The sequence below is a fragment of the Deinococcus metalli genome (genome assembly GCF_014201805.1).
GTDB classification, from domain to species: Bacteria; Deinococcota; Deinococci; order Deinococcales; family Deinococcaceae; genus Deinococcus; species Deinococcus metalli.
Genome location: NZ_JACHFK010000002.1, coordinates 1 through 56799 on the forward strand (window position 1 = coordinate 1; position 56799 = coordinate 56799).

The following is a 56799-nucleotide window of genomic DNA, read 5'->3' on the forward strand; positions in this document are numbered from 1 at the left end:
GCCGGCCAGGACGCTGGAGATGGCGATGGACAGGGCGAGCCACACGACGGTGCCGATGGCGAGGTTACCGAAGGAGTTGGCACCGGCGCCGAAGATGACGCCGAGGGCGCTGAGCGACAGCTGGGTCACGACGCCCACCGCCAGCCCGGCAATCACCCCCGTCCAGTTGATTCGTGTCACGATGGTGCCGTTCTCGACGAGCGTCATGCGATCCCCCTGCTGGTGCTGTTCTTCATGTCGTCTGCGGCCTGACGGGCCGAGTCCTTGGCGTCCTGCCACGCTTCACCTGCGCCGTCGGCGGCCTTCTCACCGGCGCGTTTCACCTCGCCGGCGGCGCGCCGAACGGCGTCCGTCGGGGAATCGCCCTGCGCGACATCGTGCACGGCGTCCTTGGCCGCGTCCGCAGCGCGCTTCAGGTTGCCCTGGAGGCCGGGGTCGATTGTACCCAGCAGGTCATGCACCCGGTCGCGGACGGCGGGGGTGCTGCGGTACAGCGCATAGGCTGCGCCAGCGACGATCACGAGGCCCCAGGGGAACCCGCCCCCGGAGCGGCGTGACACGTCGCGGCGCAGGTGGCGCAGCTCCTGCTGCACGTCGCCCAGCAGGGCCAGCACCTGCTTCTGGTTGTTCAGAAGCTTGTGCTCGGCGTCGCGGCTGACCGCGAGGTGCGTGACGTCTTCGGTGGCGTTTTGAACTTGGCGCTTCAGGGATTCAAGGGCATTCATCATGCACTCCTTTGTTCAGACGATGAGCCGGCCTATCGAGTGACTTTTACGGGAACGTTCTATGGTGACTACATGGAATGTGCCGTGCAAATCAACTCTGCCGGGTGCTCTGGCATCTCTGCCGCATCCTGACGCGTTGGATTCTGCTGGACGTCTGGTCATTCTTCCTGTGAGGGAAATAAACGAAAGTGCATGATCCTCAGAACATGAACGGTCGGTTGACCACAGTGTGAAATGTTATCGAAGGATTGGGGTGGACTCATACACATTGATTCGGGAAAGAATAAGTGCTGGGGGTTGGCGGCTTTCGTCGGCATTCATTCCGCACACTGCAGAACGAGGCGTCATGGGAGCAGCCCATTCGCCATCGTGTTCAGGTCAATTCCTTTGCAAGTCAAGTTCTGTGCCGGCGCCGATCACGACCATCCTGCGCCGTCGGCACAGCGGCGGGAACTCAACGAGGTCTGTCGATCCGAAGGCCGACGGCGACGTGTTGATTGAGGACCAGCCGCTCAATGGTTGACGCTGGCGCCGCAGCGGTGGGCGGTCGTATCAGACCGACCTCTGCTGGAGTCAGGCCAAGAAGGGTAGAGCGCAACTGGGCGACCCTAATGCTGAGGGATGGCCTAGGTCTGGGCTTTGCGTGGCCCAGCGGGCAAGGCCGCGCCAGTCCGCGCGCCGATCAGGGCAGCGTGTTCCCGGCGGCGAGCAGGATGCCGTACCACTCCTCGCGGGTCAGGTGGACGTCGGCGGCCTTGCAGCAGTCGATCAGGCGGCCCTCGTTCATGGTGCCCGTCACGGGCTGCATGTGCGCCGGGTGCCGCAGCAGCCACGCCATGGCAATGGTCGTGTTGCTCACGCCGTACTTCGCGGCGATGTCATCAATCTTCGCGTTCAGTTCCGGGAATTTCGGGTTGTCGAGGAACACGCCCTCGAAGAAGCCGAACTGGAACGGCGACCACGGCTGGATGGTGATGTCGTGCAGGCGGCAGTAGTCGAGGATGCCGCCGTCGCGGTCGACCGCCTCGGCGTTTTCCATGTTCACGTTGAAGCCGCGCGTGATCATGGTGGCGTTCGTGATACTGAGCTGCAGCTGGTTGGCGATCAGGGGCTGCTTGACGCTCTTTTTCAGCAGCTCGATCTGCATGGGCGTCTGGTTGGACACGCCGAAGTGCCGCACCCTGCCGGACTGTTCCAGCTCGTCAAAGGCGGCGGCGACCTCGTCCGGCTCGACCAGAGCGTCGGGGCGGTGCAGCAGCAGCACGTCCAGATACTCGGTCCTCAGGCGCTTCAGGATGCCGTCCACGGACGCCAGGATGTGTTCCCGGCTGAAGTCGAACTGGCCGGGCCGGATGCCGCACTTGGACTGGAGGATCAGACCCTCGCGGACGCTGGGGCTCATGTGCACGGCGTCTGCGAAGATCTCCTCGCAGCGGCCCTTGCCGTAGATATCGGCATGGTCGAAGAAGGTCGCGCCCTGCTCCAGCGCGGTGGCCACGAAGCGCTCCGCGGCGGCCGGGTCCAGAGAGTCGATCCGCATGCAGCCGACGGCGATGACGGGCACCTGCAGGTCGCTCGTTCCGAGTGGGATGGTTCGCATAGGCCCTCCAGTGGCAAAACCGGCCGCTCCGGGTTCGGGCGGCGGGCAGACCCCGATCGTAGCGCGCGTGCCGGGCGTGTGAGGGCTGTGGAGCAAGCGTGAAGAAACTCCGACCATGACGGGCCGCGCTGCCGGGCGTAGGGTCACGGACATGGACTACCGCCATCTTGGCCGCACTGGCCTCAAGGTCAGCCCCCTGTGCCTGGGCACCATGAACTTCGGCCCGGAAACCACCGAGGCCGACGCCCACCGCATCCTGGACGAGGCGCTGGACGCCGGCGTGAACTTCATCGACACCGCGAACGTGTACGGGCGCGTGGCGGGCGAGGGCGTGACCGAGCAGATCGTGGGCCGCTGGCTGGACGCGGACAAGTCCCGGCGCGGCCGGGTCGTGCTGGCCACCAAGGTCTACGGCAAGATGGGCGAGGGCCCGAACGACCAGAAGCTCAGCGCGTACCACATCCGCCGCGCGTGCGAGGACAGCCTGCGCCGCCTGAAGACCGACCACATCGACCTGTACCAGATGCACCACATCGACCGCGCCACGCCGTGGGACGAGATCTGGCAGGCGATGGAGCGCCTCGTGCAGGACGGCTCGGTGGTGTACGTGGGCAGCAGCAACTTCGCGGGGTGGAACATCGCCCAGGCGAACACCATTGCCGCCCAGCGGCAGTTCCTGGGGCTGGTGTCCGAGCAGAGCCTGTACAACCTGAACGCCCGCATGATCGAGCTGGAGGTGCTGCCGGCGTGCCGGGCGTTCGGCGTGGGCATGATTCCGTGGAGTCCGCTGGGCGGGGGCCTCCTCGGCGGTGTCCTCCAGAAGGCCGAGGGCGGGCGCCGGGCCAGCGAGACCATGCAGAAGAACATCGAGAAGTATCGTCCACAGCTGGAACGCTACGAGGCGCTGTGCCGCGACCTGGGCCACGAGCCGGCCGACGTGGCGCTGGCGTGGCTGCTGCATCAGGACGGCGTGACCGCCCCGATCGTCGGGCCGCGCACGTCCGAGCAGCTCGCCGGGGCGCTGCGCGCGCTGGACCTCACCCTCGACGAGGCCACGCTCAGGACACTGGACGAGATCTGGCCCGGTCCGGGCGGGCAGGCGCCGGAGGCCTACGCCTGGTAATGCCCCCAGTACCCCCATGGGGTGGTCGGTCCGTGAATGTCGGCATTCATCGGAGCGTGGACATTCTCACGAGTGTGCCTCACCATGAGGGCCATGAACGTTGGTTGGACGGCCGGACAACACAGCACGAACCTCGCCGCACTGCTCGGCGAGGACGACGTGCTGTACCGCGCCGCCCAGGGGCTGCTGTGCCTGCGCGCCACGCCCGGCCGCTCACAGCGCCTGATTCCGATGGTCGTGCGCCGCGCCGGCCGCTTCGAGGTGCTGGGCCGCCTGGGGCAGACGCTGCGGGTGCCCCCGCTGGCGCTGGGGCTGGACGCCGAACTCGATCAGGTGGCGCACCTGCGCTCATCCCGCACGACGCCGCTGGGTGTGGAGTCGCTGTTCGACGGCCGGGTGCTGGACGCCGACCTGCTGTATGAAGTTGAGAGCGACGCGGTCGCGGCCCTGACGATTCCCGTCGGTGCCGTGGCGCGCGCCCTGAACGCCCGGGACCGCGCGCGCAGCCGGCCCGCATGGCGCTGGCCGTGGGACCGCGCGGCCTTCCTGAGCGATCCGCAGGCCGAGCGCGAGGTGAAGTCTGCCCTCGGCGCCCTGCGCCGCGCCGCCGGAGACGTCCAGCTCACCCGCCGGGACAACGGCGCCCGCGAGAGCGGCGATCTGCGGCACGTCCACTGAGGTCAATCGCCCACCGCGCGCCCCGTCACGCCGACGGGGCGCTTCACGTAGGCTCGGGGCATGAAGCGAGTGGGTGTGATCGAGGGCTTCTACGGCCCGCCGTGGACGGATGCGCAGCGTGAACGGCTCTTCGGGCGCATGGCCGGGTGGGGCATGGACACGTACCTGTACGCGCCCAAGGACGATCCGTGGCATCGGCAGCGCTGGCGGGACCCCTACCCGCCGCAGCACGCGCAGACGCTCTCGGCGCTGGCCGGCGTGGCCCGGTCCCGCGGCGTGCAGCTCGTCTACGCGCTCTCGCCGGGCCTGGACCTCGACTGGACCGCGCCGGAAGACCGGCAAGCGCTGATCGCCAAGTACGCGCAGGTGGCGGCGCTGGGCATCCAGGAGTTCGCGCTGCTGTTCGACGACATTCCATACAGCGACGACCGCGCCGCGCAGGCACGGGTGCAGGTGGAGGCCGCCCACGCGGTCATGGACGCCCTGTGGCCCGGCGGGCAGGCGGGCGCCTTCCTGTTCTGCCCGACGGAATACTGCGGGGAGCGTGCCGTGCCGTCGGTGGCGACGTCGCCGTACCTGCGGGAACTCGGCGCGGGACTGCGGGACGGCATCGAGGTCTTCTGGACCGGTCCGCAGGTCGTGTCGCCCACCATCAGCGTGGACAGTGTGCAGGAGGTCAATGCCGTCCTGCGCCGTCCGGTGCTGCTGTGGGACAACCTGCACGCCAGCGACTACACCCTGCACCGCCTGCATCTCGGGCCGTATGCCGGGCGACCCCTGGCGCTGCGCGATCACCTGAGCGGCATCCTGAGCAACCCGAACACACCGCTGGAACCGAACACGCCCGGCCTGCACAGCCTCGCGGAGTACGCGCGGGCGCAGGACGGCTGGACGCCGGACGCCTCGCTGGAGCGGGCGCTGCGGGCGTGGTTGCCGGAATTCGGCGCGCAGCCGGACGACGGGGTGATGCTGGACGGCCTGCGCGTGCTGGCCGACGCCCTGTACCTGCCGGGGAGCCTCGGGCCGCGCGCACAGGCGCTGCTGGACACCGCACAGGCCCTGTCTGGCCCGCTGCCGGACGCGCAGCGCGCTGAGCACGCCCGGACCCTGCGCGAGGCGGCGCGGTCCCTGGGGCGCGTGCTGCGTGCGCTGGAAGCGGGCCGCAACCGCGACCTGCTGTTCGACCTGCATCCCTTCCTGGCCGATCTGATCCAGGAACTGCACCGCCTGAGCGCGCCCGTGAGTGGGCCGGACGTGGACGACCCGGAGGTCTTCCTCTACCGCGGCTCGCTGGCCGACCGCCTGCTCGCCCTGGGCTGGGACGGCGCCGGGGACACGTGAGCAGGCCGGTATCCGCCGTTCACGTCCGGTGACGTTCGCGGTCATCCTCGGCACGGCCCTGGACGTCCGGTGGCACGGCCCGCCGCCTGGCGCCGCGCCCACCCTGGTGTTCCTGCACGAGGGCCTGGGCAGCGCCGACCTGTGGCGGGATTACCCGGCCCGGCTCGCAGGAGCCGTGGGTTGCGGCGCACTGGTGTACACCCGCGCCGGGTACGGCCGCAGCGGACCGGCGACCCTGCCGCGCCCCACCGACTACCTGCACCGCGAGGCGCTGGAGGTGCTCCCGGCGCTGCTGGAGCAGCAGGGCGTGCGCGAGCACGTGCTGATCGGCCACTCGGACGGCGGGAGTATCGCGCTGATCCACGCGGGCGGCGCGCCCCGACCGGGTCTGCGCGGCGTGATCACCGAGGCCGCGCACGTCTTCAACGAGGCCGTGACCCGCGCGTCCATCCGGGCGGTGACGGACGCCTACGCCACCACGGATCTGCGCGACCGGCTCGCCCGGCACCACGACGACGTGGACATGGCGTTCCGCGGGTGGAGCGACGTGTGGCTCAGCGACGGGTTCCGGGACTGGACCATCGGGTCCGTCCTGCCCGGCGTGACGGTGCCGCTGCTCGTCATCCAGGGCGAGGACGACGGGTACGGCACCGCCGCCCAGGTCGAGGCCATCGTCTCGCAGACGTGCGGCCCGGCCGAGGCGCTGGTGCTGCCCCACTGCGCCCACGTACCCCACCGCGAGGCGGTGGACGCCACCTTCGCCGCCATGGAGGCCTTCTGCCGGCGGGTGCTACGTGCCACAGGCACGCCGGAGGACGACGTCCGGTAACAACCGGTGTCCGGCCGCCCCGAGCGGGGCCGGACCGGCCGAGACGCGCCGGAGACGTGTCGCCCACGTGTGTGGGACGTGCGTTTGCTGCCCGCAGAACTCTGCGCGGATCAGACCGGGTCGGGGGGGGGCATCCCCCCGGAGTCCAAAGGCTGACCGCGCTCCGGCCCATTGACCGCCCGCTGACGTGCGTGCCTCACGGTGTCGGCGGGGCCTTCATTCTTCACATCTGAGCGCGGCCCGTCGTCCACCGACTGGCGGCCCTGCTGATATTGGCTGAACCGAGTCCAGGACGCTATTTTCACCCGTTCTTCCTGCCGCTTCCGAATCGTTACTGCCCCCCTCACCCGCCGGGGGCTGGAAACCGGGACAGACGTTTTTCACAATATTCATGCGGCGTGTTAAGTTTTCCGCATTTGCGTTCTCCGTCCGCCCCGACCCCCGCGCTCCAGAGACCTCTGCACCGAGGAGACCGATGCTGTCCGCCCTGACCACAGCCCAGCCCACCACCGACCTGCGGGTCGCCCTGTACACCGAGGGCACCTACCCGCAGTCGCACGGCGGCGTGAGCGTGTGGGTGGACCAGCTCGTGCGCGGCCTGCCGGAACACACCTTCGAGGTGCGGGCCATCACGGGCGTGCCGTACGCCCGCCCGGCCGTCGAGCTGCCGGCCAACGTGCAGGCGATGGCCGTGCCGCTGTGGGGCGACGCCCCCCGGCCCGCCGGACGCACGCCCGAGCGGACGCGCCAGATCACCGATGCCTTCGCCACCGTGGCCGGCGCGCTGTGCCGCATGGATCAGGAGGCCTTCGGCGCCGGCCTGCACGCCCTCGCGGTGCTGGGCCGGAGCGGTGGCTTCACGGCCGTCCTCGACTCGCCGCGTATCACGCAGCTGCTGCTGGACACGTGGCGCACCGAGGCGGCGCGGCAGCGTCAGGAGCGGGACCGCAGCGCTCCCCGTCTGCCCGCGCCCAGTGTCGCGGACGCCCTGGACGTGCAGATGTGGCTGGAGCACGCGCTGCGCCCGCTGTGCTCGCCCGCGCCGCAGGCCGACATCGGCCACGCGGTCAGCAACGGGTTTGCGGGCATGCTCGCGCTCAGCGGCCTGTGGACCCACGGCACGCCGTTCGTGCTCACCGAGCACGGCGTGTACATGCGGGAACGCTACCTGGAATTCCGGCGCTCGGCCTTCACGCCGGGGTTCAAGACCATGCTGCTGCGCTTCTACCGCCTGCTGACCACGGCCGTGTACCGGGAAGCGTCGCTGGTGCTGCCCGGCTCGCAGTACAACCGCCGCTGGGAGGAGCGCCTGGGCGCCCACCCGGACAAGATCCACTGCGTGTACAACGGCATCGACCCGGATATCTTTCCGCCGGCCGAGGACGAGCCGCAGGAGTCCGTGGTGAGCTGGGTGGGCCGGATTGATCCCCTCAAGGACATCGAGACGCTGATCCGCGCCTTCGACCTGGTGCGCCGCCAGCGTCCCAACGCCCGGCTGCGCCTGTTCGGCGGCGTGCCCAGCGGCAACGAGGGCTACGCGCAGCACTGCGAACTCCTGACCGACCAGCTGAACCTGCGCCCCAACGTGACCTTTGAGGGCCGCGTGGCGGACATCACCGACGCGTACCGCGCCGGGCAGGTCGTGGCGCTCACCAGCGTCAGCGAGGGCTTTCCGTACACCGTGATCGAGGCGATGGCGATGGGCCGCCCGCCGGTCGCCACCCGCGTGGGCGGCGTGCCCGAGGCGGTCGGGGACGCCGGGCTGATCGTGCGGCCGCGCGACGTGATGGGCGTGGCGAGCGCCCTGGGCCGGCTGCTGGACGACGCCCCGCTGCGCGCCCGGCTGGGCCGCGCCGCCCGCGAGCGCGTGATGGACCTGTTCACCCTCGACGGCTGCCTGGTCGCGTACCGCCGCGCGTACCCCGCCGCGATGGCCGGGAGGCCCGCGTGAGCGCCCGCACGGAGTTCGGTATGACCCGCACGGGCAGCGCCCGCATCGCCGCGCTGCCGGACCGACTGCGCGAGGTCGACCTGACGCTTGCCACGGACCGCGCCCGCGTGGGAGACGTCGAGGAACTCGCGGCGTACCTGGAAGCCGACGGCCTGGGCGACGAGGTGCTGCGCGCCCGCTACGGCACGGCTGGCCTGTTCGACGCCGCCGAGCGGCTGTACGTGCAGCGCGGCACGGGGCAGGCGCTGGGACGCCGCCGCCACGCGCAGATGCCGGCGTTCCCGTGGGCGCGGGCGGCGCGCGGCCCGCTGTACCTGCTGCCCGGCCTGAGCGGTCTGCTCGCCGCGCGGGTCCTGGGGCCGGCCGCCACCGACGCCTTCGTGGGCGCCGCCATGTTCGGCTGGGGCTGGACCACCACCATCGGCAGCCTGCGCTACGCCGAGCCGTTCGGGGTGCCCGGCCACGCCATGCGCGCGTTGCTGGTCCTGGGCGCCGGGGCCGGCACGCTGGGCGGCGCCCTGTGCGCGGGCCTGAGCGGGGGCACGCCGGACCTGCGCAGCGCCGCGCTGGGCGCCCTGGTGGGCGGCACGGTCGCGCTGTCGTCGGGCGCGGCGGGCGTGCTGCTGTCGCTGCACCGCACCGGTCCCTACGCCCTGGCCTTCGCCATTCCGCTGCTCGCGGCGGTCGCGGTGACCGCGGCGCCGACCGCCGAGGCGGCGCTGGCCACGCTGGGCCTGCTGGCGCTGATGCCGCTGCTCTCGGCGCTGCACGCCACCCGTCCCGCCGGGCAGCTCCGGCCGAGCTGGGCGACGCTGCGGCCCCACCTGGCGCACGCGCCGCAGGGCTGGATGCTCGCGCTGACCTTCGCGCTGCTCACGCAGCGGCTGGGCGCGTGGACGCTGCTGCCCCTGGTGCTCGCCACCGGCCTGCTGGAGGGCACGGTGTGGCACGTGCAGGAGCGCTTGCAGCGCGCCGCGCGGCTCAGCGCCGACCTGCGCGAGCTGCGCCGGACCGGGCTGCCCACCGTGCTGCTCGGCGCCGCCGCCTTCGCGCTGGTGCCGGCCGCGTGGGCGTACATCGTGCCGCGGCTGCCGATCGCGGTGCCGGCCCTGCCGGACGCGTGGGCCTTCGTGGGCCTGTACGGCGCGGCCCTGATGCTCAGCGCGTGGCTGGCCAACCACGGGCGGCTCGTCGTCCTCACGCTCACGTGGGCGTGCGGCGCGGCCCTGATGCTCACTCCTGTGTTCTCTTCTTCCCTCCCGGCGCTCTGCACCGCGATGACCCTGCTGTGCGCCGCGCTGTCCGCCTTCGCCCTGCACGCTTCCCTCGATCCAAGGAGCTACCGATGACCCAGACCCTGCTGCCCACCGCGTCCCGCGCTTCGTCCTCCCGCCCGCTGGTGGCCGTCACCGGCGCCGACGGCTTCATCGGCTCGCATCTGACCGAAGAACTCGTGCACGCCGGCTACCGCGTGCGGGCCATGGCCATCTACAACTCGCAGGGCTCGTACGGCTGGCTCGACCGGGTCGGCCCCGAGGTGATGCAGCACGTGGACGTGCAGCTCGGCGACGTCCGCGACGCCGGCAGCGTCCGGGCGCTGATGCAGGGCGCCCAGACGGTGTACCACCTCGCCGCCCTGATCGCCATTCCGTACTCGTACGTGGCGCCGCGCTCCTACGTCGAGACGAACATCACCGGCACCCTGAACGTCCTGGAGGCCGCACGCGACCTCGGCACCGGCCGCGTCGTGCACACCAGCACCTCCGAGGTGTACGGGACCGCCCGCAGCGTGCCCATCCACGAATCGCACCCCCTGCAGGGCCAGTCGCCGTACTCCGCCACCAAGATCGGCGCGGACAAGCTCGCGGAGAGCTACCACCTGAGCTTCGGTCTGCCGGTCGTGACCCTGCGTCCCTTCAACACCTACGGCCCCCGGCAGTCGGCGCGCGCCGTCATCCCCACCATCATCAGCCAGGTGGCGGCCGGGCAGCGCGAGATCCGCCTGGGCGACCTGCGTCCCACCCGCGACTTCAACTACGTGGGCGACACCGCCCGCGCCTTCCGCGCGGTGGGCGAGGCGGGGTCCGAGGTGCTGGGCCGCACCCTCAACGCCGGCTCCGGCCGCGAGATCACGGTGGGCGACACCGTGAAGCTCATCGGGCAGGTCATGGGCGCCGATCTCGAGGTCTCGCAGGAGGACATCCGCCTGCGCCCCGAGGGCAGCGAGGTCATGCGGCTGCTGGCCGACCACACCGAACTGCGCACCCTGACCGGCTGGGCGCCGCAGGTCTCCCTGGAAGAGGGCCTGCGCCGCACCGCCGAGTGGTTCACCGATCCCGCCAACCTGGCCCGCTACCGGGTCGGGGAGTACACCGTCTAAGTCCTGCGCGTCTTCCCTGAGTCCACCCGTTCAATCTCGGCGCGCCCACCGCTCGTGGGTTCAGGAGTTCCCATGCACGCCGTCATTCTCGCCGGAGGAAAAGGCACCCGCCTGCGTCCCTACACCACCTGCGTTCCCAAGCCCCTCGTGCCCATCGGCGACACCTACTCGATCCTGGAGATCGTGCTGTACCAGCTGCGCTCGCGCGGCTTCACCAGCATCACGCTGGCGATCGGGCACATGGGTCACCTGATCCGCGCCTTCGTCGGTGACGGCAGCCGCTACGACCTGCGCGTGGACTACACCGACGAGCTGATGCCCCTGGGCACCATCGGCCCGGTGCTGAACCTGCTCGACCGGCTGCCCGAGCACTTCCTGATCATGAACGGCGATGTCCTGACCAACCTGGATTACGGCGCGTTCCTGACCCGCCACGTGCGCGGGAGCGCGCCCGTCACGGTCGCTACGTACCGCCGCGAGATCCGCAGCGAGTTCGGCGTGCTGGACGTGGATGACGCCGGGCAGAGCATCGTCGCCTTCCGCGAGAAGCCCTCGGTGCCCTTCCACGTCAGCATGGGCGTGTACGCCATGACCCGCGAGACCCTGCGCCGCTACACGCCCGGCCAGGTGCTGGGCTTCGACACCCTGATGCTCGACCTGCTGGCGAGCGGCGAGCGCCCCGGCAGTGACCTGTTCGGCGGGTACTGGCTGGACATCGGCCGCCCCGAGGACTACGACACCGCGAACGAGCAGTGGAACGACATGGCGCCGGTCCTGCTCCCGCACATGTACCAGAGCGCGGCGGACTGATTCCCGATGACGGCCGGCGCCCCCCACGACTCCCCGGTGCTGCTGCTCGGCGCGGCCGGCTTCCTCGGCCAGCACGTGGCCGCCACGCTGCGCGCCGCCGGCCGGTCCGTGCGTGAGGTGCGTGGCGTGGACCTCGCCGGTCTGGACGACCGCGCGTGGGATGACCTGATGGCGGGTACCGCAGGCGTGGTGAACGCCGCCGGCCGCACCGCCGGCACGCTGAGTGACCTCACCCGCGCCAACGTGCTGCTGCTGGCCGGCGCGCTCGACGCGGCCGCCCACGCTGGCGTGCCGCTGGTCCACCTCGCCTCTGCGGCCGAGTACGGCCGGACGCCCGACGGCCACGCTGCCCGCGAGGACGGCCTGGCCACCCCGCTCTCGGCGTACGGCGCGAGCAAGCTGGCCGGCACGCTGCTGCTCCAGCAGGCGGTGCACGGCGGCCACGTGCGGGCGTGTGCGCTGCGCGTCACCAACCCGCTCGGGCACGGTATGGGCGCCGGCACCCTGCCCGGCCGCGCCGCGCAGCAGGTCCTGGCGGCCGGGACCGCGCCCCTGCGCTTCGGGCCGCTCGGCGCGCAGCGGGACTTCGTGGATGCCCGCGACGTCGCCCGCGCCGCCGTGCACGTCCTCGATCTGCTCGGCGCCGGTCACACCGTCCCGGACGTGATCAACGTCGGCAGCGGCGAGGCCCGCCCCGTCCGCGATGTGGTGCACGGCCTCGCCGCGCTGGCCGGCCACCGTGGACCGCTGCTGGAGGACGCGCCGGGCAGTCCGCGCAGCGGTGACGTGCCCTACCAGCGCGCGGACCTCACCCGGCTCCACGCCACGGGCTTCACGGCCCAGCACACCTTTGACAGCAGCGTCATGGCCCTGCTCGGCCCTGTGCCCGCCCACTAATCCTCATTCCATGCCCTCAAGGAGCTTGTCGATGTCCCAGTCCCCTGCCCGCCTGCTCGGCGTCCTGACCCTCAGCCTGATCCTCGCGTCGTGCGGCACCAGCACGCCGACCCCGGCGGCCACCGCTGGTGGGCCCAGCGCCCAGACCCCCGTTTCCCAGGGACCCGACGCGCCCGACACCGTGAACCTCGACGTCGGTCACGGGCACGGCGAGCGCTCGCTGCCCGGCATGGAGATCGACCCCTCGACCTTCCCGACAAACGCCCGCCTGGGCACGCCCGTCATCCGTCCCAGCACGCGCCTGGGCGCGCAGGCCCTGCCCGCCAACATCCAGCCGAGCATGACCGCCCTGAAGGTCCTGGTGCTCAGCTCCGGCCCCACCGACTTCGGCCTGGCAACCGCCAAGGCCATGCTCCAGGAGTCCGGCGTGCCCTTCGACGTTCTGGACGCCACGGTGGACACGCTCGACATGAACCGGCTGATCGACAGCGCCGGCGTGGGCCGCTACCAGGGCGTCATCCTGACCAGCAGCGCCCTGATCTACGCCGACGGCACCGGCCTGTACCCCAGCGCCCTGGACGCCGGTGAGTGGGCCACCCTGTTCGAGTACGAGCGCACCTTCGGCGCGCGCCAGCTTGCGCTGTACGGCTCGCCCGGCACCACGCCCGAGGACTATGGCCTGCGCGCGGCGGGCGGGGAGACCAGCACGACCAGCATGACCCTGAGCACCGCCGGCCGCGCCGTGTTCGGCGACCTGACGGCCACCGCCGTGCCCGTGAACTACGCCTACACGTACCCGGCCACCGTGACGCCCGTGGACGGCGTGACCACCCAGGTGCTCGCCACGGACCCGGCCGGCCGGGTACTGGCCGCGACCAGCACCAGCGCAGACGGCCGTGAGCGCCTGATCCTGACCAGCGCCCAGAACCCCTACCTGCTGCACTCGCAGCTGCTGTCCTACGGCCTGACCCAGTGGCTCACGCGCGGCGTGCACCTGGGCGAGCACCGCCGCTTCCTGCAGGTGGACGTGGACGACCTGTTCCTCAGTGGCGACCGGATCGACCCGAACACCCTGGCCCTGCGCGCGCAACCCTACCGCCTGTCCGGCAACGACCTGCTGAACATCTACTCGCAGATGAAGAACGTGCAGGCCGCCTACCCGGTCGCCAAGTCCTTCCGCTACGCCATGATGTTCAACGGCGGCGGCGCCAACACCTCGGTCCTGCCGCTGTGCGTGAACTGGACCTTCCTGACGTCCGACATGCTCAGCAGCGCCGCGAAGTGCCTGGCCGGCCAGTTCGACTGGGTGAACCATACCCGCGACCACCTGCGCATGGACGTCATGGACCTGCCCACCGCCACCACCCAGATCGCGGACAACTTCACCATCGGCGCCCGCATGGGCCTGTCCATGAGCCGCAACGCCATGGTCACCGGCGAGCACAGCGGCCTGGGCAACATGGACCCCAAGGACGACGGCACCTACAACGACTCGGACGTGAACCTGCCCAAGCAGGACTTGGGCCTGGGCCGCAGCAACCCGAACATGCTCAGCGCCGCCGTGAGCGCGGGCGTGCGTTACATCGCCAGCGACCACAGCGTGGCCAGCCACTGGGACGCGAGCTGCATCACCTGCGGCGTGCCGCACCCCCTGAACAGCGGCGTGTTCCTGGTGCCGCGCTACCCCAACGCCATGGCGTACTACGTCACGGACCCCACCGAGGAAACCGCGTACTACAACAGCATGTATGCGCCGGGCGGCAAGTTCCCCTACTACGACCACAGGCTGACCTACGCGGAGATCCTCGACAAGGACAGCGATTTCACCCTCAACCACATCCTCGACGGCGGCGCGTTCCCGCACTACATGCACCAGACCAACCTGCGCCAGTACGCCGCCGGCAAGAGCCTCGCCACCGACTGGGTGCGCGCCTCGCTGGACAAGTACGGCCGCTACTCCACCCTGCCGCTGACCACCCTGGCGTGGTCGAACCTCGGCCCGTACCTGGAGCGCCACACCCGGGAGGAGAAGGCCAAGGCGGCCGGCACCCTGAGCGGCGTGTGGAACCGCGCCACCAACCAGGTGACCGTGACCAGCACCGCCGGCAGCGTGCCCGTGACGGTGACCGGCGACACCGCCGGCGCCCTGTACGGCACCTACCGCAGCCGCTCCATCGACGTGAACGGCAGCGTGACCGTCACCGTCGCTCCCCGCTGACCACGCCCGTGACCGGGACGGCCCTGCACCGCGCGGGCCTCTCGGTGTACTACGGCCCGCCGTGCCCGGACGCCCTCAGCGTCCTGGCGCGGCAGGCCACCGTCGTGGTGCAGAGCGGCCTGTACACCCCGGCCCAGCTCGCGCGGCTGCGGCGCACCACCCACGTGCTCGGGTACCTCAGCCTGGGGGAGGACCACCCGCTGGGCACGTGGGCGTGCGTGCCGGGCAGCGCGCCGTACCACACCGGCGTCAACCCGGCGTGGGGCAGCGTGCGGGTGGACGCGCGGCACCCGGCGTGGCGGGCCACCGTGCTCGGCCGGGCCGCGCTGGCGCTCGCGCACACCGACGGCGTGCTGCTCGACACGCTCGACAGCGCGGACCCGGACGCGACCCTCGGGCTGGCGCGCGCGCTGCGGGAGCGCTGGCCGCACGTCACGCTGTACGCCAACCGGGGCTTTCCGCTGCTGCCGGACCTCGCGCCGCTGATCGACGGGGTGCTGATCGAGGCCTTCAGCACCACGCACGCGCCCGCGCCGGCCCTGCACGACCCGGACGGCCTCGCGTACACCGCCCACTGGCTGCGCGAGGTCCGGGCGCTGGGCCTGGACGTGCACGCCCTCGACTACGCCGACACGCCCGCGCTGGCCGCGCAGGCCCGCGCGCGCGCCGATACTGAGGGCGTGGCCACCTTCGTCACCACCCGCGCCCTCGACCTCCCCGGAGGCCATCCATGAAGACCATCCGTCCCTGTCTGCTGGCCCTGCTGCTCGTCGCGTGCTCGTCGGCGGGCAGCGCCGGCACCGGTACCGGCACGACCACGCCCTTCACGCCTCGGCCCGACGCTGCCACTCGCCCCCAGCGGCTCGCGGCGGCGCGCACGTGGGGCTATCAGCTCACCGGGTACGGCGCCGCTGGCCTGAAGGGAGTGCAGGCCTCGCCCTTCGATCTGGTGGTGGTGGACGCCGGCGACGACGACGGCACGCCGTGGACGCCTGAGGCGGTCGGGGCCGCGGCCACCCGGCCTGGCGGCGCGGGGCGCGTGATGATCGGGTACCTCAGCATCGGCGCGGCCGAGGACTACCGCCCGTACTGGCAGGCCGCGTGGTCGGCCAGCCCGCCCCCGTGGCTGCTCCAGGAGGACCCGGCGTGGCCCGGCAGTTTCAACGTCGCGTATTGGAACGCCGAGTGGCAGGCCATGATGCTGCGGCAGCTCGACAAGGTGATCGAGTCCGGCTTCGACGGCGTGTACCTCGACCTGGTGGACGCCTACGAACTCGATCCGCAGCGGCCCAGCGCCCGCGCGGAGATGGTGCAGTGGGTGTGCCGGATCGCCGCGCACGCCCGCGCCCGCGACCCGCACTTCCTGATCATCCCGCAGAACGCCTCGGCGCTGATCCGCGACCCGGGCTACGCGCCCTGCGTGGACGCCCTGGGCAACGAGGAAACCTACGTCTACGCCATGAACACGCCCACCGAACCGTCCCGGCAGAGCACGCTGCTCTCCGACTACGCGGTGTGGAAGTCCCTGGGCAAGCCCGTCTTCGCCATCGACTACGCCAATACCGAGCCGCTCGTGACCCAGACCTACGCCCGCGCCCGCGCCGCCGGCCTGGTGCCCTACGTGACGGTGCGGGCCGTGGACGTCCTCACGCCCGGCCGCTGAGGCCACCCCCGCTATACCCTGGGGCCATGCGCGCCCTGCTCTACGACGCCTTCGGTGCTCCGCCCCGCCTGGAACACGTTCCCGACCCCGACCCCCGCCCGGACGGCGTGGTCGTCGAGGTCGGGGCCAGCGGCGTGTGCCGCAGCGACTGGCACGGCTGGATGGGCCACGACCCGGACATCGTGCTGCCGCACGTGCCCGGCCATGAACTGGCGGGCACGGTGGTCGCGGTCGGGGCACAGGTCCGCGCGTTCCGGCCCGGCGACCGGGTCACGGTGCCCTTCGTGGCCGGCTGCGGTCACTGCGAGACCTGCCGCTCCGGCGATCCGCAGGTCTGCCCCACCCAATTCCAGCCGGGCTTCACGCACTGGGGCTCGTTCGCGCCGTACGTGGCGCTCGGGTACGCCGACCACAACCTCGTGCGGCTGGACGACGCCGTGGACTTCGCCACGGCCGCCAGCCTGGGGTGCCGCTTTGCCACCGCCTTCCGCGCCGTGGCGCAGCAGGGCCGCGTGCGCGGCGGCGAGTGGGTCGCTGTGCATGGCTGCGGCGGCGTGGGCCTGTCGGCGGTGATGATCGCCTACGCCCTGGGCGCCCGGGTCGTCGCGGTGGACATCGACCCGGACAAGCTCGCGCTGGCCCGGACCCTGGGCGCGGAGGTCACCATCGACGGCCGTGCCGGCGTGGACGTGCCCGCCGCCATCCACGCGGCCACGGGCGGGGGTGCCCACGTGTCGGTGGACGCGCTGGGGCATCCGCAGACGCTCACGAACTCCGTGCTGGGCCTGCGCCGGCGCGGCCGGCACGTGCAGGTGGGCCTGCTGCTGGCCGACCACGCGCGGCCCCCGGTGCCCATGGACCGCGTGATCGGTTGGGAGCTGGAGCTGCTGGGCAGCCACGGCATGGCCGCGCACGCCTACGGCGGGCTGCTCGGCCTGATCCGCAGCGGCCGCCTCGACCCCGCCGCGCTGATCGGCCAGCGCATCGGCCTGGACGGCGCGGCCGACGCTCTGATGACCATGAACGCGTTCGCCGGCACCGGCGTGACCGTCATCGACCGCTTCTGAGGCCGGCGCCGGTCGTCAGTCCTCGTGGATGGCGACGTGCAGGGTGTCGGCCGTGATGAAGCCGCGGTACATGCCCTCGGTGTTGTAGGGCAAAACCACGTTGCCGTGCCGGTCGACCGCGCACAGGCCCGCGCCGACGCCCTGGAGGGTGCGGTGGATCAGGTCCTGGGCCGCGTGCTCCAGCGTCTGGCCGGCGTACAGCAGGCGCGCGTGCAGGTCGTGCCCGGCCGCCACGCGGATGAACAGTTCGCCCTTGCCGGTGCCGGACATCGCGCACGTCCGGTCGTCCGCCCACGTGCCCGCCCCGATGATGGGCGAGTCGCCCACCCGGCCGGGTGGCTTGGCGGTATACCCACCGGTGGACGTGGCGGCGGCCAGGTGCCCGTGCGCGTCGAGGGCCACCGCGCCGACGGTGCCGTGCTTCTCGAACTCGGTCGCGCGGGCGGTGGTGCCCAGGGTCTCGCGCTCCAGCATCGCGCGCAGCGCGTCCTGGCGGGCGCGGGTGGTGAAGTGCGTGTTCGGCACCGGCGCGAAGCCGTGCGCCTCGGCCCACGCGTCTGCCGCGTCCCCGATCAGCAGCAGCGGGTCGGACACCCCAGCCAGCGCGCGCGCCACCTGCACGGGATTGCGGATGCGCCGCGCGCCCGCCACCGCTCCTGCCCGGCCGGTCGCGCCGTCCATCAGCGAGGCGTCGAGTTCGTGCACGCCGTCGCGGTTCAGGGCGGCGCCCGTGCCGGCATTGAACACCGGGTCGTCCTCCATGACCTGCACGGCGGCCGTGACGGCATCGACGGCGCTGGCTCCGTCCTGCAGCAGGGCGTACCCGGCCTGGAGGGCGCGCCGCAGGGCGTCCCTGGCGGCGGCGTTTGTCTCGGGTGTCAGGGACGCGCGCGGAATCGCGCCGCAGCCCCCGTGGATGGCGAGAACCGGAGTGGGCATCGTACACCTCTGGAGTGAGCGAAGGGCGTGTGGGCGGCGTCGCCGGCACCCTGTAGGGTGGGGACACCATGACTGAACTCACCGGACCTGTTCCTTCCGCCGCTTCCGACCTGACGGGGCGCGTGGCGATCGTCACCGGCGCGTCCTCCGGCATCGGGCGGGCCACCGCGCTCGTGCTCGCGCGAGCGGGCGCGCGGGTGGTCGCGGCCGACGTGACCGTGGACGGCGGCGAGGCCACCGCCCAGGCGATCCGTGACGCCGGCGGCGACGCCACCTTCTTGCCGTGCGACGTCTCCGACGCCCCCCAGGTCGAGGACATGGTCGCCAGCGCAGCCGAGCACTTCGGCGGCGTGGACATCCTGGTGAACAACGCGGGCATCTCCGGCGGCGCGAGCCTGCTGCATGACCTCGATCCCAAAGTCTGGGACCGGGTGATGGCCGTGAACCTGCGCGGGCCGTTCCTGTGCGCCAAGTACGCGCTGCCGCACCTGCTCGCCCGGCGCGGCGTGATCGTGAACGTGGCCTCCACCTACGGCGTGATCGGCGCGCCGCTGGCCCCCGCGTACTGCGCGTCCAAGGGCGGCGTGGTCACGCTGACCAAACAGCTCGCGGTGGACTACGGCCCGATGGGCGTGCGCGTGAACGCCGTGTGCCCCGGCTATGTGGACACCGACATGGGTGGTGGCCGCGCCCGCCTGGGGCCGGAGGGCCAGGCCGCCGCGAACGCCCGCCGCGAGGCCGCCGCCGCCCGCCAGCCCATCGGCCGGCAGGCGCACGTGGACGAGATCGCCCGCGTGATTGCCTTCCTGTCCTCGGACGCCAGCTCGTTCATGACGGGCTCGGTCGTCACGGTGGACGGCGGCTGCACGGCGACCTTCAACCACGGCTGAGGAGCGGGGGAGGAGCCGGGAGCGCGGCGCTTTCCGCCCGCTTCCCGCCCGTCCCCCGCCGCCCACCGTCATCCCTGGTCGAGCGGGCGCATCAGGATCTCGTTCACGTTCACGCGCTGCGGCTGCGTGACCGCGTAGACCACCGCCGCCGCGACGTCCTCGGCCTCCAGCGGCGTCATCTGGGCGATGCGGCCCTCGTAGGCGTCCTTGGTGGCCGTGTGCGTGATGTGATCTGTCAGCTCGGTGGCGACCACGCCAGGCTCGACGACAGTCACGCGGATGCCGTGCAGGCGCACCTCCTGACGCAGGCCCTCGCTGAAGCCGCCGACCGCCCACTTGGTCGCGCTGTAGCCGGCGCTGGTGGGGCCGGAGCCGCGCCCAGACACCGAGGAGATGTTCACGATGTGCCCGCTGCCCTGCGGTTTCATCACGCCGATGGCCGCCTGCGTGGCGTGCATCAGCGCCAGGACGTTCAGGTCGAGCATGCGGTGCCAGTCGGTCGCGTCGGCGTCCGCGACCGGCCCCAGCAGCATCAGGCCCGCGTTGTTCACCAGGATGTCCAGCTGGCCGAAGGCGCTGACCGCCTGCGTCACCGCGTCCCGCGCCTGCGCGGGCTCGGCGAGGTCGGCGGCGACCACAGCGGCTCGCCCGCCCTGGGCAGTGATCTCGGCGGCCAGGGTGTCCAGGCGCTCGCGGCGCCGGGCGGCGAGCACCACGGCCGCGCCCACTTCGGCCAGGGCGCGGGCGGTCGCGGCGCCGATGCCGCTGGACGCGCCGGTGATCAGGGCGACCTTGCCGGACAGCTTCAGGTTCGGTTGGTTCATGCGTGACTCTCCTGCGGGGCGAGGTCGTACAGCCCCGTGAACTTGTCGGTGAGGTAACGGAGGTACGGCTGCGGGTCCAGGCCCCGGCCGGTCGCGCGCACCAGCAACTCGTGCGGCGTGAAGGTGCGCCCATGGCGGTAGATGTGCTCGGTCAGCCACTCGCGCAGCGGCGCGTACTCGCCGGCGGCGAGCTGGGCCTCCAGGTCCGGCAGGGCCGCGTGGGCCGCGTCGTAGAACTGCGAGGCCATCACGTTCCCGACCGTGTACGTGGGGAACGACCCGAACAGCCCGGACGACCAGTGGATGTCCTGCAACACGCCGCGCGCGTCGTCCGGCACGTCCAGGCCCAGGTCGGCCTTCACGCGGGCGTTCCACGCGGCGGGCAGGTCGGCCACGTCCAGCTCCCCGCCGATCAGGGCGCGCTCCAGCTCGACTCGCAGCATGATGTGCAGGTCGTACGTCAGCTCGTCGGCCTCCACCCGGATCAGGCTGGGCCGCACCGCGTTCACGGCGCGGTGGAAGGTGTCCAGATCGACGTCCGCGAGCTGCTCCGGGAAGGCACCTTGCAGCGCGGCGTAGTGCCGCTCCCAGTACGCCCGCGAGCGTCCGATGCGGTTTTCCCACAGCCGCGACTGGCTCTCGTGTGTGCCGTAGCTCGCGCCGCCCACCGCGTACAGGCCGGTCAGGTCGCTGGCGAGCACCGTGCGGGTCAGGCCCGGGTCGATGCCCTGCTCGTACAGGGCGTGCCCGGTCTCGTGCAGCGTGCCGAACAGCGCGCCGCTCAGGAAATTCTCCTGGAAGCGGGTGGTGATCCGCACGTCGTTCCGCGTGAAGCTGATCTCGAAGGGGTGCGCGGACTCGTCCAGCCGCCCGCGCAACGTGTCGTACCCGAAGCGCTGCGCGGCGGCCAGCGAGAAGGCTTTCTGGGCAGCGGCCGGGTAGTGCCGCCGCAGGATGTCCGTGCGCGGCTCGGGCCGGGTCTGGATCTGCCGCAGCAGCGGCACGTGATGCGCGCGCAGGCGCTCGAACAGGGGAGACAGCGTGCGCAGCGTCAGGCCCGGCTCGTACAGGTTCAGCAGCGCGTCGTACGGGTGGTCCGCGTAGCCCAGCGCGTCCGCGAGGTGACGGTTCAGGTCCACCATGCGCCCCAGCAGCGGCGCGAAGACCGCGTAGTCGCTGGCCGCCCGAGCCCGCGCCCAGACCTCCTGCGCCTCGGTCTTCAGGGTCGCCAGGTCACGGGTCAGCGCCTCGGGCACGCGCCTCAGGGCGGCGATGGCCTCCAGGGCCTGCGCGGCGGCCGGGTCGCCGTCTGCGGCCCGCGCGGCCTCCTCGAAGGCCGGGTCGAGGGTGCGTTCCCGCGCCAGGGCGGAGATGGTCGCCATCTGCCCCCCGCGCGTGGCGCTGCCGCCGGGCGGCATCTGCGTGCGGGCGTCCCACGTGAGCACGTTCAGCACGCACAGCAGGTCGTTGATCTCGGCGGAACGCCGCGCGAAGTCGGACGGAGCGGAGTCGGTCATAGGAATCCTTTCTGGGAGCGGTAACCACAAGAGTTGGTGGGAATCCTCTTCAACTCCTGTGGGGCGAGCGGGCTGGCACAGCTCGAAGAGAGCGAGTGACCGCGATAGACAGCCGCCTGCGTGGAGTTGATGGGCGGCGTTTGGCCCATCAACGGAACGGAGCACCGCTATGGGAATCGATGGCGGCGGCACCCACCGCGTCCAGCACGGCCGTCACGACGCGCGCGGCCTCGGCGGCGGGGAGCACGACCACGCCGTTGTCGTCTCCGACGATCAGATCGCCGGGGTGCACGGGCACGCCGCCCAGGGCCACGGGCACGTTCACCTCGCCGTGTGGGCCGCGAAGGCCCGCCTGGGGAATGCGGCCGGTGCACACCACGGGGAAGCGCAGGGCACGGACCGCGCTCACGTCGCGGCATGCCCCGTCGATCACGGCGGCCACCACCCCCCGGGCCTGCGCCGCGCGGGTGGTGTTCTCGCCCCAGAACGCCGAGTGGTCGGTGCCGTGCGTGTCGATCACCACGACGCTGCCGGCCGGGGCTGCCGCGATGCCGGCGTACACCGCGCCCAGGTCGGTGCCCACGGTGCGGACGGTCAGCGCCGGGCCGGCGAAGGTGGCGCCCGGCCACACCGACTGGAACGCGCGGCCCAGCGCGCCGGTGTGCCCCAGCGTGTCGCTCAGGTCGCAGGTGAGGTCGCGGCCGGGCAGCAGGGCGGCCAGCCGGGCCACGGGTTCGGCCAGATCACTCATCCGCCCGCTCCGAGCGCCCACCATAGCCGCGCCCACGCCTCCTGGCCCTGGGACACACGCGGAATGCGGAAGAACTCGTCCGGCGCGTGGATATTCTCGTCGCCCACCGCGAAGGAGAACAGCAGCGAGTCCAGGCCCAGCACCGACTGGAAGGTCTCCAGGATGGGAATCGAGCCGCCCATGCCGACCTCCAGCGCCTCGGTGCCGTAGACGTCACGCAGCACCCGGCGCGCCGCCACCCGCGCCGGATGCGTGGCCGGCAGGGCGTACGCGCGCGCGTGGTGGTTGCCCGGTACGAACTCGATACGGACGCCGGGCGGCGTCTCGGCGCTTAGGTGGTCGCGCAGCAGCCGGTGGACGCGCTCCGGGTCCTGGCCCGGCACCAGGCGGCACGAGAGCTTCACGTGCGCCTCAGCGGGCAGCACCGTCTTGCTGCCCTCGCCGGTGTAACCGCCCCACATTCCGTTCACCTCGACGGTGGGGCGGTGCCACTGGCGTTCCAGGGTGGTGTATCCCGCCTCGCCGTAGATGGCCGGCGCGCCGGTCTGCTGCAGGTACGCGGCGTCCGTGAAGGGCAGGGTGGTCAGGGCCTCGCGCTGCTCCGGCGGCAGCTCGGTCACGCCGTCGTAGAAGCCGGGAACGGTCACGCGGCCGTGTTCGTCGTGCAGGCCGGCGACCAGCGCCGCCGCCGCGTGCAGCGGGTTGTGGACGCTGCCGCCGTGCCGCCCGGAGTGGAGGTCGTGCGCCGGGCCGTGCACCGTGAACTCCAGCGCCGTCAGGCCCCGCCCGCTGACGGTCAGCGAGGGGAAGTCGGCACTCCACATGCCGCCGTCGGCGCTGATCACGAAGTCCGCCCTCAGCTCGGCAGCGCGCCCCTTCACCAGCGCGGGCAGGTGCGCGCTGCCGACCTCCTCCTCGCCCTCGAACAGGAACTTCACGTTCAGCGGCAGGCGGCCGGTGGCGCTCAGCAGGGCGTCGGCGGCCTGCACCGTCAGCAGTAGCGGCCCCTTGTCGTCGCTGACCCCGCGCCCGTACACGCGCTCGCCCACCACCGTGGGCGTGAAGGGCGGCGTGTGCCAGCGCTCCAGCGGGTCCGGCGGCTGCACGTCGTAGTGGCCGTACACCAGCACGGTCGGGGCGTCCAGTGCGCCCAGCCACTCGCCGTACACGGCGGGATGCCCGGCAGTCGGCCACAACGAGACGCTCTTCATCCCGGCGCACTCCAGCCGGGCGGCCAGCCACGCCGCTGCCCGCTCCATGTCCGGCCGGTGTGCCGACTGCGCGCTGACGCTGGGAATACCCGCGAACTCGATCAGTTCGGCCAGCGAGGCGTCCGCCCGCTCCCGCAGCAGGGCCAGCGTGGCCTCCAGACCGGCGGGCACCGGGGCCGCGCCGGGAGAGGACGTGGCGGTCACTTGCCGCCGTCCACGCTGAGCACCTGCCCGCTGATCCACCCGGCCTGCTCCGACGCGAAGAACAGCACGGCATGGGCGATGTCGTCCGGCGTGCCCAGGCGCCTCAGGGCGATGTTCTGCACCAGCTTGCGCTGGCCCTCCTCGCCGTAGCTCTCCCACTGGCGCTCGGTGGTGGGGTTGCTGCGCACGAAGCCCGGCGCGACGTTGTTCACGGTGACGCCCCACTCGCCCAGCTCGTGCGCGAGCTGTCTCGTCAGGCCGATCTGCGCGGCCTTCGCGCTCGCGTACGCCTGGATACCGGTCAGGCTGATGCCCAGGCCCGCGCCGGAACTGATGTTCACGATCCGCCCGGAACGCTGGCGCTTCATGTGCGGCGCGGCGGCCTGCGCGACGTTGAAGGCCCCGTCCACGTTCACCGCGAAGATCGAGCGCCAGTCGGACTCGCTGATCTCCTCCAGCGGCCGGCCCACCTGTCCCAGCACCCCGCCCGCGTTGTTCACGACCACGTCCACTCGCCCGGTCTCGGCCGCGGCACGCTCCACGAGGGCGTGGACGGCGGCGCGGTCGCTCACGTCCACCCGCGCGGTCTGCACCGCGTGCGGCCCGGACGCGCCCGCCGCGGTTTCGGTCAGGCCAGCCTCGTTCACGTCGCAGGCGTACACGCGCGCGCCCCGCGCCGCGAAGGCCTGCGCGATGGCCCGGCCGAAGCCGTGGCCGGCACCGGTCACGATGACCGTCTGCCCGCTGAACTCGATGTTCATGCGCTCACCCCGCTCATGGCCGCGCGCATGGCCCGCAGGTTCGGGCCGTCCTCGCCCGCCGGGTCGAGGGTGTGCCGGCCGTCCTCGATGTCGTGGATCAGCTGCACCAGCAGCGAGCACAGCGGCGTGGGCACCCCGTGCTCCCGCCCGAAGTGCACCACCCAGCCCACCTGCGCGTCCACCTCGGTGCGGCGGCGCCTCACTGCGAGGTCGCGCCAGATGCCGCTGTGGGTCTTGGCGCTGCGGCGGTTGAAGGCGACCATCGCGTCCATGCTGGAGCGCGCCTGCACGTCGCCCGCGCCCGGCAGGAACGCGGCCGGGTCGAAGCCGTTGAAGCCCTCGGGCGTCACACCGTGCGCCCGCGCCACGCGCATCACCTCGCGGCCCAGCTCGACGTACATGTCGCGGTTCTCCGGCCGCGCCAGGGCGTCCGCGATGCCGTCGTCCGTCACGGCTGTGGCGAACAGCAGCGCGCCGTACCCGAGCTTGCTCCACAGGTACCCCATGATGTTGCCGCTCAGCACCGCCATCGGCTCGAAGTGCCGCAGCAGCGCGTGGACGGCGTGCGCCCGCGCGCTGAGAGTCCCGTCCTGCTCGCCCACCACGACCGCGCCGCGCCCGGCATAGGTCACCACGCCCGGCTCCAGGTAATCCGCGCCGAAGTTCACGAACGAGCCCAGCACCCGCTCCTGCCCGAAGATCTCGTTCAGGATCAGCGGATTCAGGCCGTTCTGCACCGATACGACTGCGCCGGACGGCGCGACGTGCGGCGCGAGCGCGTCGCCGGCGGTCCGAGTGTCCTGCGCCTTCACGCACAGCAGGGCCAGCGGCCACTGGCCGCTCAGCTCGTCCGGCGTGCACGCGGGCGCCGAGACCGTGAATTCCTCGATGGGGCCGGTGATGTGGAGGCCACGCTCACGGATGGCCCGCACGTGATCTGCCGCCACGTCCACGAAGGTCACGTCCACGCCGGCCCGGATCAGGTACGCGCCGATGGTCCCGCCGATCGCGCCCGCGCCCCAGATCAGCACACGTTGCTGACTGTCCTCGCCTGCCGCGCTCACTCGAGCCACCCGCCAGTCAGCAGGTCGCGCGTCTCCTGCACGGCCACGTCCCAGATCGCCTGCATGTCGGCGTCCGGGCGCTGGAAGCGGCCCCCATAGTTGCCCTCGCCCAGGTAGTTGCGCAGCGCCTGCGGCGACAGCAGCCGCAACCGGTCGAGGTTGACCGCCGGCTTCTCGGCGTCCGGCATGACCACGCCTTCCAGGCGCGTCCACGGGAAGTTCTCCATCCACGACGCGTGGCTGGCGTTCGTGTCAGTGGCCTGCACCTGTGCCCACACGCGCGGCGCGTTCCACCAGTTGTGGAACTTGACCTGCGCGCCGGGGTGATCCGCCATCCACTCGCCGCTGAGCCCCAGCGCGGGCGAGTTTCCGCCGTGCCCGTTCACGATCAGGATGCGGCGGAAACCCTGCTCGTGCAGGCTGTCCAGGACGTCGCGCACCACGCTCAGGTACGTGCCGACCCGCAGGGTCACGCTGCCGGGATAGCCGCGGAAGTACGGCGTGATGCCGTAGGGCAGCACCGGGAACACCGGAATGCCCAGCGGCCCGGCCGCCTCGTGCGCCAGCTTCGACGGCAGGATGTTGTCCACCGCGAGGCTCAGGTACGCGTGTTGCTCGGTGCTGCCCAGCGGCAGGACACAGCGGTCGTCTCCCTGGAGGTACGACTCGACCTGCATCCAGTTCATGTGCTCTATCGGGGTCATCACGTCTCCTTGCGGCGGGCGTCCACGGCGGGAAGCACCAGCCCTTCCACGTCGCGCGGGTCGATCATGTGGCGGTATTCGAAGGCAGGTGTGCCGGGCGAGAGGTCGCGGACCATCTCGGAACCGGTGGCGTACACGATCACGTCCGCGCCCTCCAGCACGCCCTGGAGGCCCGGCGCGTGCAGGTGCGTGGTGGCGAGGTCCGAAACGTGCGGCGCGAAGCGCTTCACGCCGCCCAGGAAGGTCGGCAGGAATTCCTCGAAGGTGGTCACCAGCGCCACACGCGTCAGCGGACTGAGCGCCGCCAGCGCCGCGCGGGTCGCCTGGCTGGGAATGAAGCCCACCGGGATGACGTCCACGCCGGGCAGCAGCGCCTGCGTTTCCGACAGCCGGTGCGCCAGGGCCAGCACCACGTCCGCTGCGTGGGCCGCGCCCAGGCTCTCGCCGTGCTGGAGTTCGCCCAGCGTGACGGCCTGCACGCGGTCTTCGGGGCGCAAGAAGGGCTGGAGGTCCGCGGCGTAGCTGCGGGTGGCGTCCGCAAAGAGCCCGACCAGGAGCACGCTCACGCCGCTGGGCGCGTCGGCGCCGCCGCGAGCGAGCAGCACCTGCGCGACCTCCCCGATCTGCCGCAGCGTGAAACCCTCATGCTGCGCCTGCCGGATGGCCTCCTGCATCAGCGTGCGCAGCCGCGCGTGGTCCGGTCCGGCCGGGGTGCGCGGGGCGTCGGCCACGTAGGTGCCGCGCCCACGCGCCGTGACGATCAGGCCCGCAGACAGCAGTTCCTTGTACGTCTGCGCGACCGTCACGTGCGCCACGCCCAGTTCCTGCGACAGCTCCCGCACGCTGGGCAGCCGGGTACCGCGCGGGATCTCCCCGCAGGCGATGCCGTACTCCAGCTGTCCGCGCAGCTGCGTGCCCACCGGCACGTCCAGCGTGCGGTCGATGCTGAGCGGGCGGGCCAGGGCGGAGGCGCTGACCGGCGTGCCGACGCTGACGCCGGTCATGGCGTTGCCGTCCCCGGCTGCGGATCGTACAGGTGGCACGCGACCTGCGTGCCGCTGCCCTGCGTGAGCAGCGCCGGGCGTTCCTCGGCGCAGCGCGCGAAGGCGTGCGGGCAGCGGGTCCGGAACGCGCAGCCGCTGGGCACGTTCAGGGGGCTGGGCAGTTCGCCACTCAGGGCGGGCGCGGCCGTGCGCGAGCCGGGCTCCAGGGTGGGGGCGGCGGCCAGCAGCGCCTGTGTGTACGGGTGCAGCGGGGCCTGGAACATGGTCTGGGTGTCGGCCACCTCGACCACGCGGCCCAGGTACATCACCGCCACGCGGTGCGACAGGTGACGCACCAGCCGCAGGTCGTGCGCCACGAACAGCACGGTCAGGTGCAGCCGTTCCTGGAGTTCCAGCAGCAGGTTCACGACCTGCGCCTGCACCGAGACGTCCAGCGCGGAGACCAGTTCGTCCGCGATCAGCACCTCGGGTTCCAGCGCCAGCGCCCGCGCGATCCCGATACGCTGGCGCTGCCCGCCGGAAAATTCGTGCGGAAGCCGCCCGGCCGCTTCCGGCGGCAGCCCGACCAGCGACAGCAGCTCCGCGATGCGGCCTTCCACCTGATCCGCCGGGCGCATGTGGTGGACCGTCAGCGCCTCGCGCAGCACCTGCTCCACGGTCATGCGCGGGTTCAGGCTGGAGTACGGGTCTTGGAAGATCATCTGCACCGAGCGGTTGTACGCGCGCAGGGCGGCACCGCGCAGCGCCGTGACCTCCTGTCCGCCGTAGCGCACGCTGCCCGAGTCGGCGTCGTAGAGCCGGACCAGCGTGCGCGCCAGGGTGGACTTGCCGCAGCCGCTCTCGCCGACGATGCCCAGCGTCTCGCCCCGGCGCACGTCCAGATTCACGTCCGTCAGGGCCTGCACCACCCGTCGCGGCTGCCCCCGCCAGCGCGCCAGCACGGACTGCGGCGCGGCGAAGGTCTTGGTCAGGCCGGTGATCACCATCACGTCCTGCGGGGCCGGCGTGGTGGTGGAGTGTTCCGACGACACGGCGGTCATGCGCTCACCTCCACGCGTTCACGGGTGGACGGCAGTTCGGCCGCGTGCACGCACGCGCTCGTCCGCTCCGGGGCGATGTCCACCAGCGGCGGCTCGGCGCCCACGCACGCGTCCGTGGCGTAGGTGCAGCGCGGCGCGAACGCGCAGCCCTGCGGCAGGTGGCGCAGGTTCGGCGGGCCGCCGGGGATCGGCACCAGCGGTGTGCGCTGCGCCTCCGCGCCCGGCAGGCTGCGCAGCAGGCCCAGCGTGTAGGCGTGCCGCGGCTGCGCGAACAGGTCCCGCACCGGGGCCGTTTCCATCAGCCGGCCGCCGTACATCACGGCCACGCGGTCGCAGGTCTGCGCGACCACCCCCAGGTCGTGCGTGACCAGGATGATGCCCATGTGCAGTTCCTCGCGCAGCTGCAGCAGCAGGCGCAGGATCTGGTCCTGGATGGTCACGTCGAGCGCGGTGGTGGGTTCGTCGGCCAGCAGCAGCTTCGGCTCGGAGGCCAGCGCGATGGCGATCATGGCGCGCTGGCGCATGCCGCCCGAGAACTGGTGTGGGTAGTCCGACAGCCGCGCGCGCGGGCTGGGAATGCCGGTCAGGTCGAGGAGCTGCGCCGCGCGGTCCTGGGCCGCCCCGCCGCGCAGGCCCCGGTGCGCCCGCAGGTTCTCCACGATCTGCTCGCCCACCGTGAGCACCGGATTCAGGGCGCTCATGGGTTCCTGGAAGATCATGCCGATCTGGCCGCCGCGCACCCGGCGCAGCCGCGCCTCGCCCGCACTCAGCAGGTTCTCGCCGCCGTACACGACGTCGCCGGTCATGGTGATGGGCGGCCGGTGCAGGCCGGTCAGGGCGCGCAGCGTGACGCTCTTGCCGCTGCCGGACTCCCCGACCAGGCCCAGCACCTCGCCCGGCTGCACGTCGAAGCTCACGCCGCGCACCGCGTGCAGCGTGCCGGTCGGCGTGGGAATGCGGACATTCAGGTCGCGCACGCTCAGCAGGGCGGCGCTCACGAGCGGGGCCTCAGCGCGTCGGCCAGTCCGTCGCCGATCAGTGAGAACGTCACGCCGGCCACGGTCAGGGCCAGGCCCGGGAAGGTCGAGATCCACCACGCGGTCGCCATGAAGTTCTTGCCGTCCGCGACCATCACGCCCCACTCCGGGGTGGGCGGCTGCGCGCCCAGGCCCAGGTAGCCCAAAGACGCGCCCAGCAGGATGCCCAGGCTCATGTCGGTCATGAGATACACGATGGCCGGCGTGACCGCGTTCGGCAGCAGGTGCCGCAGCAGGATGCGCGCGGGCGAGTAGCCCAGCACCCGCCCGGCCTGCGCGTACTCGGCCTTCTTCTCGCTCATGACCTGCCCGCGCGTCAGGCGCCAGTACGACACCCACCCGACCGCGCTGACCGCCACGTACATGTTGGTCAGGCCCGGCCCCAGCACCGCCACGATGGCGATGACCAGCACCAGGAACGGGAAGACCACGACCAGGTCCGCGATCCGGCCGACCAGGGCGTCCGCCCAGCGGCCCAGGAAGCCGGTCAGCGCGCCCAGCAGCGTGCCGAAGATGAAGGGGAAGAGGGTGGTGAACAGCGCGATCTGCAGGTCCACGCGGGTGCCGTAGATCACGCGGCTCAGCACGTCGCGCCCGAAGTTGTCGGTGCCGAAGGGATGCTTGGCGGTGGGGCCCTGCAAGATGGCGTTGTAGTCGAAATCGGTGGGGCTGTGCGGCGCGAGTGCGGCCGGGAACAGCGCTGCGAGAATCAGCAGCAGCAGCAGCACCAGCCCGATCAGCAGCGTGGGTTTGGGCCAGCGCCGGGTGCGGGCGGGCGCGGTGGCCGGAGCGGCGACGGCCGTCACCGGAGGCTCCGGGGGAAAGAGGGGCTCATCAGCTCAGCTCCGTGCGGGGGTCGAGGCGGGCGTGCAGGAGGTCGGTGGCCAGGAACACCAGCGACACCAGCACGGCGAAGGTCAGGGTCAGGCCCTGGATGACGGGGTAGTCGCGGCCGAAGATGGCGTCCACCATCAGGCGGCCGACGCCGGGAATGGCGAACACGGTCTCGGTGATCACCGCTCCGCCGATCAGCGCGCCGATGTTCAGGCCCAGCAGCGTGACGGTGGAGATCAGGGCGTTGCGCAGCACGTGCCGCAGCATGATCACGCGGGTCGCCATGCCCTTGGCCCGCGCGAATTCCACGTACTCGGCAGTCAGCACCTCGATCACCGAGGCGCGCAGCGTGCGCACCAGCACTGCCGCGAGGTTCAGGCCCAGCGTGAGGGCCGGCAGGAACAGGTGGTACAGGTGGTCGCCGAAGGTCACGCCGTAGCCGCCGATGGGAAACCACCCCAGCCGCGCGCCAAGCAGCGTCAGCAGTTGCAGCGCCACATAGAACACCGGCAGCGACAGGCCCACCTGGAACACCGCGCGGATCACGGCGTCCACCCAGGTGTTGCGGCGCACGGCCGCCAGCACCGCCAGCGGCACGGCCAGCAGCGTGCCCAGCACCGCCGCGTACACGGTCAGGAACAGCGTGATCGGCAGCCTCTCCCCGATCAAGCGCAGCACCGGCACCTTCAGGCTGATCGAGTCGCCCAGGTCGCCGCGCAGCAGGTGCTGCACGAAGATCAGGAACTGCACCGGCAGCGGCTTGTCCAGGCCCAGGTCGCGGTTGGTGCGCTCCACGATCTCGGCCGTGGCGCGGTCACCCAGCACCGCGCTGGCCGGATCGCCCGGCAGCAGCCGCACCAGCAGGAACACCAGCAGCATCACCGCCAGGAACGTGGGGATGATCTGCAGCAGGCGCCTCAGAACGTAGGAGTTGGACATGGGGCCTCCAGCACGGACGCCGCACCACAGAGGATGCGGCGCCCGAAAAAGATCAGAGAGCGTGCGGTCAGGTCACGCTTATTTGTCGAGCCACGCTCCGGAGAAGATGTTGTTGCCCAGCGGGATCTGCACGAAGCCCCCGACCTTCTTCGACAGCGCCACCGGGTACGGAGTCTCGTACAGGTAGATGATCGGCGCGGCGTTGGCGTACAGCGTCTGGATGCGGCGGTAGTCCGACGCCCGCTTCACGCGCGACAGTTCCTGCTGGCTCTGCGCGAACAGCTTGTCGATCTCGGCGCTCTTGAAGCCGGTGTGTACCGACTCCACGTTGTCGTACACCGCGTAGTACGTGGTGATCTGCGAGGGGTCGTTGATGTCGTTGGTCCACGCGGCCGTACGCATCTGGAAGTCGTTCGCGCGGTAGCGGGCGGTCTTGGTGGCGGCGTCCACCTGCTCGATCTTGAGCCGCACGCCGATGGCGGCCCACATCTGCTGCAGCGCGGTCAAGAGCGCCAGATCGTCCGCGCTGCCGGAGGTGGCGAGCACGCTGACCTCGAAGCCGCCGGCGTACTTGCTCTTGGCCAGCAGCGACTTGGCCTTGGCGAGGTCGTACGGGAAGCCCTTCTGGGTGGTGTCGAACAGCGGCGTGGTCGAGGACATGTACGACGTCATGGCCTTGCCGGTTCCGTAGGTCACGACCTGGATCAGCGCGTCCTTGTTGGTGGCGTAGTTCAGGGCCTGCCGGACGTTCACGTCGCTCAGGGGGTTGGCCGCGCCGCTCTTGAGGGTCGGGCGGTTGTTCATCAGGATGCTGTTCACCTTGGTCGAGGGGAACAGGGTCATGTTGACGTTCGGGTTGGCCTTGAGTTCCGACACGCGGCTGAGCGGAATGAACTCGGCGCCCTGGATTTCACCGGCCTGCAGCTTGAGGATGCGGGTGTTGTCGTCCGGGATGATCTCGAAGCGCACGCTGTCCAGGTAGGGCAGCGCCTTGCCGTCCGTGCCCTTCTGCCAGTAGTAGGGGTTGCGCTTGAGCACCATGTACGAGCCCTTCTTCCACTCGCTGAGCACGAAGGGGCCGGAGCCGATGGGCTTTTCCGCGAAGGCCTTGGCCTTGTCGGCGTCGGTCGCGCCGGCCGCGGCGGTGAACAGCTTCTGCGGCATGATCGCGGCGTTGAAGGTGGCGAGCGCGGCGGCCAGCGTGGGGTCCGGCTGCTTGAGCTTGAGGGTCACGGTGCTGCCGCTGGCCGTGATCGAGTCGATGCTGGCGAGCGAGCTGCTCCACGCGCCGTTGTCGGGCTTGCGGGCGCGGTCGAGCGACCACTTCACGTCCGCGGACGTCAGGGCACTGCCGTCGGCGAACTTCAGGCCGGGGCGCAGCGTCAGGGTGAAGGTCTTGCCGTCCGCCGAGGCGGAGTAGCGGCTGGCCAGGCCCGGCTGCACGCCCTTGCCGTCGGCGGTGGGCTGCAGCAGCGTGTCGTACAGGTTGGTCAGGATCCAGATGTCGAGGTTGGCGTCGTTCAGGACGGGGTCGAGGAACAGCGAGTCGGCGTAGCGGCCGTAGACCAGGGTGCCGCCCCGGGTGACGGCGAGTGAGTGGGACACACTGAGCGCGGCGGCGATGGCGAGCGTGGCACGTGACAGTCGTTTCATACCCCAACCTCCAGAACGTTCATAACACCTGACGGAATGTTATGCGGAACCATAACACCCGCTGAACGATCTGACAAGGCCGACTTCATCGGGTTCGTGGGCACGGCGGATTGGCGTGCTGGACGTCAGATCTGACCGGCAAGCCTCCGTTCCTGGGCTGACTCCGGAGTCACTTTGCCAAGCTGTCTAGATTCCCGGACGATGTGCTTCCCGGGCGCTGGACGGTCGAGCGCGTTCGGCGGAGATGGACGCCCAGTCCTCACGGGACACTCAGGTTAGCGTTCCTTTTATGCGGCTGGGCGCAGGTTTCTGGGATGTCGTACAGAAACCGGCATCACAATCCCGTGGGGAGTCACCCATGACGCGGACGATCATGCAGGTCGTTCCCGTCACGTTCACATACCCGGTGCACTTCACCAACCGTCTCTTCGATCCGGCCCACCCGCTGCTGCAGCACACGCTGGCCGGCGCTGACCGCGCGAAGGTGCTGTGCGTGGTGGACGACGGTGTGCTCGCCGCCCACCCGCAGCTGGCCACGCAGATCGGCGCGTACTTCGCCGCCCACCCGGAGCTGCACCTCGTCGCGCCGCCGCTGCCGGTGCCCGGCGGCGAGCGCTGCAAACGCGACCCTGGGCACGTCGAGCGTGTGCGGGCGGCCATCAACGCGCACGGTATCGACCGCCACGCCTACGTCCTGGCGGTGGGGGGCGGCGCGGTGCTCGACATGGTGGGCTACGCGGCCGCCACCGCGCACCGGGGCGTGCGCCTCGTGCGCGTGCCGACCACGGTGCTGTCGCAGAATGACTCGGCGGTCGGCGTGAAGAACAGCGTGAACGCCTTCGGCAAGAAGAACTGGCTGGGCACCTTCGCGCCGCCGTACTCGGTGCTGAACGACCGCTCGTTCCTGACCACCCTGGAGGACCGCGACTGGCTGGGCGGCCTGAGCGAGGCGCTGAAGGTCGCGCTGCTGCGCGACGCCGCGTTCTTCGGGTGGCTGGAGGCGAACGCCCCGGTCCTCGCCGCCCGCGACCTGGGCGCGATGGACCACGCCGTGTACCGCTGCGCCGAACTGCACCTCGCGCACATCGCCACCGGCGGCGATCCCTTCGAGCAGGGGTCGTCGCGCCCGCTGGACTTCGGCCACTGGGCTGCGCACAAGCTCGAGAGCCTGAGCGGCTACGAACTCCGGCATGGCGAGGCCGTCGCGGTCGGGATCGCGCTGGACTGCACGTACGCCGCGCTCTCGGGTCTGCTGCCCGAGGAGGACTGGCGGCGCATCGTGAACGTGCTGCTCGCGCTGGGCCTCGCGGTCTACGTGCCGGAGCTGGGGGACGACCGGCAGGACGCCGCCGATCCCACGTCCGTCCTGAGCGGCCTGAACGAGTTCCGTGAGCACCTCGGCGGGCGCCTGACCATCGCGCTGCTGAGCGGCATCGGGCGGCCCCTGGACGTCCACGACATGAACCACGACACCCTGCGCCGCGCTGTCACGGTCCTGCGGGACGTACAGGCCGGCGTACCTACCACGCCCCTGCAAGGAGACCCATGGCTGCCCACGCCGACACCTGCCTGCTGACCCGGAAACAGCTCCTCGACCAGTCGTTCATGGAGCACCGCGCGCACCTGCTCGCCATCGCCGCGTTCCTCGACCGGCTGGAACGCGCGCAGGGGGCCGACAACGCCCCGGAAGACTTCCGGCTCACGGCCTTCCGGGACGCGCTGCACGAACTCACCTCGCCCGAGCCCGGCCGGGTGGTGCGGGCGCAGCTGCGGCTGAGCGACCTCGACCTGACGCTGCTGGACGAGCGCGACTCGCAGAGTGCCTTCGGGGCGTCCCGCCGCGCGGACGGCAGCCACGACGACCGCGCAGGAGCCGAACAGTGAACTACATCGACATGCACGCTCATATGGTCTCGCGCACCACCGACGACTACCACGCCATGGCCCTGAGCGGCTGCCTGGCCGTCACGGAACCCGCGTTCTGGTCGGGCCGCGACCGCCTGGGCCCGGAGGCCTTCGCGGACTACTTCGACCACCTCACGACCTTCGAGCCTGCGCGTGCGCGCGAGTACGGCATCGCGCACTACGCGTGGCTGTGCCTGAACCCCAAGGAGGGCGAGGACCGCGACCTGACGCGGCAGGTGCTGAAGATCATCCCCGAGTTCCTGCACCGGGACACGGTGCTCGGCATCGGTGAGATCGGCCTGAACCGCGTCACGCGCAACGAGCTGGCGACCTTCCTCGATCACGTGGAACTTGCGCTGGAGCACCACCAGCTCATCCACATCCACACGCCGCACCTGGAGGACAAGTACAAGGGCACGCGCGTGATGGTCGAGGCGCTGGCGAAGGACCCGCGGATCGAGCCGGGCCGCGTGATGATCGACCACGCCGAGGAGCACACCGCCGGGCTGATTCTGGAGCACGGCTTCTGGACCGGCGTGACCCTGTACCCCAAGACAAAGGCGTCCCCGGCCCGGGCCATCGACATGATCGAGGTGTACGGCGCCGAGCGCGTGATCGTCGCTTCCGCGTGCGACTGGGGTCCCAGCCAGCCGCTCGCCGTGCCGGAGTTCATCCTGGAGGCCCGCCGCCGCGGCCACGATGAAGAGACCATCAGTAAGATCGTGCTGGACAATCCCGAGCGCTTCCTGGGCCAGTCCCCGAAGTTCGTGCCGCCCCGCCGCGAGCGGGCCGCGGCCCGGGTGTAGGGTGCTCGTTCACGGCGCGCAGCTCACGTACTGCACGAACATCCACCCCGCCGAGGGCCTGGACGGCGTGCGGCGCAGCGTGGAGACGTATACCGTGCCCCTGAAGGCGCGGCTCTCGCCGGACGCGCCCTTCGGCGTGGGCCTGCGCGTCTCCGGCGTGGAGAGCTCGGAACTGCTGGAGGGCACGGCACTTGAGGACTTCCGGGCCTTCCTGGACGGGCACGGCCTGTACGTGTTCACGCTCAACGGCTTTCCCTACGGCCCCTTCCACGGGCAGGCCGTCAAGGCGCAGGTGCACGCGCCGGACTGGCGGCACCCGGAGCGCGTGGCGTACACCCTTCGCCTGATCCGCATCCTGGCGGCGCTGCTGCCGGACGGCATGGAGGGCAGCATCAGCACCAGTCCCCTCAGTTACGCCGCGTGGGTGGACGCCGCCGATCCGGAGACGTGGGCGACCCTGACGGATCACGTGGTGGAGGTCGTGGAGGCGCTCGTGCGGCTGCGGCTGGAGCGCGGTGTCTTCATCCACCTCGACATGGAGCCCGAACCGGACGGCCTGCTGCAGTGCAGCGCCGATCTCGCCGCGTTCTACCGGGAGCACCTGCTCACGCGCGGGGCCCAGGGCCTCGCCACGCGGCTGGGCGGATCGCTGGACGAGGCCCGCGCGCACCTGCGCGACCACTTCCAGGTGTGCTTCGACGTGTGCCACGTGGCCGTGATGTACGAGGAGCCGGCGGCAGCGCTGGCCGTGTACGCGGACGCCGGGATGCGCGTGGGCAAGATCCAGCTCAGCTCCGCGCTGCGCCTCGTGCTGCCGGACGAAGCGGTGGGCCGGGACGCGCTGGGCGCGGCGCTCGCACCCTTCGCGGAGGGCACGTACCTGCACCAGGTGATCGCCCGCACGCGCGCCGGCACCCTGCGCCAGTACCCGGACCTGCCGCCCGCGCTGGCCGAGCTGCACGACCCGGACGTGACCGAGTGGCGCGTGCACTTCCACGTGCCGGTGTTCCTGGAGCAGGCCGGGGCCTTCGGCTCCACCCAGGCCGCCATCCGCGCGACCCTGGACGCGCTGCGCAGCGACCTGGCGGACCGGCACCTGGAGGTCGAGACCTACACCTGGGACGTGCTGCCGGAGAGTCTCAAGCGTCCGCTGGTGGAGTCCATCGCGCGGGAACTGGAGTGGGTGCGGGATGTCCTCTAGCGCTGCGGTGCGGGCTGCCGGCCGCTGGCGGGGGCACCTGTCGCTGGCGCGCATCTCGAACGCCCCGACCGTCGTGACAAACGCCCTGGCCGGCACCGCCCTGGCCGGCGGAAACGCGGGCACCGCACTGACCGCCTCGGTGGCGATGGTGCTGTTCTACACCGCCGGCATGTACCTCAACGATCTGCTCGACGTGGAGATCGACCGCCGCGAGCGGCCCGAGCGGCCCCTGCCGTCCGGCGTGATCCCCCTGCCCGAGGCGTGGGCGGTGACGGCGCTGCTGTTCGCGGTGGGCGGCGGCCTGCTGCTGCTCGCCGGGGGCCGCGCGCCACTGGGCGGGCTGATCCTCACTGCGCTGATCGTGCTGTACGACGCGTGGCACAAGACCAATCCCCTGAGTCCGGTCGTGATGGGCGCCACGCGCGCCCTGGTGTACGTGACCGCCGCGCTGGCCCTGACGCCCACGCCCGGCGCGCCCGTGATCGTGTGGGCGCTGCTGCTCGCCGCGTACACCGCCGGCCTCACGTACGTTGCCAAGACCGAGGGCCGGCCCGTGAAGCCGCAGTCGTGGCCGGCGCGGTACTGGCCGGTCGCGCTGGTCGCGGCGCCCGTGCTGTACGTCGTGGTGGGCGGCATCGCGTGGCCCGTGTGGCTCGCGGCCCTCGTTCTGGCCGCGTGGATCATCCACTGCCTGGGCTTCGTGTACGGCCCGCAGCGCGCCATCGGCGGGGCCGTCGGGCGGATGATCGCGGGCATGTGCCTGCTGGACGCCGCGGCGCTCGCCTCCGCCGGCGCGTACACGTGGCTGCCCGCCGCGTACGCCGCCTTCGTGCTGACCCTCTGGGCCCAGCGGCACATCAAAGGAACGTAACATGCCCACTCCACACCCGCCCACCTCAGGAACGCCCCGCGTGGCCGTCGTGAACGTCGTCGGCCTGACGCCCGACCTGCTGCCGCACCTGCCGCGCCTGCGTGCCTTCGCCGAGCGGGGCGCCGTCACCCCGGTGGCGCCCATGCTCCCGGCCGTCACATGCTCCGTGCAGGCCACCTACCTCACCGGCGAGTGGCCGAGCACCCACGGCATCGTCGGGAACGGCTGGTACTTCAAGGACGAGTGCGAGATCAAGTTCTGGCGGCAGTCCAACCACCTGATCCAGAGCCCCAAGCTGTGGGACGCGCTGCGCGCCCACGACCCCAGCGCGACCATCGCGAACGTGTGCTGGTGGTACAACATGTACTCCAGCGCCGACTACACCGTCACGCCGCGCCCCATGTACCCCGCCGACGGCCGCAAGCTGCCCGACTGTTACACCCAGCCGATGGAGCTGCGCGACGACCTCCAGGCGAAACTCGGCACCTTCCCGCTGTTCAGCTACTGGGGCCCGAACGCGAACATCACGTCCAGCGCGTGGATCGCCGAGGCGGCCAAATACATCGACGCGAAGTACGCGCCCACCCTGAACCTCGTGTACCTGCCGCACCTGGACTATGGCCTCCAGCAGCACGGGCCGGACCCCGCCGCCCTGACGACGCAGCTCGCCGAGATCGACGGCGTGGCCGGCGACCTGATCGAGTACTACGAGCGCCGGGGCGTGCAGGTCATGGTGGTCTCGGAGTACGGCATCGAGCGCGCGTGGCGGCCCGTACACATCAACCGCGCGCTGCGGGAGGCCGGACTGATCTCGGTTCGGCGCGAGGTCGGCCACGAACTGCTGGATGCGGGCACCAGCGCCGCCTTCGCTGTGGCCGACCACCAGGTCGCGCACGTGTACGTGAACGACCCCACCCGCGCCGCCGAGGTGAGGGCCCTGCTCGAAGCCCTGCCCGGCGTGGCCGAGGTGCTGGACGAAGGGGGCAAGCGCCGCCACCACCTCGACCACGACCGCGCGGGCGACTTCGTGGTGATCGCGGAAAGCGGCGCGTGGTTCACGTACTACTACTGGCTGGACGACGCCGTGGCCCCCGATTACGCCCGCACCGTGGACATCCACCGCAAGCCCGGCTACGACCCGGTGGAACTGTTCATGGACCCGCACAGCCCCGCCAAGCTGAACGCGGGCGTGGCCCTGCTGAAGAAGAAGCTGGGCTTCCGCTACCTGCTGAACGTGATCGGCCTGGACGCCTCGCTGGTGCAGGGCGCGCACGGCCGCGTGGGGGGCGACCCCGCCGAGGGGCCGCTGCTGATCACAGACCGCCCGGAACTGCTGCCGCGCCGGCCCCTGGTCGCGACCGACGTGTACACGGCCATCCTCGCGCATCTGGGCGTGCAGGTGCCGCAGCCCGTGTGAGGGCGAGCGCAGTCCGCTGACCGCGCGGGGCCGGAGGACGTGTCTCCGGCCCCGCGTTGCTGTGCTGTCCGAAGTCTGCTCAGCCCAGCGCGACGACCCGCCCCTCGTGCCGCGCCCGCTCGGCCGCGAAGACCATCAGGTGGCTCTCCAGCGTCTCCTGCGGCCCGCTCAGGATCAGCGACGGATCGTCGTGTGCCACGGCCGCCAGGAACGCCTTCATCAGGCCGTCGTCGCCGCCGCCGTGTCCGGACAGGATGCTGCCGTCGGAGGCGACGTCACTGTCCAGTTCAGTCGTGTCGCCGGTCAGGAAGTCATAGACGCGGATGATCTGGCTGTCGCCGTACAGCTCGCCGCGCGTGCCGAAGATACGGGTCTCGCGGCCGCGCGCCCGGGTGAAGGCCGTCATGGTGAAGGTGGCCGTGACGCCTCCAGCGAACCCGAAATTCACGACCTGATGGTCCACGACGTCGTTGTCGCAGGCGTATACGCAGCGGCCGTACGGCCCACGCGTCAGGGCGTCCAGCACGCCCTCCGGCGTGAAGTCGGTGGTGACCACGTTCAGCGGCCAGCCGGTGTTCCCAGCCTCCAGCTGCCCCAGGTAGTAGCGGGTCGCGGAGTACGGGCAGCGCTGCTCGATCTCGGGCGGGCACGTCACGCAGCGGTCGGACGCGCCGGGCGGCTGGTCCCCACGCCGGAAGTGCTTCAGGCTCCCGAACGACGACACCCGCTCGCACGGCAGCCCCACGACGTACCGCAGCCAGTCGAGGTCATGGCAGGACTTGGCGAGCAGCATGGGACTGCTGTGCGCCTCATTGCGCCAGTGCCCACGCACGAAGGAATGCGCCTGGTGCCAGTATCCGACGGGTTCCAGGTGCTCCACCGACACGATGTCCCCGATGGTGCCCACGTCCAGCACCCGGCGCAGCGCCTGGGTGTACGCCGTGTAGCGCAGGACGTGGCACACGCCGAGCATCACGCCCGCCGCCCCGGCCGCCGCCACGATGCGCCGGCAGCCGTCCTCGTCGGGGGCCATGGGTTTTTCCAGCAGCAGGTGGTAGCCCAGCGCGGCGGCGGCCTCGACCGGGGCCACGTGGTCGGCGTCCTGGGTGGCGATCACGGCGATGTCCGCAAAACGGGGCGCGGTCAGCGCACTCTGCCAGTCGGCGTACACCCTCTCCGGCGGCAGGCCGTACGCCCGAGCGAACGCCTCGCGCCGCGCCGCGTCGGGCTCGGCCACACCCACCACCACGCCCTCGTCCGGATGCCGCCGAACGTAGTCGGCGTAGGTGCCGCCGCGGCTGCCGGCGCCCAGGATCAGCAGCCGGGGCGGACGGCCGTGCTCGAAGCTGTTCATTGCGTGCGTCATGGAACTCCTGCAGTCGGGGCCGACGGCAACGATCCGCCGGGCCACTTGTCGTTCGTGGTCTTGACTCCGCTCACGAGGGCGGGACGACATGAACCTGCGGCAGCAGCGAGCGCGCCACCGCCGCGTCGAAGCGCAGCGGGCCGCCCAGCAGGGCGTTCGCACTGCCTGCCGCGACCGCCAGACGCAGGGCGTCCGGGATGGTCTCACCGGACTGCCGGGCGTACAGGAACGCGCCCAGCAGCGAGTCGCCGCTGCCCACGGGGTTGCGCACCTCAACGTGCGGCGCCGCCACGACACAGACTTCCGCGCCGATGTACGCGGCACCCTCGGGTCCACGGGTCAGCAGCACGGGCACGCCGGTGCGGGCGTACAGCTCGCGGGCGGAATCCACGGTACCGTGCCCAGTCAGGGCCTCCAGCTCGTGCTCGTTGGGCTTGATCAGACTCGCGCCGCTCTCCAGCGCGGCGTGCAGACCGGGGCCGCTGGAATCCACCGCTGGCCCGTCCAGGGCGCGCAGCATCGCCCGGAAGGCGTCGAGCGGCGTGCCCGGCGCAAGGCTGCCGCACACGGCCACCGGTCCGGCCGGCAGCCGCGCGAGCAGGCGGGCCACCGCGTCCGGCTGGTACATCGGCCCCATCTCGTTGATCTCGGTGGGGTGGTCGCCGCCCTCCTGTGTCAGGATGTGGCACTCGCGGGTCTCGCCCTCCACGTCCTCCAGCACGCCGTGCAGGCCCTCGGCGGCCAGCAGGGCGCGGAAGTGCGCGCCGTTATGGCCGCCCACCACCCCCGCCACGCAGGTCTCGCCGCCCAGCGCCCGCACGATCCGCGCGAGGTTCGGGCCCTTCCCGCCGGCCGCAACCGTGACCTCCGGTACGCGGTGGAGCCGCCCCGGCATGAGCGGCCGGTCCAGCCGCAGCGTCCGGTCGAGGCTGAGGTTGGGGGTCAGCGCGACGATCACGCGCGGCCCGCTCCGCCCAGCAGCGCGATGTACGTCTCGGCGCGGGCCTGCATCGCGCGGCGGCCGGCGTCCAGGTACGCGCGTGGGTCCTTCGCGCCGGCGCCCAGCGCGTCCCGGACCGCGTCCGTGAAGGCCAGGGTCAGGTCGGTGGCGAGGTTCACCTTCGCCACGCCCGAGCGGGCGGCCTGCGCGAGCTGGGCCTCGGGCACGGAACTCGCGCCGTGCAGCACCAGCGGCAGCGGCGTGGCGGCGGCCAGGGCGTCCAGCCGCGCGAAATCCAGCTGGGCGTCCTTGTGCTCGTGCTTGTGGGCGCTGCCCAGATCGACCGCCAGCAGGTCGCAGTGCGCGTCCTGCGCGAAGCGGCCCAGGTCGGCCGGGTCGTGGCGCTCGCCGCGCCGCCCGCCCTTCTCGACCACCTCGTACTCGGCCTCCAGATACCCGCCGCCCGCGTGCGCCATGCGCGCCAGCGGCCACAGCAGCGCCGGGTCGTCGCCCTCCAGCATCACGCCCTCGAAGCCCAGGCGCAGCGCGTCCAGCGCCACCTCGGGCGTCTCGGCGTGGTCGAAGTGCAGGATCACCGGCACGTCGGCTTCCGCTTTCAGGCTCAGGCCCAGCGCCGCCAGGTGGGCCAGCCCGGCATGGCGCGCGGCATTCTGCGAGATCTGCAGGATCACCGGCGCACGCTGCGCACTGGCCGCGCGCACCACGGCCTGGGCCGTTTCCAGGTTCACGGCGTTGAAGGCCGCGACCGCGTAGCCGCCGGCCCGCGCGGCGCGCAGCACCGACATGCCGTCCGTGCGGAACCTCGTCGCGGCGCTCACGCGATGGTCACGACCTTGGTCAGCCAGCGGGGCGCGGTGGTGTCCAGCCCCTTGGCCTGCGCGACGCACTCGCCCAGCATCTGCAGGGCCGGCAGGACGGTCACGGCGCGCTGCATGGCGGTGCCCTGCACGTCCAGCGTCAGGTCGCCCGGCACGCCGAAGCCGATCACGCGCGCTCCCTTGCTGCGCAGCTCGCCCACCAGCGTCGCTTCCGCCTCCACACTGCCGGGGTGCGACAGCAGCACGATCACCGTGCGCTCGTCCACCAGGCTGACCGGGCCGTGGCGGTACTCCATCGGGTGGTACGCCTGCGTGTAGGTCAGGCTCATCTCCTGGAGCTTCAGCGCGCCCTCCTGGGCGATGCCGTACAGCTCGCCCGCGCCCAGGAACACGAAGTGCGTCCGGCCCGCGATCACGTCCGGGAAGGCCGTCTGCGCGTGTTCCAGCAGCGCCTCGGCCGCGCGGATGTTCTCGTCACCGTACGACAGACCCGCCAGCCGCAGCCCGGTTAGCAACATCAGGCTGGCCGAGGACGTCATCACGATGCCCTCCTCCGGGTGCGTCGGCATGTACAGCACGGTGTCCGCGTGTGTGGTGAGCGAGGAGCCGGCCTCGCAGGTCAGGGCGGTGACGCGCTGGCCGCGCTCCTGGCTGGCGCGGGCGGCCTGCACCGTCTCGGTCGACTCGCCGCTGCGCGAGAACGCGATCACGTGTGGGCGCGTGCCGGCCGGCGTATATGCGTCCGGGTGCGTCAGCCACTCGCTGCCGGGCACGGCCAGCGCGGGCACACCCGCCACGTTCAGCGCGGCGGCCACGCTCTGCGCGATGTAATACGAGGTGCCGCAGCCCAGCAGGACGTGCGGTTCGGTGCCATGCAGGGCGGCGGGCACGGCGGCTCCCCGCCAGTACGGAAATTGTTCGGTGATGCTGCGAAGGGTCGGATTCATACGTGCTCCTGGGCGCGTGGAACGGAACGCTGGGTCATGCTCGTGTCGGTCGATAGGGCGGAGGAGAGGACCGCGAGCGCCCACGCGGGCTCGTGCCCGGCGCGGGTGGCGGCGTGATAGAGCGCGCCGCCCAGCGGCGGCAGGGCGGGCGCGGTGGGTTCGCAGGCCAGCTCGCGCACCAGCGCGTCGCGCAGCGGGCGGCTGGCGGTCACGCTGCCCGCGTAGCTCCATGGGAGCGACGGCGCGTCGAGCTGGGCGCGTACCGCGTGGACGTGCCGGGCGAGTTCGTGGGCGGCCGACTGGAGCAGCGCGAGCGCCGTGGCCTGCCCGGTAGCGGCGAGCTGGTCCACCGTGCGTGCCACAGTCGCCACCCCGGAGCGCACATGCGCCAGCCCGTGGTGCCACTCCAGCAGGCGCTCGGGCGTGACCTTGCCACCCAACAGCGGGCACAGCAGGTCCTGCGCGAAGGCCGCGTCGGGGTGGCGGCCGTCCAGGGCCTGGCTGGCGAGTGACAGCGCGGCCCGGCCGATCCAGTACGCGCTCCCCTCGTCGCCGAAGCCGTCGCCCCAGCCGCCGGCTCGGACGTGGCGGGCACCGTCACTGGCCCACGCCATCGAACCCGTGCCGGCCAGCAGCAGGGCGCCCACGCCGTCCGGGAAGGCGCCGACAAACGCGGCCTGCACGTCGTTCATGGTGCTGTGCGGCACGCCCAGGACGCTCCGGCAGACCTCGTCCTGCTGCGCGGTGATCGCCGGGGACTCGCCGTAACCGGGCAGGCCCAGCGTGGCGTGGGCCAGCGGCCCCGGCGCCGGGTGCGCGGCCAGGAAGGCGGTGAGGTCCGCCGCCCAGCCTGGCCGGTCGAAGGGATTGATGCCCGGCGCGGTGTACGGGCCGGACACCTGGCCGCCCGGGCCCAGGTACGCCAGCGCCGTCTTGCTGCCGCCGCCGTCCAGGCCGAGAATCCAGGTGTCCGCCGTCATCACTTGCTCTGCTTGAGCAGGTCCGCCATGCCGGCGGACGCCTGCGAGATCGCGTCCGGCAGCTTGGCGTTGCCGGTCCACGCGAGGTTCAGCTTCTGGTTCAGCACGGTCAGCACCTCCGGCAGGCTCTTCAGGGAGCGCAGGTTGGCGTTGATCACCACCGAGTTCGGAAGCTGCGCGAACACCGTCTGCGCGTTGCGGCCCGGCAGGGCGGCGAGGTACTGGGACTTGTACGTCTCGGCCAGGGTGGGCAGCAGGCCGCGCTGCGCGAGCATGCGCTGCGCCTGGGTGGAAGTGTTCATCCACGTGACGAACTTCTGCGCGGCGGCCGCGTTCCTGCTGCCCTTGGGAATCACCAGGGCGTGCGCGCTCACCACCGGGCGGGGCGCCCGGCCGTCCACGCTGGGGAACGGCGCGAAGGCCCAGTCCAGATCCTTGTTCTGGTCCCACGTCGAGACCATCCAGCTGCCCTGCACCAGAATGCCCATCTGGCCGGCCAGGAACATCTGGTAGCCCTGCTGCGTGGACGCCTGCGGGCCGGGCGAGACCTTGTCCTTGTAGATCAGGTCGAGCAGCATTTGCGACGTCTTCTGGAAGGTCGCGTCGAGGTTCGGGGCATAGGTGTCGCCGGTCTTCTTGATCAGGCCCTGGCCGCCCGCGCCGTAGTAGAAGCTCATGCCGTATTCCAGGTCGGCCTGGAGGTCTGCGCCGTTGATGCCGTAGATCTGCTTGCCGTCCTTGGTGAAGGTCAGCTTCTTGGCGGCGTCGAGCATCTGGGCATACGTCCACGTGGTCGTGGGAATCGGCACGCCGCGTTCCTTGAAGAGAGAGCGGTTGATGTACACCGTGACCGGCTGCGGCCCGAGCGGCACGCCGTACAGCTGGTTGTTGACACGGTACGGCGCGGTGCGCGTGGCCGGCAGCAGCGCGGCCGTCTTGGCGTCCAGCGTGATCGGCGAGAGCGCGCCCTGCGACTGGTAGAAGGGGAAGTTGTCGAGGTTCATCCACATCACGTCGTAGGTGCTGCCGCCGGCGACCATCGCGGCGGCCTTCTGCCAGTACACGCCCCACGGCACCAGGTTGTACTTCACGGTCACGTCCGACTGGGACTTGTTGAAGGCGGCGATCAGGGCCTCGTCGGCCTGCTGGCGGGTGCCGTCCCACGTGGCGTAGTCGATGGTGGTGGCGGCGCGGGCGGTGGCGGCGGACAGGGCGGCGAGCAGGAGCAGCGTTCTGGTCATGGTGGAGCCTCCGGTGCGGGAACGTGGACGGGACGTCGTGGGCATCAGCCTTTCAGGCCGCTGGTGATGGCGGCGTCGGTGAGGTAGCGCTGGACGAAGAGGTACGCGATGACGGTCGGCAGCGTCGAGAGGGTCGCGCCGGCCATCAGCACGGGGATATTGACCGTGAACTGGTTCTGGAGGCTCAGCAGCCCCACCGAGAGCAGCATCTTGTCGCTGCTCTGCAGCACGATCAGCGGCCAGATGAACGACTGCCAGTTGCCCAGGAACGAGAACAGCCACGCGGCGGCGATGGCGCCCTTCGCGGCGGGCAGGGCCACGTGCCGCAGCGCCGTGAACCACGAGCCGCCGTCGATCAGGACGCTTTCCTCCAGCGACCGGGGCAGCGAGCGGAAGAACTGGAACAGCAGGAAGACCGTGAAGCCGCTGGCGATACTGGGCACGATCAGCGCCGTGTACGAGTCGTACCAGCCGAGGGCGCGGATCAGCAGGAACACCGGGATGATCGTCACCTGCCACGGAATCATCAGCGACAGCAGGTGCGAGCCGAACCACAGGCCCTGCCCCGGGAAGCGCAGCCGGGCGAAGGCGTACGCGGCGGGCGCGGCCGAGAGGATGTTCAGCGTGGCGATCAGCACGCTCGTCCAGAACGAGTTGAAGAACATCTTGCCGAACGGGATGGTCGCGAAGAGCTGCGTGAAGTTGGCGACACTCCACTCCGCGGGCAGCCACACCGGCGGCCACGTGTACGCCTCGGCCGGGGTCTTGAAGGCGGTCAGGATCATCCACGCGAAGGGCAGCAGGATCGCCAGCGCCCCCAGCGTCAGGAACGCGACCAGCGCGGCCTGTGCGCCCTGCGTGCGGACCCGGATGGACGCGTCGCGCCTGTCGGCGGTGCCGGCCGCACTCCGCAGCGGTTCAGACCTGGTCATAGTTCACCCACCGGTTCTGGGCGCGCCACTGCACGACCATCAGCACGATCAGCACGGCGGCGAGCAGCCACGCCAGCGCCGAGGCGTAGCCCATCTTGAAGAAGGTGAAGGCCGTCTTGTAGATGTACAGCGCGACCGTGGTGCTGCTGTCGCCGGGGCCGCCATTCGACAGCACCAGCACGGCCTCGAACACCTGCAACGCCCCGATCAGGCTCAGGACCAGCACCAGGAACACCGTGGGGCTGACCATCGGCAGCGTGATGGAGCGGAAGGCCTGCCACGGCGTCGCGCCGTCGAGCTGCGCGGCTTCGTACAGGTCCTTCGGCACGCTGGCGAGGCTCGCCAGGAACAGGATGATCCCCTGCCCGGAGCCCTGCCACACGCTGAACACCGCGACCGCCGGCAGCACCCATGTGGGCGAGCCCAGCCAGTTCGGGCCGTGGACACCCAGCCACCCCAGGATCAGGTTCACGAGGCCCTGCGGCGCGAGCAGCACCTGCCACAGCAGCGCGACCGCTACGCCGATGGTGACCATCGGCAGGTAATACACCGTGCGGAACACCGTCCTCAGCCACCCGGCCCGCAGGTTGTTGATCCACACCGCCAGCGTCATGGAGATCACCACGCCGGTCGGCACGGCCAGCAGCACGTACAGCAGGGTGTGCGACAGGGCTGACGTCGCCCGCGAGTCCTGGAGGGCGGCGGCGTAGTTCTGCACGCCCACGAAGTTCGGCTGACTCAGGCCGCCCCAGTCCGTCAGCGAGATGCCCAGCGACGCCGCGATGGGCAACACGGCGAACACCACGATCCCCAGCGTGCTGGGCAGGATCAGCAGCAGGGCCAGCAGCGTTTCCTGGCGGCGCATGGGCGAGACGCGGGCCCGGCGCCTGGACGAAAGAAGGGGAGAAGTGGCCTGCATATCACCTCCTGGCCGGACAGGGCCGGTCGAGCCTCACGGATTGACCTCAAGGATTTCATCCAGGTTGATGGTCGAGACGAAGGGAATGAAGTTGTAGCTCTTGGCCCGCTGGTAGTCACGGGTGATCACGTCGGTCTGGCTGGCCTGGGCGTAGTCGAGCGCGAGCACCACCAGACCGCGCTTGCTGAGGTTCTCCACGAAACTGGGATCGCCGCTGACGCTGCCGTAGGTCTTCTTGCCGAAGTCGTAGCCGCTGGAGAAGTTCTCGAACATCACGGCGTCGATGCTGCTCGAGGTGTCGTTCAGCAGCGCGAAGCCGCGGTTCTGCACCAGCACGGCGTCCGGATACGTGGCGCGCAGGTCCTCGACGATCTTGACCAGGCCGGGCGCGATCTTGGGGTACAGGTCGGCGGTGTCCAGCGTGTCCAAGAAGAAGCCGTCAAAGCCGCGCTTCTTCAGGGCCGCGGCCTGCTCCTTGATGATCGCCTGCCACCCGGACTGCGTGGCGTCGATGAATTTCGAGCCCCAGTTCTTGTTCTCGCCCAGAATCCACGCGGGCTGGACGCGGCCGGCGTACGCGCTGTTCTTGTCGAGTTCCCCGATGGTCAGGTACGAGATCACGCGCGTGCCGTTGTCGTGCAGGGCCTTCATTTGCGCGTCGGTCACGGTGTAGGGCTGCACGATGGCGAGGTCGTAGTTTTTCAGCTTCTCAACGTCAGCGGCCTTCTTGCCGTAGTACACGGAATACGACCCGATGTCCGACACCCGGCTGGTGATGGGCGCCCCGGCCGGTGACTTGCCGAGGGCCGCGCTGATCGACTGCGCGAGGGCCGCCGGGTCGCCGGGCTGCTCTACAAAGGTCAGGTAGCCGTAGTTGTTGGGCGAGTTGAAGTCCCCGCCGACCGGCCACAGCGGGTACTCGGCGGCCTTCTGGTGCTCGCGGCCGACCTTCAGCGCCCACACGTCCCCGGCTCCCGCCGCGGGGAAGGTGGCGCTGTTCAGCGGTATGGCGAGTTCCAGCACCCAGCGGCTCTGCTCGATGCGTCCGGCACTCTTGTAGTCGGTGGTGGCGGTGTAGGCCTTGAAGCGCGTGCCCGCCGGGTTGATGGCGAAGTGGGCCTCGGCGGGCACCTTGGCGTACGGGGTCGTGCGCACGAACAGCTCCATCACGTCGTCGTTCCACCACTCACCCGCGTCCTGCGCGAGCTTGGCGACCACGGTGTCCTTGGGCTGGTCGAACACCCCCAGCACGTACAGGTTCTGCGCGTCCCACGCCACCGAGTAGTACCCGGCGTTCTTCACGGGCACGCTGGGCACGCCGTTGCTCTGGATCACCGCGTATTTCGGCAGGCCGTCCCACTGCCCCAGGTCGCCGCCGATGGTGATGGTCTTGTGCACGGCCTGGGCCACGCTGGTGGGGGGCACCAGTCCCGTCTGGGCCGAGGCGACGGAGGCGAGCAGGGACGCGGTGAGCAGGGCACGCTTCATGAAGTCCTCCCGAGTGGCACGACGGTGGCGGCCACGTTCAGTTCGGCAAGCCGCGTCTTCCACGCGGCGTCCAGACGGCTGTCGGTAATCAGGGTGTGGGCGGCCGTGACCGGCGCGACCGCGTAGGGGGCGCTGTCTCCGAACTTGCTGGAGTCGGCCAGCACGATGGGCTGCGACGTGCGGCCGATCATCACGCGGTTGAGGCTCGCCTCGGCGGGGTTGAGGGTGTACATGCGGGCGTCGTCGCGCACGGCGCTGGTGCCCAGGTACAGCTGGTCGAACCACAGCTCGCCCAGCATCTGCTCGGCATACGGCCCGACCATCGACAGGTTCTCGTTGCGCAGCTGGCCGCCCAGCAGGTTCACGCTGACGTTCTCCACGTTCACGAGTTCCTGCGCGACCGCCAGCCCGTTCGTGAACACGGTCAGCGGCAGGGGTTCCAGCCGCAGGCGCCGCGCGAGTTGCAGCACGGTCGTGCCGGCATCCAGAAACACCGTCGTGTGAGGACGCAGCAGCCCGAAGGCGACCTCCCCGATGGCCCGCTTGGCCTCGACGTGGTCCTGTGCCCGTGCCTGGAAGGCGATTTCCGGCCCGGCGCCGTCGGCCAGGCGGGCGCCGCCGTGCGTGCGGGTCACGATGCCGTTTTCCTCCAGCCGCTGGAGGTCGCGCCGGATGGTGACGATCGAGGCGCCGGTCGCGTCGGCGAGTTCCTCGACGCGCGCGAAGCCGTTGCTGTAGAGGTGGTGCTGGATTTTGTTGATGCGGTCAGACTGCATCGGTCTCCTTATGGCCGCGGGGAACGCGGGCCATGGCATGAGCGGCCGGTTGGTGCCGGCGCTCCCTGTGATCGATGCGATCACCATAGCAGGCGAAGCGAACAATAGCAACCAAAATCTAGATCGTTTTTGGTCGAACTGAGGTTTAGGTAGATGTAGGTCTGATACCTGCCGGGCCATGAGCGGGGTGGGGAAGCATCGAATAGACGCTGACCGTGCACACTGGCATCATTCTCAGAGGGCAGGGCCACGCTGGGAGCCTCCTTAAAACGATCAGAATCGATCATAGAGAGGGGTCGGTTGAGCCTGGTCGTGCCCTCCCTTGCCGCCGCCTACGCATGCTGCTTCCCTGGGAGTGGGGGCGGATTACGTCACACCCGGTCAGTTCTCGCCCGACCTTGGTCCGTGGTGGAGCCGGCCGGGCAGGCGTGTAATGGGGGCGTCGGAGCATCACCTGTGCGCTGCCCGGTCGGGACGGCGCGCCCACTTCACGCCCGGAGGTTCACCATGAACAAACGTGTGCTCGTCGGTTCCCTCGCCGGTCTGGGGCTGCTCGCCGCCGCCCTGCCGTCCCTCGCGCAGTCCACGCCGGCCCCGGCCGCCGCCCCCACCGCCGTCACGATGAAACTCATGGAATGGACGATGGGCATGGACATGACGCCCATGAAGGCCAAGGGACCGGTCACGTTCAACATCGAGAACGTCGGGAAGTTCCCGCACGCCCTCGCCATCGAGGGCAAGATCGGCGGTCAGGACTTTGAGCTGTCCACCGTCGTCCTGAAGCCCGGCGAGAAGACCAGCCTGACCGTCAACCTGCCGGCCGGCACGTACACCGTGTACTGCCCGGTCGGCAAGCATGAGGAACAGGGCATGAAGGCCGATCTGGTCATCGAGTAGCCCCCACGCCGCGCTGCCGGGCGGCCGGACCACCGTCTCCCCCTGCGTCCCCATCCCCGGAGGTGAGGGTGGTCCGGCCGCCACGCGTCATGCTGGGGGCATGAACCCGGACGACATCCTGGTGATCGGGGCAGGCCCGGCCGGGCTGGCGGTGGCCGCCTGCCTGCACGCAGCCGGTCTGCCCTACACGCTGGTGGAGCGCGAGGCGCATGTGGCGGCCACGTGGCGACGGCACTACGACCGGCTGCACCTGCACACCACCCGCGACCTCTCGACCCTGCCACACGGACCCTGGCCGACGGGCACACCCACCTACCCGTCACGGGAACAGGTCGTGGCCTACCTCGACGCCTACGCCGCGCGGCACGGCATCTCGCCGCGCGTGGGCGTGACCGTCGAGCACGTCCGGCGCGACGGTGACCGCTTCACCGTGCGAACGGACCGTGGCACCCTCACGCCGCGCGTGGTGGTGTTTGCCACCGGCACGAACGCTGTGCCGGTCAAGCCGGACTTCCCCGATCTGGAGAACTTCGCGGGCTCGGTCACGTACGCCGCCACCTACCGCAACCCCGCGCCGTACGGCGGGAAACGCACGCTGGTGGTCGGCAGCGGGAACTCCGGCGCGGAGATCGCTCTCGACCTCGCCGAGCACGGTGTGGAGGTGTCCATGGTCGTGCGCGGCCCCGTGCACGTGGTTCCCCGAGACGTGTTGGGGCGGCCCAGTCAGGCGACCAGCATCCTGCTGTCACGCCTGCCCATCGACGTGCGCGACCGCATCGTGGGCACCGTGATGCGCCTCGCCGTGGGCGATCTGAGCCGCTACGGCATCCGCCGCCCCACCCGGGGCCTGAACCGCACCATCGTGGAGGACGGCCGTATTCCGATGCTGGACATCGGTACGGTCCGCATGATCAGGGCCGGGCGCATCCGCGTGTTGCCCGCCGTGCAGCGTGTGCACGCCGCCGACGTGACCTTCGCGGACGGCCGGACGCTGCCCTTCGACGCTCTCATCCTCGCCACCGGCTACCGACCCGGCCTGGAGGGCGTCATTGACGGGTATGGTGCCCTCAGCGACGACAGGGGCCGGCCCCGCGTGAACGGCGGGCTGAGCGGCGCTGAGGGTCTGTACTTCGTGGGCTACGGCATCGCGCCCACCGGCGTGCTGCGCACCATCGCGCAGGAGGCGCCGAGGGTCGCGGCACTGGTCAAGCGCGACGTGTCGGCGTGACCCGGCCGACTCGCGGCAGTCTTCGGTGCGGGTGAAGGGAGGGCATCACTCCCTCCACCTGTGCACTCAGACCGCCTGAACCTCCGACCGCGCGTGTACGTGCTCGCCGCCGATCCACACGCCCGCCACGTCCGCCGGTGTGCCGGTGGCGAAGGCCGCCGCCAGGGCGCGTTCGGGGCTGCTGGCGTGGCGGAATACGGCGTCCAGCGGTGTGCCGGGCGCGGGCGACAGGTGCACCGCGTCGAAGGCCTTGCCGACCTCGAACGATCCGGTCTGGCCGTCCAGATCGAGCGCCCGCGCGCCCGCGAGCGTGGCGAGGTACAGCAGGTGCGTGGGCGTCAGCGGCACGCCGTCCGGCATCAGGTTCTGCATGAAGTGCGCCTGCAGCCCCTCCTTGAGCAGCGAGAAGCCGGTGCCGCCGCCCACGTCGCTGCCCAGCGATACGGGTACGCCCGCGTCCAGATGACGGCGCAGCGGGAAGAAGCCGCTGCCCAGCGCCGAGTTGCTGCACGGGCAGTGCGCGGCCGTGCAGTGGTGGGTGGCCATCACGCCCAGCTCGCGGTCGCTGGGCCAGACGTTGTGCGCGAGCACGCTGCGCCGGCCGACCAGCCCGGCCTTCTCGTAGGTGTCGAGGTAGTCGCGCGCGCCGGGGAACAGGTCCCGCACCACCTCGATCTCGCGGCCGTTCTCGTTGATGTGGGAGGTGAAGCGCACGTCCGGGAACTCGCGCATCAGGGCGGCGCAGGCCTCCAGAATGCCCTCCGACGCGCTGAGGCTGAAGCGCGGCGTCACCGCGTACAGATTCCGGCCCACGCCGTGCCAGCGCAGGGTCAGGGCGCGGCCCTCGGCGTACGCGCGTTCCGGCGTGGTGTGCAGTTCGTCCCGCAGCAGGCGGTCGCTGACGACCAGACCGCTCACGGCGCGCAGGCCGCGCCGGGTGGCCTCCTCGAAGAAGACGTCCACCGCGCCCGCGATGTGCGAGCCGAACACCAGCGCGGTCGTGGTGCCCGCTTCCAGCAGGCCGCCCACAAAGTCCCGCGCCACGCCGCGCGCGTACGCCACGTCGGCCATGCGGGCCTCCTCGGGCAGCGCGCACTGGTCCAGCCAGTCGAGCAGCGGCAGGCCCAGGCCGCCGATCACGCGCACCTGCGGGTAGTGCACGTGCGTGTCGATGAAGCCCGGCAGCAGCAGGCCGCCGCGCAGGTCCGTCACGGGCACGTCCGGGTGGGCGGCGCGCAGGTCGGCGTACGGGCCGGCCGCGCGGATCACGCCGCCGTCCACGAGCAGGCCGCCGTCATCGTGTGCGTGCAGGGCGTCGGCGTCCGTGAAGGGGTTGGTGGGCGTGTGCAGGATGGTGGCGCGGTAGAGGGTCGGGGAAGTCACGGTGTCCTTTGTGGGGCCGCGCTGGGCGCGGACTGGAGGTGGGGAAGGAGTTGCGCGGCGACCGCCAGCGCGATCACGGCCGGGTGCTTGCGCTGGGGGCCGGTCATGAGGTCTGGCAGCCCCACGGGCGTGGTCACGCGCGCCAGGGCGTCCGGCGGGTGGCCCAGGGACCGGAGCTGGCTCTGGAAGCGCGTCCACTTGGCCCGAGAGCCGATCAGGCCGAGGAAGCCCAGGTCGGTATGGCCCAGCTCCGGGCGGCGCAGCGCCGCGTCGATCACGGCGGCGTCCTCGGCGTGGTCGTGCGTCATCACGATCACGTGCGCCCCGGCGGGCAGGTCGTGCAGGACCAGTTCCGGGATGGGCGCGTGGTGAATATGAACTGTGGCGACGGCGTCTGCCAGCGGAGCCAGGCGCTCCGGCGAGAGCTGGGCTTCGCGCGAGTCCACGAGGTGCAGGTGCAGCGGCAGCCGCGCGAGCACCCGGGCGAGTTCCAGGCCCACGTGCCCCACCCCGAAGACCGCCACGTGCGCCCGCGCGGGCACCAGCGGCTCGAGCAGCAGCGTGACCTCGCCGCCGCAGCACTGCCGGCCGTGCTCGTTCACGGCGTGATCCGTCAGGCGCAGCGTCAGGAGGTCCGGCGTGGTGGCGCCGCAGCTCAGCAGGACGCGGGCGCGCTCCACGGCCGTCGCCTCCAGGTTGCCGCCGCCCACGCTGTCCCAGGTCTCCGTGGCCGTCACCAGCATCTTCGCGCCGGCCTCGCGTGGGGTGTGGCCCCGCGCAGCCGCCACCGTGACCAGCACGCCCGGCTCGCCCCGCTCGTACAGGGCGTTCATCGCTGCGCGCCATGTCATGGCGTGGCCGAGCATCGGTGCTCAGTCATCGGCCGCCACCTCCGCGCCCGTGCGGGCGAGGTCCAGCGCCCAGTACACGGCTTCCGGCGTGGCTGGGCTGCCCAGCAGGGTGGAGCGGCCACCCGGCCCGAAGGCGGCGCAGGCCTCGCGCAGCGCCTCGCGCACCGAGATCGCCAGCATCAGGGGCGGCTCGCCCACCGCCTTGCTGCCGTACACCACACCGGTCTCGGTGGCGCGCTCCAGCAGGGCCACGTTGAAGACGTCGGGCAGTTCGCTGAAGCTCGGGAGCTTGTAGGTGCTCGCGGACCGCGTCTGGAGCCGGCCCCGGCCCTCGCCGCTGGACTCGTCCCAGCGCAGTTCCTCCAGGGTCAGCCAGCCCGCGCCCTGGAGAAAGCCGCCCTCCACCTGTCCCAGGTCGATCAGCGGCGACAAACTGTCGCCCACGTCGTGCAGCAGGTCGGCGCGGCGCACGCGGTACGCGCCGGTGAAGCCGTCCACCTCGACCTCCGACACCGACGCGCCGTAGCTGAAGTATTTGAAGGGCTCGCCCTGCATCGCCACGCGGTCCCAGTGCAGGCCCGGCGTGCGGTAGAAGCCGGCCGCCCACAGCGGCGTGCGGCGGTGGTACGCGTCGTGCACCAGCGCGGCAAAGTCCATGCCCCGTTCCGGGTGCCCGATGGGGAAGACGTGGCCCGCCTCGAAGCGCACGTCGTCGGGGTGGACGCCCAGCGTGCCGGCCGCCACCTCCGAGAGCCGAGCCCGGATCTGGTCGCAGGCGTCCTTGACCGCCCCGCCGTTCAGGTCGGCGCCGCTGCTCGCGGCCGTGGCGCTGGTGTTCGGCACCTTGTCCGTGCGCGTCGGGGCCAGCCGCACGCTGGAGAGCGGCACGCCCAGCGCGGTCGCGGCCACCTGGATCATCTTGGTGTGCAGGCCCTGGCCCATCTCGGTGCCGCCGTGGTTGATCAGCACCGAGCCGTCCTTGTAGACGTGCACCAGCGCGCCCGCCTGGTTGTACGCGGTGAAGTTGAAGGCGATGCCGAACTTCACCGGCGTGACACTCAGGCCCCGCTTGCGGTGCGGGTGCGCGGCGTTGAAGGCGGCGACCTCGGCCCGGCGCGTGTGGAAGTCGCTGCGCTCCAGCAGCTGTGCCCACAGGTCATGCAGCCGCTCAGCGTGGCGCACACTCTGGCCGTAGGGCGTCGCCTCGCCTGGCCGGTAGAAGTTCCGGGCGCGCAGCTCGTGCGCGTCCAGCCCCAGCAGCGGCGCGACCCGGCCCAGAATGTCCTCGACGACCAGCATGCCCTGCGGTCCGCCGAAGCCGCGGAACGCCGTCTGGGACGTCTTGTTCGTGTGGGCGATCCGGCCGTGCGCCTCGACGTGCGGAATGAAGTACGCGTTGTCGAGGTGGCACAGCGCCCGCGCCATCACCGGCTCGGACAGGTCGAGGCTCCAGCCGCCGTCGCTGGTCAAGGTCACCTGAAGGGCCGTGAACCGTCCCTCGGCGTCGAAGCCGGCCTTCCACACGGCGTGGAAGGGGTGGCGCTTGCCAGTCAGGGTGAGGTCGAGCGTGCGGTTCAGCCGCAGCCGCACCGGCCGGCCGGTCAGGGTGGCGCCCAGCGCGGCGATCGCGGCATAGCCGTGCGGCTGCATCTCCTTGCCGCCGAAGCCGCCGCCCATGCGCAGACACTGCACTGTCACGGCGCTGGAGGGCAGACCCAGCACGTGCGCGGTGATCTCCTGCGTCTCGCTGGGGTGCTGCGTGCTCGAGTGGATGAAGACCTGCCCGGCCTCGTCCACATGCGCCAGCGCAGCGTGCGTCTCCAGGTAGAAATGCTCCTGCCCGCCGATGTCGAACTCGCCCTCGAAGGTGTGCGCGGCCTGCGCGAAGCCGACCGCCACGTCCCCACGCCGCAACGTGGACTGCGCGCCCTGGAAGGCCCTGGCGTCAATGGCCTCGCGCACGGTGATGAGCGACTGCAGCGGCTCGAACGTGACCTTCACCGCGGCCGCGCCGAGCCGGGCCGCATCCTCGCTGTCGCCCAGGACCCAGCACACCGGGTGCCCGTGGTACATCACCTCGGACGGAAACAGCGGCTCGTCGCCCTTCACGCCGGCGTCGTTCACGCCCGGCACGTCGGCGGCGCTCAGCACCCGTACCACGCCCTGCACGTCCAGCGCGGGCATGGTGTCCAGGCCCGTTACGCGGGCGTGCGCGTGGGGCGACTGCACCGGCCATGCGTGCAGCAGCCCCGCGAGCCGCACGCCCAGGTCGTCGGTGTACAGCGCGTGCCCCGTCACGTGCAGGGCGGCGCTCTCGTGCGGGATGGCCTCGCCCACGGGCGCGTGGGCCGGACGTTCGTGCAGGCTCATGCCGTCACCTCGCTCGAGTCGAACCAGAACTTTAGCAGGCTCTGCTCCAGCATGGCCGCCCGGTAGGCAGCGCTCGCGCGGTGATCCGACAGCGGCGTGCCCGTCCGACCCAGAATACGGGCCGCCCGGCGCACCGTCGCTTCCGTCCACGGCTGCCCCTCCAGCGCGGCCTCGGCCTCGTGGGCGCGCAGGGGCGTGGCCGCCACGCCGCCCAGGCCGATGCGGGCGTGCGTGACCACGCCGCCCTGCACGTCCAGCGCGTAGCCGACCGCCACGCTGGAGATGTCGTCGAAGCGGCGCTTGGCGATCTTGTGGAACGCGGTCAGCGGTGCCAGCGGCCGGGAAACGCGCACCGCCGCGATGAGTTCGCCTGCCTGCCGCACGGTCTGCCGGTAGCCGGTGAAGTACTCGCTCAGGGCCACCTCGCGCCCGCCGTCCGGGCCGACTAGGAGCACCGACGCGTCCAGCGCGAGCAGCACGGGCGGACTGTCTCCGATAGGCGACGCGGTGCCCAGGTTTCCGCCCAGCGTCGCGGAATTGCGGATCAGGCGCGACGCGAACTGCGGGAACCACGCCGCGAGCAGCGGCACGCGGCCGCCCAGCCGGCGTTCCAGCTCGCTCAGGCTCAGGCCCGCGCCCAGCAGCACGGCGTCGTCCGTCACCTCGAACCGCCGCAGTTCCGGCAGGTGATCCACCGCGACCACCACGTCCGCCCGCGCGTGGCGCAGGTTGACGTCCACGTTCCAGTCCGTGCCGCCCGCCAGCACCTTCGCGTGGGGATGCGCGGC

Annotated in this window: 52 protein-coding genes and 1 pseudogene (1 of these 53 only partly in view); 22 read left to right on the forward strand and 31 right to left on the reverse strand. The window is 71.2% G+C overall.

The annotated features are described in order from the left end of the window. From HNQ07_RS05170 to HNQ07_RS05180, 3 genes and pseudogenes are all read right to left on the reverse strand, one after another. Positions 1-207 (reverse strand): annotated as a pseudogene (locus HNQ07_RS05170) (hypothetical protein); the annotation flags it as partial. Beyond that, positions 204-728: a YtxH domain-containing protein gene (locus HNQ07_RS05175; protein ID WP_184109889.1), complete on the reverse strand. Its 525-nt coding sequence runs from the start codon at positions 726-728 to the stop codon at positions 204-206. The gene HNQ07_RS05175 and the pseudogene HNQ07_RS05170, both read right to left, overlap by 4 nt. 679 nt (positions 729-1407) lie before the next feature. Next, positions 1408-2325 (reverse strand): aldo/keto reductase, encoded by a 918-nt coding sequence (locus tag HNQ07_RS05180; protein WP_184109890.1) that lies wholly within the window; start codon positions 2323-2325, stop codon positions 1408-1410. Positions 2326-2440: 115 nt separating this feature from the next. Here HNQ07_RS05180 and HNQ07_RS05185 point away from each other — a divergent pair, with 115 nt between their 5' ends. The 13 genes from HNQ07_RS05185 (at position 2441) to HNQ07_RS05245 (ending at position 17282) form a co-directional block, all read left to right on the forward strand. Beyond that, the gene (locus HNQ07_RS05185) at positions 2441-3448 is read left to right on the forward strand and encodes an aldo/keto reductase (protein WP_229831870.1); all 1008 of its coding nucleotides are present in this window, start codon (positions 2441-2443) and stop codon (positions 3446-3448) included. Positions 3449-3541: 93 nt separating this feature from the next. Next, a complete protein-coding gene (locus HNQ07_RS05190; RefSeq protein ID WP_184109891.1) occupies positions 3542-4126 on the forward strand; it encodes a hypothetical protein in 585 nt (194 codons plus the stop codon). A gap of 60 nt (positions 4127-4186) precedes the next feature. Further along, the gene (locus tag HNQ07_RS05195; protein ID WP_184109892.1) at positions 4187-5467 is read left to right on the forward strand and encodes a beta-N-acetylglucosaminidase domain-containing protein; all 1281 of its coding nucleotides are present in this window, start codon (positions 4187-4189) and stop codon (positions 5465-5467) included. Positions 5468-5495: 28 nt separating this feature from the next. Then, complete coding sequence (locus HNQ07_RS05200) at positions 5496-6296, forward strand: alpha/beta fold hydrolase (RefSeq protein WP_184109893.1); 801 nt, start codon at positions 5496-5498, stop codon at positions 6294-6296. A 475-nt stretch (positions 6297-6771) separates the two neighbouring features. Next, positions 6772-8247: a GT4 family glycosyltransferase PelF gene (gene pelF / locus HNQ07_RS05205; RefSeq protein ID WP_184109894.1), complete on the forward strand. Its 1476-nt coding sequence runs from the start codon at positions 6772-6774 to the stop codon at positions 8245-8247. Continuing rightward, positions 8244-9596 carry a hypothetical protein gene (locus HNQ07_RS05210; protein WP_184109895.1) on the forward strand — a complete coding sequence of 451 codons (1353 nt, stop codon included), beginning with the start codon at positions 8244-8246 and terminating at the stop codon, positions 9594-9596. Before pelF ends, HNQ07_RS05210 begins: the two co-directional genes overlap by 4 nt. Continuing rightward, positions 9593-10627: an SDR family NAD(P)-dependent oxidoreductase gene (locus tag HNQ07_RS05215; protein WP_184109896.1), complete on the forward strand. Its 1035-nt coding sequence runs from the start codon at positions 9593-9595 to the stop codon at positions 10625-10627. Before HNQ07_RS05210 ends, HNQ07_RS05215 begins: the two co-directional genes overlap by 4 nt. A 72-nt stretch (positions 10628-10699) precedes the next feature. Then, positions 10700-11437: a nucleotidyltransferase family protein gene (locus HNQ07_RS05220; protein WP_184109897.1), complete on the forward strand. Its 738-nt coding sequence runs from the start codon at positions 10700-10702 to the stop codon at positions 11435-11437. Between the two features lie 6 nt (positions 11438-11443). Then, positions 11444-12334, forward strand: a complete 891-nt coding sequence (locus HNQ07_RS05225; protein ID WP_184109898.1) for an NAD-dependent epimerase/dehydratase family protein — start codon at positions 11444-11446, stop codon at positions 12332-12334. A gap of 31 nt (positions 12335-12365) precedes the next feature. Continuing rightward, positions 12366-14552 (forward strand): Agd3-related carbohydrate-binding protein, encoded by a 2187-nt coding sequence (locus HNQ07_RS05230; RefSeq protein WP_184109899.1) that lies wholly within the window; start codon positions 12366-12368, stop codon positions 14550-14552. Positions 14553-14560: 8 nt separating this feature from the next. Beyond that, complete coding sequence (locus HNQ07_RS05235) at positions 14561-15286, forward strand: putative glycoside hydrolase (protein WP_229831869.1); 726 nt, start codon at positions 14561-14563, stop codon at positions 15284-15286. After that, entirely contained in the window at positions 15283-16215 is a 933-nt protein-coding gene (locus tag HNQ07_RS05240) for an MJ1477/TM1410 family putative glycoside hydrolase (RefSeq protein WP_184109900.1), read from the forward strand. The genes HNQ07_RS05235 and HNQ07_RS05240 overlap by 4 nt, the downstream gene beginning before the upstream one ends. 26 nt (positions 16216-16241) lie before the next feature. Next, the gene (locus HNQ07_RS05245) at positions 16242-17282 is read left to right on the forward strand and encodes a zinc-dependent alcohol dehydrogenase family protein (protein WP_184109901.1); all 1041 of its coding nucleotides are present in this window, start codon (positions 16242-16244) and stop codon (positions 17280-17282) included. A 15-nt stretch (positions 17283-17297) separates the two neighbouring features. Here the strand turns inward: HNQ07_RS05245 and HNQ07_RS05250 are convergent, their stop codons facing one another. Continuing rightward, a complete protein-coding gene (locus HNQ07_RS05250) occupies positions 17298-18221 on the reverse strand; it encodes an isoaspartyl peptidase/L-asparaginase family protein (protein ID WP_184109902.1) in 924 nt (307 codons plus the stop codon). 68 nt (positions 18222-18289) lie between these two features. Between HNQ07_RS05250 and HNQ07_RS05255 the strand changes: the two genes are divergently transcribed. Further along, positions 18290-19111, forward strand: coding sequence for an SDR family NAD(P)-dependent oxidoreductase (locus HNQ07_RS05255; RefSeq protein WP_184109903.1), 822 nt, complete (start codon positions 18290-18292; stop codon positions 19109-19111). A 68-nt stretch (positions 19112-19179) separates the two neighbouring features. Here HNQ07_RS05255 and HNQ07_RS05260 read toward each other — a convergent pair whose 3' ends face one another. The 13 genes from HNQ07_RS05260 to HNQ07_RS05320 form a co-directional block, all read right to left on the reverse strand. Continuing rightward, positions 19180-19935 carry an SDR family NAD(P)-dependent oxidoreductase gene (locus HNQ07_RS05260; protein ID WP_184109904.1) on the reverse strand — a complete coding sequence of 252 codons (756 nt, stop codon included), beginning with the start codon at positions 19933-19935 and terminating at the stop codon, positions 19180-19182. Continuing rightward, positions 19932-21452 (reverse strand): carboxypeptidase M32, encoded by a 1521-nt coding sequence (locus HNQ07_RS05265; RefSeq protein ID WP_184109905.1) that lies wholly within the window; start codon positions 21450-21452, stop codon positions 19932-19934. The genes HNQ07_RS05260 and HNQ07_RS05265 overlap by 4 nt, the downstream gene beginning before the upstream one ends. Positions 21453-21600: 148 nt before the next feature. Then, the gene (locus HNQ07_RS05270) at positions 21601-22203 is read right to left on the reverse strand and encodes an RraA family protein (RefSeq protein ID WP_184109906.1); all 603 of its coding nucleotides are present in this window, start codon (positions 22201-22203) and stop codon (positions 21601-21603) included. Continuing rightward, positions 22200-23618 carry a dipeptidase gene (locus HNQ07_RS05275; protein WP_229831868.1) on the reverse strand — a complete coding sequence of 473 codons (1419 nt, stop codon included), beginning with the start codon at positions 23616-23618 and terminating at the stop codon, positions 22200-22202. Before HNQ07_RS05275 ends, HNQ07_RS05270 begins: the two co-directional genes overlap by 4 nt. After that, positions 23615-24379 (reverse strand): SDR family NAD(P)-dependent oxidoreductase, encoded by a 765-nt coding sequence (locus HNQ07_RS05280; protein WP_184109907.1) that lies wholly within the window; start codon positions 24377-24379, stop codon positions 23615-23617. The genes HNQ07_RS05275 and HNQ07_RS05280 overlap by 4 nt, the downstream gene beginning before the upstream one ends. Further along, entirely contained in the window at positions 24376-25443 is a 1068-nt protein-coding gene (locus HNQ07_RS05285; RefSeq protein WP_184109908.1) for a ketopantoate reductase family protein, read from the reverse strand. The genes HNQ07_RS05280 and HNQ07_RS05285 overlap by 4 nt, the downstream gene beginning before the upstream one ends. Then, complete coding sequence (locus tag HNQ07_RS05290; protein ID WP_229831867.1) at positions 25440-26147, reverse strand: creatininase family protein; 708 nt, start codon at positions 26145-26147, stop codon at positions 25440-25442. The genes HNQ07_RS05285 and HNQ07_RS05290 overlap by 4 nt, the downstream gene beginning before the upstream one ends. Beyond that, complete coding sequence (locus HNQ07_RS05295; protein WP_221274804.1) at positions 26147-27151, reverse strand: GntR family transcriptional regulator; 1005 nt, start codon at positions 27149-27151, stop codon at positions 26147-26149. The genes HNQ07_RS05290 and HNQ07_RS05295 overlap by 1 nt, the downstream gene beginning before the upstream one ends. After that, a complete protein-coding gene (locus HNQ07_RS05300) occupies positions 27148-28191 on the reverse strand; it encodes an ABC transporter ATP-binding protein (protein WP_229831866.1) in 1044 nt (347 codons plus the stop codon). The genes HNQ07_RS05295 and HNQ07_RS05300 overlap by 4 nt, the downstream gene beginning before the upstream one ends. Continuing rightward, positions 28188-29189 carry an ABC transporter ATP-binding protein gene (locus tag HNQ07_RS05305; RefSeq protein WP_184109909.1) on the reverse strand — a complete coding sequence of 334 codons (1002 nt, stop codon included), beginning with the start codon at positions 29187-29189 and terminating at the stop codon, positions 28188-28190. Before HNQ07_RS05305 ends, HNQ07_RS05300 begins: the two co-directional genes overlap by 4 nt. Next, on the reverse strand, positions 29186-30034 hold the full coding sequence (locus tag HNQ07_RS05310; RefSeq protein ID WP_184109910.1) for an ABC transporter permease: 849 nt from the start codon (positions 30032-30034) through the stop codon (positions 29186-29188). Before HNQ07_RS05310 ends, HNQ07_RS05305 begins: the two co-directional genes overlap by 4 nt. A 28-nt stretch (positions 30035-30062) precedes the next feature. Beyond that, the gene (locus HNQ07_RS05315; protein ID WP_184109911.1) at positions 30063-31001 is read right to left on the reverse strand and encodes an ABC transporter permease; all 939 of its coding nucleotides are present in this window, start codon (positions 30999-31001) and stop codon (positions 30063-30065) included. 78 nt (positions 31002-31079) lie between these two features. Continuing rightward, positions 31080-32654 (reverse strand): ABC transporter substrate-binding protein, encoded by a 1575-nt coding sequence (locus HNQ07_RS05320; protein ID WP_184109912.1) that lies wholly within the window; start codon positions 32652-32654, stop codon positions 31080-31082. A gap of 358 nt (positions 32655-33012) precedes the next feature. Between HNQ07_RS05320 and HNQ07_RS05325 the strand changes: the two genes are divergently transcribed. The 6 genes from HNQ07_RS05325 to HNQ07_RS05350 are packed head-to-tail and all read left to right on the forward strand — an operon-like array spanning position 33013 to position 38854. Further along, positions 33013-34230, forward strand: a complete 1218-nt coding sequence (locus tag HNQ07_RS05325; RefSeq protein WP_184109913.1) for a 3-dehydroquinate synthase — start codon at positions 33013-33015, stop codon at positions 34228-34230. Continuing rightward, a complete protein-coding gene (locus HNQ07_RS05330) occupies positions 34200-34538 on the forward strand; it encodes a hypothetical protein (protein ID WP_184109914.1) in 339 nt (112 codons plus the stop codon). Before HNQ07_RS05325 ends, HNQ07_RS05330 begins: the two co-directional genes overlap by 31 nt. Further along, the gene (locus HNQ07_RS05335) at positions 34535-35365 is read left to right on the forward strand and encodes a TatD family hydrolase (protein WP_184109915.1); all 831 of its coding nucleotides are present in this window, start codon (positions 34535-34537) and stop codon (positions 35363-35365) included. The genes HNQ07_RS05330 and HNQ07_RS05335 overlap by 4 nt, the downstream gene beginning before the upstream one ends. Before the next feature lies 1 nt (position 35366). Then, positions 35367-36566: a metabolite traffic protein EboE gene (eboE, locus tag HNQ07_RS05340; RefSeq protein ID WP_229831865.1), complete on the forward strand. Its 1200-nt coding sequence runs from the start codon at positions 35367-35369 to the stop codon at positions 36564-36566. Further along, a complete protein-coding gene (locus HNQ07_RS05345; protein WP_184109917.1) occupies positions 36556-37437 on the forward strand; it encodes a UbiA family prenyltransferase in 882 nt (293 codons plus the stop codon). The genes eboE and HNQ07_RS05345 overlap by 11 nt, the downstream gene beginning before the upstream one ends. A 1-nt stretch (position 37438) precedes the next feature. Next, positions 37439-38854 (forward strand): alkaline phosphatase family protein, encoded by a 1416-nt coding sequence (locus HNQ07_RS05350; RefSeq protein WP_184109918.1) that lies wholly within the window; start codon positions 37439-37441, stop codon positions 38852-38854. Positions 38855-38933: 79 nt separating this feature from the next. Here the strand turns inward: HNQ07_RS05350 and HNQ07_RS05355 are convergent, their stop codons facing one another. The 10 genes from HNQ07_RS05355 to HNQ07_RS05400 form a co-directional block, all read right to left on the reverse strand. After that, a complete protein-coding gene (locus tag HNQ07_RS05355) occupies positions 38934-40220 on the reverse strand; it encodes a Gfo/Idh/MocA family protein (protein WP_221274805.1) in 1287 nt (428 codons plus the stop codon). Between the two features lie 70 nt (positions 40221-40290). Continuing rightward, positions 40291-41178 carry a 1-phosphofructokinase family hexose kinase gene (locus tag HNQ07_RS05360; RefSeq protein WP_184109919.1) on the reverse strand — a complete coding sequence of 296 codons (888 nt, stop codon included), beginning with the start codon at positions 41176-41178 and terminating at the stop codon, positions 40291-40293. Beyond that, positions 41175-41999: a class II fructose-bisphosphate aldolase gene (locus tag HNQ07_RS05365; protein ID WP_184109920.1), complete on the reverse strand. Its 825-nt coding sequence runs from the start codon at positions 41997-41999 to the stop codon at positions 41175-41177. The genes HNQ07_RS05360 and HNQ07_RS05365 overlap by 4 nt, the downstream gene beginning before the upstream one ends. Further along, positions 41996-42946 (reverse strand): SIS domain-containing protein, encoded by a 951-nt coding sequence (locus HNQ07_RS05370; protein ID WP_184109921.1) that lies wholly within the window; start codon positions 42944-42946, stop codon positions 41996-41998. The genes HNQ07_RS05365 and HNQ07_RS05370 overlap by 4 nt, the downstream gene beginning before the upstream one ends. Then, positions 42943-43926 (reverse strand): N-acetylglucosamine kinase, encoded by a 984-nt coding sequence (locus tag HNQ07_RS05375; RefSeq protein WP_184109922.1) that lies wholly within the window; start codon positions 43924-43926, stop codon positions 42943-42945. Before HNQ07_RS05375 ends, HNQ07_RS05370 begins: the two co-directional genes overlap by 4 nt. Continuing rightward, complete coding sequence (locus HNQ07_RS05380; protein WP_184109923.1) at positions 43926-45167, reverse strand: ABC transporter substrate-binding protein; 1242 nt, start codon at positions 45165-45167, stop codon at positions 43926-43928. Before HNQ07_RS05380 ends, HNQ07_RS05375 begins: the two co-directional genes overlap by 1 nt. A 44-nt stretch (positions 45168-45211) precedes the next feature. Further along, positions 45212-46099, reverse strand: coding sequence for a carbohydrate ABC transporter permease (locus HNQ07_RS05385; RefSeq protein ID WP_184109924.1), 888 nt, complete (start codon positions 46097-46099; stop codon positions 45212-45214). Then, positions 46086-47018 (reverse strand): carbohydrate ABC transporter permease, encoded by a 933-nt coding sequence (locus HNQ07_RS05390; protein WP_184109925.1) that lies wholly within the window; start codon positions 47016-47018, stop codon positions 46086-46088. The genes HNQ07_RS05385 and HNQ07_RS05390 overlap by 14 nt, the downstream gene beginning before the upstream one ends. 33 nt (positions 47019-47051) lie before the next feature. Continuing rightward, positions 47052-48506: an endo alpha-1,4 polygalactosaminidase gene (locus HNQ07_RS05395; RefSeq protein WP_184109926.1), complete on the reverse strand. Its 1455-nt coding sequence runs from the start codon at positions 48504-48506 to the stop codon at positions 47052-47054. Continuing rightward, the gene (locus tag HNQ07_RS05400) at positions 48503-49282 is read right to left on the reverse strand and encodes a DeoR/GlpR family DNA-binding transcription regulator (RefSeq protein WP_184109927.1); all 780 of its coding nucleotides are present in this window, start codon (positions 49280-49282) and stop codon (positions 48503-48505) included. Before HNQ07_RS05400 ends, HNQ07_RS05395 begins: the two co-directional genes overlap by 4 nt. Before the next feature lie 507 nt (positions 49283-49789). On the opposite strand from HNQ07_RS05400, the gene HNQ07_RS23965 reads away from it, so the two are divergent. Next, positions 49790-50179, forward strand: a complete 390-nt coding sequence (locus tag HNQ07_RS23965) for a plastocyanin/azurin family copper-binding protein (protein WP_229831864.1) — start codon at positions 49790-49792, stop codon at positions 50177-50179. A gap of 100 nt (positions 50180-50279) precedes the next feature. Continuing rightward, positions 50280-51407, forward strand: a complete 1128-nt coding sequence (locus HNQ07_RS05410; RefSeq protein ID WP_184109928.1) for a flavin-containing monooxygenase — start codon at positions 50280-50282, stop codon at positions 51405-51407. Between the two features lie 66 nt (positions 51408-51473). On the opposite strand, the gene guaD is transcribed toward HNQ07_RS05410, so the two are convergent. The 4 genes in view from guaD to HNQ07_RS05430 are tightly spaced (at most 21 nt apart) and all read right to left on the reverse strand, a layout consistent with a single transcriptional unit that may run on beyond the window. After that, complete coding sequence (gene guaD, locus HNQ07_RS05415; protein ID WP_184109929.1) at positions 51474-52790, reverse strand: guanine deaminase; 1317 nt, start codon at positions 52788-52790, stop codon at positions 51474-51476. Next, on the reverse strand, positions 52787-53641 hold the full coding sequence (xdhC, locus tag HNQ07_RS05420; RefSeq protein ID WP_184109930.1) for a xanthine dehydrogenase accessory protein XdhC: 855 nt from the start codon (positions 53639-53641) through the stop codon (positions 52787-52789). Before xdhC ends, guaD begins: the two co-directional genes overlap by 4 nt. 21 nt (positions 53642-53662) lie before the next feature. Next, positions 53663-56011 (reverse strand): xanthine dehydrogenase molybdopterin binding subunit, encoded by a 2349-nt coding sequence (gene xdhB, locus HNQ07_RS05425; protein ID WP_184109931.1) that lies wholly within the window; start codon positions 56009-56011, stop codon positions 53663-53665. Continuing rightward, positions 56008-56799, reverse strand: the 3' portion of a protein-coding gene (locus HNQ07_RS05430; RefSeq protein ID WP_229831863.1) for a xanthine dehydrogenase small subunit. Its footprint extends 615 nt past the window's final position; only the last 792 of its 1407 coding nucleotides appear in the window; the start codon falls outside the window, past its right edge — the gene reads right to left on this strand; it ends in the stop codon at positions 56008-56010. Before HNQ07_RS05430 ends, xdhB begins: the two co-directional genes overlap by 4 nt.

Excerpts from the sequence above, each read along its gene's own strand:
- HNQ07_RS05175 (WP_184109889.1), bottom strand. The coding sequence starts at position 728 with ATGATGAATGCCCTTGAATCCCTGAAGCGCCAAGTTCAAAACGCCACC.
- pelF (WP_184109894.1), top strand. The coding sequence starts at position 6,772 with ATGCTGTCCGCCCTGACCACAGCCCAGCCCACCACCGACCTGCGGGTC.
- HNQ07_RS05290 (WP_229831867.1), bottom strand. The coding sequence starts at position 26,147 with ATGACCCCGATAGAGCACATGAACTGGATGCAGGTCGAGTCGTACCTC.
- HNQ07_RS05295 (WP_221274804.1), bottom strand. The coding sequence starts at position 27,151 with ATGACCGGCGTCAGCGTCGGCACGCCGGTCAGCGCCTCCGCCCTGGCC.
- HNQ07_RS05330 (WP_184109914.1), top strand. The coding sequence starts at position 34,200 with ATGGCTGCCCACGCCGACACCTGCCTGCTGACCCGGAAACAGCTCCTC.
- xdhB (WP_184109931.1), bottom strand. The coding sequence starts at position 56,011 with ATGAGCCTGCACGAACGTCCGGCCCACGCGCCCGTGGGCGAGGCCATC.
- HNQ07_RS05395 (WP_184109926.1), bottom strand. The coding sequence starts at position 48,506 with ATGAAGCGTGCCCTGCTCACCGCGTCCCTGCTCGCCTCCGTCGCCTCG.
- HNQ07_RS05220 (WP_184109897.1), top strand. The coding sequence starts at position 10,700 with ATGCACGCCGTCATTCTCGCCGGAGGAAAAGGCACCCGCCTGCGTCCC.
- HNQ07_RS05400 (WP_184109927.1), bottom strand. The coding sequence starts at position 49,282 with ATGCAGTCTGACCGCATCAACAAAATCCAGCACCACCTCTACAGCAAC.
- HNQ07_RS05355 (WP_221274805.1), bottom strand. The coding sequence starts at position 40,220 with ATGACGCACGCAATGAACAGCTTCGAGCACGGCCGTCCGCCCCGGCTG.
- HNQ07_RS05345 (WP_184109917.1), top strand. The coding sequence starts at position 36,556 with ATGTCCTCTAGCGCTGCGGTGCGGGCTGCCGGCCGCTGGCGGGGGCAC.
- HNQ07_RS05180 (WP_184109890.1), bottom strand. The coding sequence starts at position 2,325 with ATGCGAACCATCCCACTCGGAACGAGCGACCTGCAGGTGCCCGTCATC.
- HNQ07_RS05230 (WP_184109899.1), top strand. The coding sequence starts at position 12,366 with ATGTCCCAGTCCCCTGCCCGCCTGCTCGGCGTCCTGACCCTCAGCCTG.
- xdhC (WP_184109930.1), bottom strand. The coding sequence starts at position 53,641 with ATGACATGGCGCGCAGCGATGAACGCCCTGTACGAGCGGGGCGAGCCG.
- HNQ07_RS05375 (WP_184109922.1), bottom strand. The coding sequence starts at position 43,926 with ATGACGGCGGACACCTGGATTCTCGGCCTGGACGGCGGCGGCAGCAAG.
- HNQ07_RS05370 (WP_184109921.1), bottom strand. The coding sequence starts at position 42,946 with ATGAATCCGACCCTTCGCAGCATCACCGAACAATTTCCGTACTGGCGG.
- HNQ07_RS05240 (WP_184109900.1), top strand. The coding sequence starts at position 15,283 with ATGAAGACCATCCGTCCCTGTCTGCTGGCCCTGCTGCTCGTCGCGTGC.
- HNQ07_RS05380 (WP_184109923.1), bottom strand. The coding sequence starts at position 45,167 with ATGACCAGAACGCTGCTCCTGCTCGCCGCCCTGTCCGCCGCCACCGCC.
- HNQ07_RS05320 (WP_184109912.1), bottom strand. The coding sequence starts at position 32,654 with ATGAAACGACTGTCACGTGCCACGCTCGCCATCGCCGCCGCGCTCAGT.
- HNQ07_RS23965 (WP_229831864.1), top strand. The coding sequence starts at position 49,790 with ATGAACAAACGTGTGCTCGTCGGTTCCCTCGCCGGTCTGGGGCTGCTC.
- HNQ07_RS05315 (WP_184109911.1), bottom strand. The coding sequence starts at position 31,001 with ATGTCCAACTCCTACGTTCTGAGGCGCCTGCTGCAGATCATCCCCACG.
- HNQ07_RS05250 (WP_184109902.1), bottom strand. The coding sequence starts at position 18,221 with ATGCCCACTCCGGTTCTCGCCATCCACGGGGGCTGCGGCGCGATTCCG.
- HNQ07_RS05385 (WP_184109924.1), bottom strand. The coding sequence starts at position 46,099 with ATGACCAGGTCTGAACCGCTGCGGAGTGCGGCCGGCACCGCCGACAGG.
- HNQ07_RS05410 (WP_184109928.1), top strand. The coding sequence starts at position 50,280 with ATGAACCCGGACGACATCCTGGTGATCGGGGCAGGCCCGGCCGGGCTG.
- HNQ07_RS05265 (WP_184109905.1), bottom strand. The coding sequence starts at position 21,452 with ATGACCGACTCCGCTCCGTCCGACTTCGCGCGGCGTTCCGCCGAGATC.
- HNQ07_RS05185 (WP_229831870.1), top strand. The coding sequence starts at position 2,441 with ATGACGGGCCGCGCTGCCGGGCGTAGGGTCACGGACATGGACTACCGC.
- HNQ07_RS05350 (WP_184109918.1), top strand. The coding sequence starts at position 37,439 with ATGCCCACTCCACACCCGCCCACCTCAGGAACGCCCCGCGTGGCCGTC.
- HNQ07_RS05270 (WP_184109906.1), bottom strand. The coding sequence starts at position 22,203 with ATGAGTGATCTGGCCGAACCCGTGGCCCGGCTGGCCGCCCTGCTGCCC.
- HNQ07_RS05190 (WP_184109891.1), top strand. The coding sequence starts at position 3,542 with ATGAACGTTGGTTGGACGGCCGGACAACACAGCACGAACCTCGCCGCA.
- HNQ07_RS05245 (WP_184109901.1), top strand. The coding sequence starts at position 16,242 with ATGCGCGCCCTGCTCTACGACGCCTTCGGTGCTCCGCCCCGCCTGGAA.
- HNQ07_RS05280 (WP_184109907.1), bottom strand. The coding sequence starts at position 24,379 with ATGAACATCGAGTTCAGCGGGCAGACGGTCATCGTGACCGGTGCCGGC.
- HNQ07_RS05215 (WP_184109896.1), top strand. The coding sequence starts at position 9,593 with ATGACCCAGACCCTGCTGCCCACCGCGTCCCGCGCTTCGTCCTCCCGC.
- HNQ07_RS05300 (WP_229831866.1), bottom strand. The coding sequence starts at position 28,191 with ATGACCGCCGTGTCGTCGGAACACTCCACCACCACGCCGGCCCCGCAG.
- HNQ07_RS05225 (WP_184109898.1), top strand. The coding sequence starts at position 11,444 with ATGACGGCCGGCGCCCCCCACGACTCCCCGGTGCTGCTGCTCGGCGCG.
- HNQ07_RS05390 (WP_184109925.1), bottom strand. The coding sequence starts at position 47,018 with ATGCAGGCCACTTCTCCCCTTCTTTCGTCCAGGCGCCGGGCCCGCGTC.
- HNQ07_RS05195 (WP_184109892.1), top strand. The coding sequence starts at position 4,187 with ATGAAGCGAGTGGGTGTGATCGAGGGCTTCTACGGCCCGCCGTGGACG.
- HNQ07_RS05260 (WP_184109904.1), bottom strand. The coding sequence starts at position 19,935 with ATGAACCAACCGAACCTGAAGCTGTCCGGCAAGGTCGCCCTGATCACC.
- HNQ07_RS05255 (WP_184109903.1), top strand. The coding sequence starts at position 18,290 with ATGACTGAACTCACCGGACCTGTTCCTTCCGCCGCTTCCGACCTGACG.
- HNQ07_RS05325 (WP_184109913.1), top strand. The coding sequence starts at position 33,013 with ATGACGCGGACGATCATGCAGGTCGTTCCCGTCACGTTCACATACCCG.